The following is a 57,671-nucleotide window of genomic DNA, read 5'->3' as shown; positions in this document are numbered from 1 at the left end:
ATCTGCAGCTGCTGGCGTAGTAGCCACGGGCATCGATTTTTCAACAGTTGTATCAGCTGAGATCCCGGGACCACTGACCGGCCTGTTTTCCTGGCCTACGGATAAGCCAAAAGACCCGGCGATAAAGGTCCCAATCAATAGAAATTGTTTCATGTTCCAGATTTAAATTCACAATCAAAACAGTTTCTCAGCAGATATTCTGGTTCATTTTCAAGGGGATGGATCAGGCTTTTTGCTGTGCCAGTAACTCTGAAACCTGCAGCAAAGATAGCTCTTCAAACCGGTTTGTCATAGCCTGGAGACCAAAAGGCATGCCATTACTGTGCCAAAAAATGGGGAGGGAGATCGCCGGAACACCTGTAAGGTTGGCGAAAACGGTGTAAATATCACCCAGGTACATGGCGATCGGATCTTCGGTTTTTTCGCCGAAACGGAAGGCCGGGGTGGGGGCCGTGGGGGAAAGAATAACGTCGAAGTCCTTGAAAATCAGTTGTGTTTGATCAACCAGGCGACGACGGACCTGCTGTGCGCGGGTGAAGTAAGCGTCATAGTATCCCGCACTTAGTACGAAGCTGCCGAGCATGATCCTGCGCTTTACTTCGGGGCCAAAACCCTCAGAGCGGTTATGTGCATAAAATTCTGCTAAATCTGAAAAGGCCTGCTTGCTCCGGTGTCCATAACGCACGCCGTCGAACCTGGAAAGGTTGGAGGAAGCCTCAGCGGTGGTCAGGATATAATAGGTCGGGACAATATATTTCATCAGGGGGAACTCGACCGGCTCAACAGTATGGCCGGCTTGCCGGAGCCTGTCGAAATAGCTGAGCAGGGCTGCCCTGATCTCAGGATCCAGCGAGGGGTGCTCTACGGCGTCCCTGAAATAGGCGAAACGGATGGGGGTTGCGGAGGGTTTTAAGTCCGATATATAGTCTGGCACTTGCCTGGGGGAAGCAGTGCTGTCGAATGGGTCGGCTCCTGAAATAACCTGTAAAACCGATGCCACATCCGGTACATTTTTACCGAAGATTCCTACCTGGTCGAAAGAAGATGCATAAGCGATCAACCCATACCTGGATACGCGTCCATAACTGGGTTTAAGCCCGATGATGCCGCAGAAATCGGCAGGTTGGCGTACTGATCCGCCCGTATCACTTCCGAGGCTTACCATGCAGAGTCCTGCCTGAACAGCTACGGCAGATCCACCTGAAGATCCACCTGGTACCCGTGAATTGTCGAGTGCGTTCAGGGTTGGGCCGTAGGCAGAGTTTTCATTGGAGGAGCCCATGGCGAATTCGTCGCAATTCAGGCGGCCTATGATGATGGCGCCTGCATCCAGCAATTTCCTGATAGCTGTGGCGGAATAAGGGGCGGTAAATTCTTCCAGCATCCTGGATGCAGCGGAAACCTTATGTCCCTCGTAGCAGAGTACATCCTTGATACCAATGATCACTCCGTGCAAAGGCAGAAGGGGTTGGCCGGATCTGATGGCTTTATCCAGCTCGCCTGCCTGGCGGCGGGCATCGGATTCAAACACTTCCACAAAGGCGTTGAGATGTTTCTCAGCGGCGATTCGTTGCAAATAAAACTCCACTACTGCAGCGCAGGTAGTGGAGTTTTGTTTCAATTCTTTATGATAGTCTGCTATCGATTCGTATACAAACAAAGCCAATCTGGTTTCTATGGTTCAACGCTTGCGGTAAGTCCGGGGGCATTATTGCTGGGAAGTGGGGGTCTTCTCCTTCTCTTTCATGCCCTGCTCAATTTCATCTTTCACATTGTTCTTGGCATCCTGGAATTCACGGATACCACGGCCCAGGCCACGCATCAGTTCGGGAATCTTTCTGCCACCAAATAATAACAGCACTACCAGGATGATCAGGATCCACTCACTTCCACCCGGCATGGAGATCAGTAATAAAGGATTAGCTACTAACATGCTAAATTGATTTTTGTAGTTTGTAAAGATACGGGATTATTGGAGCAAACGATTCAAAGCAATTTCACAATTCTGCAACCCGGGTATGAATATTTCCCCCACAAAAAAGCCACCCTCAGGGTGGCTTTTTTGTGGATTATTTTGCAGCAACTGCCATTTTCTTTTCCTTGATACGTGCGCTCTTTCCGCTGCGTTCGCGCAGGAAGTAAAGTTTCGCGCGGCGAACCTTGCCTACTTTGTTCATCACTATAGAGTCAATGTTCGGGCTGAACAGGGGGAAGGTCCTTTCCACACCCACACCGTCAGAGATCTTACGAACGGTAAAGGTTTGGGTGCTACCCTGTCCCTGGCGCTTAATTACATCGCCTTTGAAACTCTGGATACGCTCCTTGTTTCCTTCTACAATCTTATAGTTAACGGTAACGTTGTCACCGGCTTTGAACTTCGGGAATTCTCTTTTCTGCGTTAACTGCTCGTGAACAAATGCTACTGCGTTCATGACATTCTAATTTTATCGGACGGCAAAGGTAGGAGTTAATATTGAATCTCCAAAAGAAAATAGAAAAAAGGTGAAAAAGCCAGGGACTATCTCGCCACGTTCACAGCCCTCTTTTCCCTGATCACGGTTACCCTGATCTGGCCGGGGAAAGTCATTTCCGTCTGGATTTTCTGTGCTATTTCAAAACTCAGGCGGTCACTGTCTGCATCCGTAACCTTGTCTGCTTCCACGATTACCCTCAGCTCACGTCCGGCCTGGATAGCATAGGCTTTTTCCACTCCCTGGTAGGCCATCGCCATATTTTCCAGGTCCTTGATCCTTTGCAGGTATTGCTGCATGATCTCACGACGTGCTCCGGGACGGGCGCCGCTGATGGCGTCACAGGCCTGAACGATCGGAGAGATCACATACTGCATTTCCATCTCATCATGGTGGGCTCCGATAGCGTTTACCACGGCAGGGTTCTCCCCATATTTTTCCGCCAGTTTAGCGCCCAGCAGGGCATGGCTCAGTTCTGATTCCTCATCAGGAACTTTACCAATATCGTGCAGGAGTCCGGCGCGTTTGGCCAGTTTGGGGTTCATGCCCAGTTCAGATGCCATGATACCACAGAGGTTGGCTACTTCACGGCTGTGCATCAGCAGGTTCTGGCCGTAAGAAGAACGGAACCTCATTTTACCTACAATCCGTACCAACTCCTTGTGAAGGCCATGGATACCGAGTTCAATCACTGTCCTTTCACCAATTTCCATCACCTGCTCCTCAATCTGGCGACGGGTTTTCTCCACCACTTCCTCAATACGGGCCGGGTGGATACGTCCGTCGGTTACCAGGCGCTGGAGGCTGAGACGGGCAATTTCCCGGCGCAGGGGATCAAAGGATGAAAGAATGATGGCTTCCGGGGTATCGTCCACAATCAGGTCCACACCGGTAGCCGCTTCAATGGCCCGGATATTACGTCCCTCACGGCCGATGATCTGGCCCTTGATCTCATCGCTCTCCAGGTTGAATACAGTGATGGAGTTTTCAATTGCCTGCTCCGCGGCTGTACGCTGGATGGTCTGGATGATGATCTTACGCGCTTCCTTATTGGCTTTTTGTTTGGCGTCGTCGATGATTTCCTGCTGAACTGCGATGGCCTGGGTGTGTGCTTCCTGTTTCAGGCTTTCTACCAGCTGGTTCCTGGCTTCATCAGCGGTTAATCCGGCGATCTTTTCCAGGCGGCGGATATGTTCTTCCTGGTGTTTTTCCAGCTCGGTACGCTTGATATTCACCAGTTCAATCTGGCGGTTCAGGTTTTCCTTGATGGCTTCATTCTCTTTGATCTGCTTGTCGAGGTTACCCTCTTTCTGGTTGATTGTCTGCTCTTTCTGCTTAATCCGGTTTTCAGAATCACCCAGTTTCCGGTTCCTGTCCAGCACTTCCTTGTCGTGCTCTGCTTTTAACTGCACGAATTTTTCCTTGGCTTCGAGAAGTTTTTCCTTTTTAAGGGTTTCTGCCTGTGACTGAGCGTCTTTCAGAATTTGCTTTGCATGCAGTTCTGCTTCATTGATCTTTTGCTGCGTGTTGGCCTTGAAAATGAATTTTCCCGCCACTATACCGGCTGCCAGCCCTGTAATAGCTGCGATTAATATCATTATGGTTTCGTTCATTTAGTGTTTGTTTTTAAGCTGTTTACAATCGTACTTTTATTCTGCACATACTTCATAACTGGTTGAGTAAGATGCTAATTTGCGAAAATACGAATTCATTGGATAAATGGTATGGGTCATTTCCGCCATGAACTGTAATTTGCCCTAAAGAATGTGTGATATGAAAATAATAACCGGATCCTTATTCTGCCTCCTCCCTTTATTGGGGTTGGCCCAGGAAAAAAAATTTAACCTCCAGGGGAGTTTTCAGAGAATAAGCCTGCCCGGTGATAAGCTTTATCTCCAATACCGAAGCTCAGGTGCCTGGGTGCGCGACAGTACAATGATCACCAATGGGAACTACTTTTTTGAGGGGACGCTGAAGGAACCCGAATTGGCCAGCCTGGTGCTGGCAAACCCAAAAGCGGCACCCGGAACCCGTCCGCTGAACGTTTCGGTTTTCCTGGAACCATCCGATATAAGGGTTTTACACAGCGATACATTTACCAATATAACGGTGTATGGCTCACTGGCTCATAACGATTACCAGGATATCCAGCAACAGGGGAAAACCTATATTACCCGCCTGGAAGAAATGTACGATGCTTATAGCAAAGCCAGGAAAGCGGGCGATACCGCATCCCTGAATACACTCGAAAACCAGATTGAAAAAGTTTCTGCCGAGCACCGGGCAAATGTATTTGGCCGGTTTGTTAAAAATAACCCGGCTTCCCCTGCGGCGGTGTATGCCCTGCGCCAGTTTGCCGGGTATGATATCAACCCCGATGAAGTGGTGCCGCTTCTCAGGCTGCTGGACCCGGTGCTGAAATCCTACCCGTCCGCAGTTGAACTGGAAGACAAAGTGAATATTGCCAAAAAAACGGCGGTCGGGCAGATGGCCATGGAATTTGTACAAAATGACACTTCCGGTAATCCAATTGCCCTGTCCTCTTTCCGGGGCAAATACCTGCTCATCGATTTCTGGGCGAGCTGGTGCGGTCCCTGCCGCCAGGAAAACCCGAATCTGGTAAAAGCTTATGACACTTATAAGGACAAAGGATTCACTGTCCTGGGGGTTTCACTTGACCGGCCTAACGCCAGGGATAAATGGATCAAGGCAATCAAGGACGATAAGCTGGGATGGACCCAGGTGTCAGACCTGCAGTTCTGGGATAATGCCGTGGCCAAACAATATGGTATTGGTGCAATCCCGCAGAATCTCCTGCTGGACCCGACGGGCAGGATCATTGCCCGCAACCTGCGTGGCAATGAACTTCAGGAAAAATTAGCGGAATTGTTTTAGGGTTTAAGCCGTCTGACGTTTGGGTCGGGTAAGGTGTCTGACATTTGGATTCGCGGTATTCTGTCATGCTAAATGTCAGACACCTCAAGACCCGATCAGGTGTCTGACGTTTAGGATTACTGAATTCGACGATCTCAAACGTCAGACACCTGTGAACCCAACTTATCGATCATTGTTTCCAACTGGGACAGCTTTTCCTCCACGGCCCGGGTTTCCAGGCCTTCCTGCGTCTGTTGGCTCTTTTCGGTGGCATACCATACCAATACCATCGCGATATAGTCCTGCATGTCCTTTGCCGAGAACTGTGTCTTGAATTCGATCACTTTGTCATTGATCACTTTAATGGTATTACGCACCGCTTCTTCATCCTGGGGACGGATCCTGATGCGGTAACTGCGGTCGCCGATCACAATATTAACCGGTATAAGTTGTTCAGCCATTATGATTGGGTTCAGCTGTGTTGATGGTGTTCCGACTATATTATTCGTTCAGTAAGGCGATGCATTTGTCGATTTCCCGCAGGTATTGATTGATCCTTTTCTCAAGTGCCTGGCGATCCGCTTCGTTCATCTGTGCCGGCCGGGTGGCTTTCACCAGTTCCAGTTGCCGTTCCAGTTCTTCCAGCCTGAATTGCTGCAGCCGGTCCTTCTCCTCGAATTGCTGTTGTTGCTGCACCAGCCTTTCATTGTCACGCTGAAGCTGCAGGTATTGTCTTTGCAAACCCTGCAACTTTTCCTGTATCCGGCTAATATGGTTCAGCAATTCCTGCATATCATTATAACACTAAGGCTTTGTTCTTCATTTCCTGATTTCCGCACCTGCCTCTTTTTCCAGCGCACCGATTAGCTTCTGCATCATGGCCTCAATCTCTTTGTCGGTCATGGTTTTTTCTTCATCAAGGAAGGTGAAACTTACCGCCACAGATTTTTTATCAGCCCCCAGTTTGTCACTTTCAAAGAGATCAAAAAGTGACATGCCCGAGAGTTTGCTGACCGCAGCCTTGCCGACAGCAGATTCAATGGCAGCATAGGGCAGGTTTTTGGCGACAACCATTGCCAGGTCGCGCTGTACCGGTATCTGTCTGGGAAGTTCCCTGAAACGAATTTTATTCTTGGTGGCCAATGCAACAATCATTGACCAGTCCAGGTCGGCAAAAAATACATCCTGCCTGATATCAAACTGCCCGGCCTTGGATTTCGAAACCCGGCCTGCAATGCCTATCTGGTCGCGGCCTGCGAAGATGGCGAGCGACTGGGTGAGCCCTTCACCTGCCGCCGCTTCCCAGCGGAGTGCAGGCAGACCGGCTGCCTGGCCGATTTTTTCAACCACACCTTTCAGCACGAAGAAGTCGCCATCGCTTCCCCTGGACCGCCAGGAGGCAGGACTGAACTGCCCGCTCAGGTAAATGCAGCAATGCGGTTGCTCTTCGTAGTTACCTACAGCCTTGCTGTGATAGGTTTTCCCCCATTCAAAAAGCCTGAGGTCCGTATTCTTACGGTTAAGATTATACGCAATTACCTGGAGGCCCGTTTCCAGCATGGTCGGACGAAGCACGTCCAGTTCAACGCTCAGGTTGTTGAGCATTTTGACGGCGCCCTGCAATTGATCCTCCTTGAAAAATGCACTGTTGGTGATCGAATTGGTCAGTATCTCACGGAATCCTGAACCGGCCAGGTATTGGGCAATCTTTTCGCGAAGCCTGCCTTCCCTGTCATCCTCCACTGATGGCGTGATGGTAATGGCAGAGGGGATATCCACATTGTCGAGGCCATCTATCCGCAACACTTCTTCCACGATATCAGCAGGTATGGAAATGTCCGGCTTGCTGAAAGGAACCGATACCCAAAGCTCGTCGATTCCGTCTTTCATCACCTCAAAGCCAAGGGCTTCAAGGATCTTTTTCACGGTATCGGGATGGTAATTTTTGCCACTCAGTTTTTTAAGGTAGTGATACTTGATCGCCACCTGTTTTTTATCAGCAGGCTGGGGATATACATCAATGATTTCTGAGGCAATGGTGCCACCGGCAAGCTCTTTTATGAGCAGTGCGGCCCTTTTCAGAACGTTGACAGTCTGGGAAATGTCTACCCCCTTTTCAAAGCGGGCCGCGGCATCGGTACGCAGGCCGTGACGGAAAGATGTTTTACGGATGGAAGCCGGCTGGAACCAGGCGCTTTCCAGGAGAATGCGGGTAGTCTTTTCCGTTACACCGCTTTTTGCCCCGCCAAAAACACCGGCAATGCACATGCCTTCCTGCTCATTACAGATCATCAGGTCTTCCGCGGCAAGTTTCCTTTCTTTCTCATCAAGTGTGATGAAGGCAGTCTGGTCTGCAAGTGTCTGTACAATCACTTTATTGCCGGTGATGGCATCGGCATCAAAAGCATGCAGGGGCTGGCCGGTCTCGTGCAATACAAAATTGGTGATGTCCACAATATTGTTGATGGGTCTCACCCCGATTGCCAGTAATTTATCCTTAAGCCACTGCGGTGATTCTGCTATAGTTATACCGGTCATGCTTACCCCGGAATAGCGCTGGCAGGCTTCGGTGTTTTTGATGGTCACTGAAATGGGGAGCGACTGTTCCTGTACCTTGAAAGCATTGACAGATGGCGATTTGACCCGCAATTCTTTTTTATCGTGGTGGGTGAGATAGGCGCATACGTCGCGGGCTACACCCAAATGGCTCATAGCGTCCATACGGTTGGGCGTAAGGCCTATTTCAAATATGATATCATTATATAGCGGGAAAAGGCTGGCGGCCGAAGTTCCGGTTTTAAGGTCGGGGGATAAAACCATAATGCCGCTGTGGTCGTCGCTCAGGCCAATTTCATCTTCCGCGCAGATCATGCCATGGCTCTCCACGCCACGAATTTTGGCAACCTTCATGGTAAGCGGATCGCCTGATTTCGGGTAGATGGTGGTTCCTGCCGGTGCTACCACCACTTTTTGTCCGGCAGCCACATTGGCTGCACCGCATACAATCTGCAGGGGGGAACCACTTCCTGTGTCAACCGTGGTCAATTTTAATTTATCTGCATTGGGGTGTTGCCCGCAGGTCAGAACTTCGCCGATCACCAATCCTTTGAGACTTCCTTTCACAGATTCATAAGTTTCCATGCTTTCCACTTCCAGACCGATGGCAGTGAGAATTCTGGATAATCTTTCCGGTTCAACGGTAACGGGTAAATATTCGCTCAGCCAATTGTACGAAATCGTCATGTATCCTATTATATTTATATATGTAGAACGGGGCCATGTTCCGGCCTCCGGTGAACGCAAATATAACAGTTTGTGCAGGCATGTACAGTTTATGCGCCTGCGCAGTTTTAAAAAAGCCCCGATAATGTAGTTTCGGTTTAAAGATCAGTACATGAAAATTCTTTGCTGGATTAGCATGCTGGCCATGATGGCAGGCATCGGTAGCTGCATGGTGGAAGAACCGGGCAGGGAACCGCTGAAAGACCTCAGTGAACAGATGGATGTACTGGCCATCCTGCAGGAAACCGTGGGGCAGGATATTCTGAAAGGCGATTGGGATGGCGCTTTGCAAATGGCCAGGGGCATGGATTCTGTTTTTGGTATTTGCAATGCAAGTTTTGACCGGCACCAGCGGCTGAAGGAACCTTTCCGTGATTTCTATGAAAAAAAGATGGAAAAAGCCATGGGACAACTGATCAGAAGCCTTAAACGACGCGACAGCCTCGGGTCGGTCAACCGGTATGAGTACCTGGTGAAAAGGTGTAACAGCTGTCACAATGAAAATGAAGTGGCAGAAAGGGCCCATTTATAATATTGCCCGGCCCGTGAAACGGCAGTGAAACAGGGACTTCCCAAAAAAAGGTGTTTTAACGGTGTTTTCCTGCAGGGATATAAGTCGCTGCAGTGCTGCGTTTGCGGGCCCGCAGAAAAAACAGACTTCAACGGAAACCCCTGTTCAGGGCGGATTTGATCAGGTTATTTCCTGTTCCTTACACAGCATTATCGCTGTCAATGCCATAATGGTGGTAGTTATTAACAACCAACAAACAGGCACTAAATCTTTGTTCACAGCCGGTGTGTATTTCTTTGGCAAAAACAAGGAAAACTTTTTTAAATTGTGGATATCCCAGATTTATTTTGGGGATAAGCCACCAATCGCTGTGGAAAACCATCTGTATTACTTAAGCATAACTAAACGGTTTAAAAAATTTTTTTAGAAGTTGGAGGGGGGTATATATTCGCCGTCCCGACTCAGGGTGATAACACCCGGTTAATAATTTCTTAATGTTCCGGTAACGCAGAATAGTTCAGATGGATCTTACAAATATCAATAAAGACCGAAAAAACAGACGGAAAGGTACCCTTGATCTGAGCACCATGGTCTATGGTAAAGTACCCCCCCAGGCCAAAGACCTGGAGGAAGCTGTACTGGGCGCCATCATGCTGGAAAAAGGGGCTTTTGATACTGTGGTGGAAATCCTGAAGCCGGAGTGCTTTTATACGGATGCACACCAGCGGATTTTTAAAGCCATGCAGGGGCTTTCACAGAAAAGCCAGCCTATCGATATCCTCACCGTAGTGGAAGAATTGCGCAAAAGGGAGGAACTCGAAATGGTGGGTGGACCATATTATGTTACGAAACTGACCAATACGGTCGTTTCTTCCGCCAATATTGACGCCCATGCCCGCATCATCCTCCAGAAATTTATCCAGCGTGAGCTGATAAAGATCAGTGGCGAAGTGATCAGTGATGCTTACGAGGACTCCACAGATGTTTTTGACCTGCTCGACCAGGCCGAAAGCAAATTGTTCGAAATCACCAATAATCACCTCCGCAAAGATTACAGCTCCATTGATTCCGTATTGGTGCAGGCTGTGCAAAGGATCGAAGACCTGAGGAACCAGACAGAAGATATTTCGGGTGTGCCTTCCGGTTTCCCCAGTATTGATAAAGTAACCTACGGCTGGCAGAAGACCGACCTGATCATCCTGGCAGCCCGCCCTGCAGTAGGTAAAACAGCTTTCGCCCTTAACCTGGCGCGTAATGCAGCGTTGAGTCCTACCCGACCTACAGCGGTGGCAGTATTCAGCCTTGAAATGAGTGCCGGACAGCTGGTTCAGCGTATCCTGTCTGCTGAATCTGAGATCTGGCTCGAAAAGATCAGCCGGGGTAAGATGGAGCAGCATGAAATGGAACAGTTGTACAAAAGAGGCATCAATCGGCTTTCCGAAGCTAAAATTTTCATCGACGACACCGCAGCCCTGAACATTTTTGAACTGAGGGCAAAATGTCGCCGCCTGAAGAATAAACATGACCTCGGCCTGATCATCATCGACTACCTGCAGCTGATGAGTGGCGCCGGCGGTAATACCAACCGTGAACAGGAAATCAGCCAGATATCCCGATCACTGAAACAGTTGGCAAAAGAACTTGAAGTGCCCATCATTGCACTTTCGCAGTTAAGCCGGGCCGTAGAAACCCGTAAAGAGGGCAATAAAATGCCGCAGCTGAGTGACCTTCGTGAATCGGGTGCCATCGAACAGGATGCTGATATGGTAATGTTTATCTATCGTCCTGAATACTATGACGTGAACTCCAACGAACATGGCGAAAGCGTAAAAGGGGAAACCCATGTGCGAATAGCCAAGCACCGTAACGGTTCACTGGAGACCATCAAACTCAGGGCCCAGTTGCATATCCAGAAATTTGTAGACGAAGGCGTGGAAGGGGAAATACCTGCTGCCGGCGGATTGCCGGGAGCCTGGAAGCCTATCGCCCCCGGTGGTGGCGGACCTTCGGACGGTGGCGGTTATCGCCAGATCGGCAGCCGGATGAACGATGTGCCTTTCGACGATGACGAAACTCCGTTCTGATGTCGCTTCCCTACTTTTATTTACCTCATTATGATGGCAGCGAGGCCATCCTGCTGGACGAGCCTGCTTCGCGGCATATGATTTCTGTCCTGCGGATGGAGGAAGGGGAGCAGTTGCACCTGACCGACGGGAAAGGTCATTTGCTGCGCTGTACCATTACTGATGCACACAAGAAAAGGGCTGCCGTCAGGGTTGTTGAAAAACGATTTGAGCCGCCTAAAACGGCTGCCGTTACCATTGCCATTTCACTTATAAAGAATGTATCGCGACTGGAATGGTTCCTTGAAAAAGCGACCGAGGTGGGTGTTGCGGAAATCATTCCACTGCTTTGCCACCGGACCGAAAAACAACATTTTCGTTATGACCGCATGCAGCAGATACTGGTGAGCGCCATGTTGCAAAGCCAGCAGGTGTGGTTGCCGGTATTGCAGGAGCCCAATGTTTTTTCCAGCCTGGTGCAGCAATCCGGTTTTGATCAGAAATGGATCGCACACTGCCTTGAAACCGATCGCAGGTCATTGCGGCTGCAAGGACCTGCTACCGGTAAACAGGTATTGCTGATCGGGCCTGAAGGAGATTTTACCCCGGAAGAAATTGAGCTGGCCATTTCAAATGGTTATGTGCCGGTGACACTGGGAAATGCCCGCCTGCGAACTGAAACTGCCGGACTTGTGGGCGCCACCCTGCTCTGTATTTCCTGAGTTTACCGCGCTAAGCACTGGCTTTATCCCATCGCGCCATCATCCCGTCGTGCCGTCATCCCATCCTGCCTTCTTCCTAACGCGCCATATCATCATAATGATCGGGATGCGATTGAGCAACAGTTGCTTTTTCTATCTGCGGTTCACGGAGTTCAACAGGCTTTGGTACCACTTTTTTGCGCATGGCCATGTTCAGCATTTCAACGCCAACGGAGAAGGCCATGCCGAAATAGATGTAGTTCTTGAGATGTAACGCATGGGCCGCCTCACTGTCCCATCCTTCAATAACCAGGCTGAGTCCGATCATGACCAGGAAGGATAGCGCCAGCATTTTAAGAGTCGGGTGTTTATGGATAAATCCGGAAATATTGGGACTGAAGAGGAACATCACGATCATGGCGATGACCACGGCAGCGATCATAATTTCCACGTGCTTGGCAGTACCACCCGCCGTGATGATGCTGTCAAATGAAAACACGGCATCCAGCAGCATGATCTGCGCCAAAGCCTGGCCAAAACTGATGCCTGCTGCATTTTTGGGGTCTGCATTGGGGTCATCGCCTTCCAGTTTGTGGTGGATTTCCTTCACTGATTTGTAAATCAGGAACAATCCCCCGGCCAACATCACAATGCTGGCAAGATCAAAACCCTTGTCGCCGATACTGAAAAGATATTTTCCTTTCTGGCTGAGCAACCAGCCCAGCGCCATCAGCAGCAGGCTTCTGACGATAATTCCTGATATCATCCAGAAGCGCCGGGCTTTTTTCTGGTCTTTGATATCCGTCAGGCGGTTCATGATGATGCTTACGAAAATCACATTATCGATTCCGAGCACCACTTCCAGAATCACAAGGATGACGAAACTGATGATACTTTCACTTGTAAATAAGTGTTCCATAAAAAAATTATTGTTAGTGGTTGGTGGTTAAACTCAGAGTGATTTACAAATGTTTTTTGCAATAGTAGGACCTACATAAATAAATCCGGTCCATACCTGTACCAGGGATGCTCCGGCTGACAGTTTTTCGCGTGCATCTTCGCCGGTAAAAATTCCGCCACTGGCAATAATGGGAATAGCTCCTCCTGAACGGCGGCGGATATAATCCACTATTTCGGTTGCCCGTGTACGTAAGGGAGATCCGCTCAGTCCGCCCGCCCCGATCTTTTCCAGTTCCTTTGCGGACGTCTGCAGATCTGCGCGGCTGATGGTGGTATTGCTGGCCACAAGCCCGTCCAGCCTGATTTCGAGTGCCAGGTCAATCACATCATCGATTTGTTCTGTGGTGAGGTCGGGGGCGATCTTCAGTAACAGGGGTTTTGGCCTCGGCTGTTGCTGGTTGATGGTCTGCAGGTGCGACAGTATCTTGTGCAGGGCGTCTTTCTCCTGCAGGGCCCGCAGTCCCGGCGTGTTGGGGGAACTCACATTTACCACGAAATAATCCACCACATCAAAGAGTTCACGGAAACAGATCTCATAATCCTTCCATGCTTCTTCATTGGGTGTTACCTTGTTTTTACCAATATTGCCGCCAATGATCAGTTTCGGTTGTCCGTTTCTGTTATCAGGATGGGCCAGTTTCCAGTTTTTGAGTCTTTCCGCAACCACTTTTACCCCGTCATTATTGAATCCCATCCGGTTGATCAGGGCCTTGTCTTTAGGAAGACGGAAAAGGCGTGGCTTTTCATTGCCGGGCTGGGGTTTGGGCGTTACCGTTCCGATCTCCACAAAACCAAAACCCAGGGCTTCGAGTTCACGGAGATATCGGGCATTTTTATCAAAACCGGCTGCAAGTCCCACTGCATTTTTAAAATCCAGTCCGAATGCCTGCACCGGCCGGCTTTCAGTCGCGGTAAAAGTCCTGGCGATGTATTTTCTGATGGCGGGTACAGAACAGGCAAGCTGCAGACTGTTCATTGAAAAATAATGGGCCGATTCAGCCGGCAAACGGAAAAGTAGATTGCGTAATAGGGAATACATGTGCCTTTTATTTGTATGATTCCAGCTTTTCGATAAGAGCCTTATCCAGCAGCTGCATCATCATGGGGTCGTCTTTTTTTATATTTACAAATGTCCATTTTTCTTTTGGTTCATCCCGGAGCGCGGCCATGGATGTCAGCTGGTAAATATTAAAAAGCTTATCTGTTTCGTTGTACCATACATTTTTCTGGCCAAATTGTGTGCGGAAAGCAGTCAGGGCTGAATTCACCTGCTCCTGGTCCATATTCAGCTGTTTTTTGAATTGCATCCGCATTACCATGGAATAGTCGATCCGCGAATACATGCCATTATTAAGTGCAAACACGGGGTGGATCTTAACCACTGCCAGTGAGTCCATCGTTATTTTTATTTCCTCATTGTCAAAGCTGTTTTTCATGGCTTCTATGATGGTTTCTTTCGGAGCCAGTTCAAACAGTTTGGGATAGGTATAGTCAATCACTTTGGGAATATCGAGTACGCTGTTTGCTTTCATGAATTCATCCAGGCGTTGCACCAGTGCGGCACTGTCGGCAGCGGTTTGGGAGTGGGCAGTAACAGCGCAGATCATCCAGGCTAATACGAATAAGGTCTTCTTCATTAACTTTTTATCAAAAAAAAACCTTTGGCCGGGGATTGCAAAAAATTATTTTTCATGGAATAGGAGAAAACTTAAATTTGATTCAGAAAGTTGTCTATGCAACTAAATAAATGCAGTGTGAAGAAACGGCAGGAGTGGTTGGGGGATGATTGCACATATAAAACATATTCATATGCAGGATGCTTACATTGTTGCGGGGTTCCGCACGGCTGTTACCAAATCAAAAAGGGGAGGCTTCCGTTTTGTACGTCCGGATGACCTCGCAGTGGATGTTATTAAAGGTTTGATGGCCTCCGTGCCGCAACTCGATCCGTCGAGGGTGGATGACCTGATTGTGGGCAATGCTGTTCCTGAAGCTGAGCAGGGCTTGCAGGTAGGTCGCATGATCTCGGTAAGGGCCCTGGGTATTGAAGTGCCGGGCATGACGGTTAACCGGTATTGTGCAAGTGGCCTTGAAACCATCGCCATCGCTTCGGCAAAAATACGCAGTGGCCTGGCAGAATGCATTGTGGCGGGTGGTGTGGAAAGCATGAGTATGGTGCCTACAGTTGGTTGGAAAACGGTTCCGGCCTACAGTGTGGCCAGCGAAACCCCTGACTATTACCTTGGCATGGGATTAACAGCCGAAGCGGTGGCGAAGGAATATGGCATCAGCCGTGAGGCGCAGGATGAGTTTTCCTACAACAGTCACCAGAAAGCCATTCGTGCCATTGAACAGGGGTATTTCAAACCCGGTATTCTTCCGGTTAAAGTGGAGCAGGTATATCTTGATGATAAAGGCAAAAAACAAAAAAAGGAATACCTCGTAGAAACAGATGAAGGTCCGCGTGCTGATACCAGCCTGGAAGCGCTTGCCAAACTGAAGCCTGCATTCGCGGCAGGTGGTGTGGTAACGGCGGGCAACTCATCACAGACCAGTGATGGCGCTGCTTTTGTGGTGGTGATGAGTGAAACCATGGTAAAGGAACTCGGGCTTCAACCGATGGCCAGGCTGGTAAGTTGTGCAAGTGCGGGTGTGCATCCCCGTATTATGGGCATAGGACCGGTAGCTGCCATTCCCAAAGCGCTGAAGCAGGCTGGAATGAGCCTGTCACAAATTGACCTGGTGGAATTGAATGAGGCTTTTGCATCCCAGGCGCTGGCTGTAATCAGGGAAGCCGGACTTAATCCGGAACTGGTAAATATCAATGGGGGAGCTATTGCCCTTGGCCATCCGCTGGGATGCACCGGTGCCAAGCTGACCATTCAGATTACCCAGGATATGAAACGACTCGGTAAAAAATATGGTTTGGTAACGGCATGTGTGGGCGGTGGACAGGGTATTGCCGGCATTATTGAAAATCTGTAAAACTGCAACAAGGTAAGTTTGAAACGCTGTGTGGTGGCACAGCGTTTTTTATTTAATGAAACATTAAAAAATAGTTTCTTTGTAAATCCCGAATATTCAATGGGAATTTATGTACCAAAATGAGCTGTGAAGTATGATAAGGGTTTTTATCACCGATGATCATGAGATGTACCTGGAAGGAATCTCCCTTTTATTGCAAAAACAGGAAAAGGTTGAAGTAACCGGTTCAAGTCTAAGCGCAAAGGATTTGCTCAACAGGTTACCTGAACTTTCCCCGGATGATGTGTTACTGCTGGATGTCAACCTTCCGGATATGGAGGAGGAGGAACTGATTCGCAGGATCAGGGCCATCCGGCCAATGCAGCGCGTCATTTACCTCACACTGATGAGGGGCACCCGGTATGTTCACAAGTTGATGAAGTATCGCATCCAGGGATATATTCTCAAAAATGCAACAGTGGAAGAACTGGTAACAGCCATTGAAACTGTAGGGGCCGGAAAGAACTATTTCAGCAGGGAAATTGATATCCTGCATGAAGGGGATTTTCGCAATACCCTCACTATTGAGGACAGGAAAGTGGATGAGATATTGTCAAAGCGTGAAATTGAAGTGCTGAAACTGGTATGCCGCGAATTCAGTAATGCCGAAATCGCCCAAAAACTGTTTTTAAGTGTAAGTACGATTGAAACCCACCGGAAGAACCTGATTGCAAAACTCGGTGTACAGAATACGGTTGGATTGGTGAAGTTTGCTCTCAGGAATAACCTGATTGATTGAAATACATCCTGATTATAGCATTTGCCTTTTGCCAGGTGAGTGTATCCATTGCCCAGAAACCGGATACCAATTACCTGAAAAGTCTGTATGACCATTCATTGGAATTTTCGGAAGAGAAGCTGGATTCTCTCCTGATCAATGCTGCCTTTATTGAACAACAGTCGGACCAGCTGGACTTCAGGAAAGGCAGGATCCTGGCCCTGCGATTAAAGGGCATACACAGCGAGTTTTCCGGAGATTATGATGAGGCCATCCGCTATTACCTGGCAACCCTGGCCGAATCAAGGAGCAGTGGACAAATAGAATATGAAATTGCCGCGCTGAGTGACCTGGCAATTGTGTACTCTGAAATAAAACAGCCGGCAAAAGCAAAGGAAGTTTACCTGCGGTCACTTCGCCTGTCTGAATTGCAGGGCGAAGTATCTTCCCTTATTTCCGCCTATAGCAACCTGGGTGCCTTATACAATATGCTGAACCAGACCGATACAGCACTTATTTACCTGAACCGGGCGCTGAAATTAAGCAACCAGTATAAGCGGACAGAAAGCCTCCCCGTCATTTACAATAACCTGGGCAACGTATATTTTAAGGAAAATAATTTTCAGAAGGCCAGGGAATATTTTAACATCAACAAGCAGGTTCATGAGTCATCATCAGACACCGCCAGCCTTTGGACGGATTACCTGAACCTGGGTGATGTGTTTCTCGAACAGGGACATTATGATTCCGCGAAATGGTATACGGATGCTGCCTTACAGGTTGCCCTCAGGCTCGGATCAAAAAGTAAAGAGGCGGAAACCTATGCACTGATTTCCAAATTCCACGAAAAACAGGGCCAGTACAGGCGAGCTTTCGAATACCAGCGAAAATGGTACCGCCTGGATACCGCCATGGTTAATGAGTCGTCTGGCAGAACGATTGCAGAAATGCAGGAAAGGTTCAATGCCCGCGATCGCGAAAAACAGAACCGGCTGCTGGAGGCTTCCGTGGAAAAAGGGCGCCTTCAGAACCGTAACCTGAAGCTACTGGTCATCGCGGCAGGTATCATCGGTTTACTTGTCGGCATCTTGTTACTGGTGTACCGAAACTCAAACCTCAGGCTGAAAAAAGTTAATGATATTATTGGCCGTCAGAAAGAAAAGCTGGCTATCCTGAACCAGGAAAAAAATTCACTGATCAGTATCGTTTCCCATGATCTGAGTACCCCCTTTATTACCATTGATACCTGGAGCCGCCTGCTGGAGCAGGATCAACCGCTTTCAGCCGGACAGCAAAAATCATTGGAAAAGATCAGGGGCGCAGCCCTGAATGGCGAAAAACTGATCCGCCAGATCCTGGAAATCGAAAGGCTGGGCACCAGCCTGGAGAAACTGGAAATGGAAGAGCTTAACCTGGGCGATTTTGCGGCACATGTTGCAGGGGAACACCAGGCGGCGGCTGCCGCAAAGGATATCCGCCTTCATGTTACCTTGATGAAGGAGCCGGTATTCCTGATGACTGACCAGGCTTTGATCCGGAGGATTCTGGATAACCTGCTTTCCAATGCTATAAAATTCACCCCAGCTGGCAGGGAGGTAAGGGTTTCGGTTACTGATAAGGGTGATTTTGCAGAACTTGCAGTGGAAGATGAAGGACCGGGCATCCCAGAAGAAGAGCAACAGCTTCTCTTCACCAAATATGCCCAACTGACCAACCGGCCCACAGCAGGGGAAGGCTCTACCGGCCTGGGACTGGCCATTGTGAACCGGCTGGTTACAGAACTCAACGGGTCAATCACCTGTACCAGCGAAACCGGAAAAGGCTGCCGTTTTACCGTGAGGTTTAAAAAATAAAAGCAGCATTGTTGCAAAAACAGGCTAGCATCCCCCTATATTTGCATCGTTGTTTCAAAAAGGCAAAAAAATGACCAGAATTTACTACTTCCTTATTGTGCTGCTTTTCAGTGTGGGTACTGCCCGTTCACAGCAATCAAAAAACTCGCTTTCGGGCAGGGTGACTGATAGTCAAACCGGTCTGCCGCTGGCTGGTGCTTCCGTCTGGGTGGTGGACCTGAAAACAGGCACTTCCACCAATGCGAAAGGCGAATACCGGCTGAATAATTTATCTGAAGGGCAGCACCTGGTAGAGCTGTCCTATGTCGGTTATGCATCCCTGTCTGAATTTGTGGTCATCAAACCAGGGGCAATAAAGGATTTTCAACTAAGCCCTTCCGTGGTTGAAAACGATGAGGTGGTGGTAACGGGAATCAGTACAGCCATGCAGGCCCGGCGTAACCCCACACCTGTTACCGTGGTCAGGAAAGAGGAATTGGTTAGATCTGTTTCCAGCAACCTGGTGGATGCCCTGAGTAATAAACCAGGCGTTTCCCAGGTGTCAACCGGACCGGCAATTTCCAAGCCTGTTATCCGGGGATTGGGTTTCAACCGGGTGATCGTTCTGAATGATGGCATCCGGCAGGAGGGCCAGCAATGGGGGGAAGAGCATGGCCTGGAGATCGATGAATTAAGTGTGCAGAAAGTGGAGATACTGAAAGGACCGGCTTCGTTGATGTATGGCAGTGATGCCATGGCTGGTGTGATCAATATCCTTACGAATGTGCCGGTGCAGGAAGGCAGGATGAAAGGTTCTTTTGTTTCCAATTACCAGACCAATAACCGGCTCCGTTCCTTTCACATGAACCTTGGTGCCAATAACAAAGGTTTTAACTGGAATGCATACGGTTCCTACAAAGCAGCAACCGACTATAAAAATAAGTACGACGGCCGGGTCTTTAATTCAAGGTTTAATGAGAAGAATTTTGGCGGTTACCTTGGTTACAATGGCAACTGGGGTTACAGCCACCTGGTCATCAGCAATTTTAACCAGCAACTCGGTGTGGTGGAGGGTGAGAGAAATGAAACCGGGGAGTTCATCAAACTTTTACCCGGTGGGGGAGAAGGCGTTCCCGATGCGGCTGATTTCAGGAGTATCAAACCACATGTTCCGATGCAGGAGATAAAACATTTCAAGGTGGCATCGGATAACAGCTTCCAGATCGGTGCCGGCCGGATCACACTGAATATCGGTTACCAGCGGAACCAGCGTATGGAGTTTGCCAACCCCGATGATTATAAGGACAGGGAACTATACTTTGACCTGAATACATTCACCTATTCAACAGCTTTCCACTTCAGGGAGAAAAACAAATGGCGTGTAACGGTTGGCGTTAACGGGTTGTCCCAGGCAAATCAGAATAAGGGGGAAGAAGCGCTGATCCCTGAATACAATATGTTTGATGCGGGTGTTTTCGGATATGTACAGAAATCAGTGGAGAAACTGACTTTCAGTGGCGGACTGCGTTTCGATAACCGCCATATCCGTTCAAAGTTCATGGAGGAGGATGGGGAGGAAAAGTTTGCGGCCTTTTCACGGAATTTTTCCAATCTTTCCGGCAGTGCCGGCATTAGTTACCTGCCAACCCCGGCCATATCGCTCAAGTTTAATCTTTCCAGGGGTTTCCGGGCGCCAAGTATACCGGAACTGGCTTCCAACGGTACGCATGAAGGAACCAACCGGTACGAATATGGCAACAGGAACCTGCAGTCCGAAAGCAGCTGGCAGGCAGACCTTGGATCGGAATTTAATTCTGATCACCTTTCCCTTTCAGCAAGCCTGTTCCTGAACAGCATCAATAATTATATCTATTACAGCAGGATCCCTGCCGTTAACGGGGGCGATTCACTGGTGGATGGCAATACTGCTTTCCGCTTCAACCAGCAGGATGCCAGCCTCGCGGGATTTGAAGTGGTGGTGGATATCCATCCCCACCCACTTGACTGGCTCCATTTCGAAAATTCATTTTCGTATGTGCGTGGCCGTTTTAGTGACGGGGTCGAAGGAAACAGGAATATTCCTTTTATCCCGGCTGGCAGATGGCTGTCTGAGCTGAGGGGCGATTTCCTGAAAGAAGGAAAAACATTCCGTAATCTTTCCCTCAGGTTCCAGCTCGACAATACCCTGGCACAGAAGAAGATCTTTGATGTATTTAACACTGAAACCATAACTGCAGCTTATACCCTGCTGAATGCAGGTCTGAGCGCTGATCTTTTCGCGGGTAAGAAAAACTTCGCAAGCATTTATTTCAATGTGATGAATATCGGAGATGTGGCCTACCAGAATCATCTCAGTCGCCTGAAATATACTGCTGAAAACCTGGTGACAGGCCGCACGGGTGTATTTGCCATGGGGCGTAATTTCAATATCAAGTTATTGATCCCGCTGGATTTCTCAATCGGCAAAAAATAAATCAGGCCGGGCTGACCAGGGCTTTTCTTTCACCGATCTGCTGGCGCCACATGGCATAGTAGAGACCCTTCTCCTCCAGCAAAGCCTGGTGGGTACCGGTCTCTGCTATTTCTCCTTTCTCAAGGACATAGATCCGGTCAGCGTGCATGATAGTGCTTAATCTATGCGCGATCATGATGGTGATCTGTTCCCGCTGCGAGGATATCTGCCTGATGGTGCGTGTGATCTCTTCCTCGGTCAGGGAGTCCAGGGCAGAGGTGGCTTCATCAAAAATCAGGAGATTGGGATGGCGCAGTAATGATCGCGCAATAGACAGTCGTTGTTTTTCCCCTCCGCTGAGTTTCAGGCCGCTTTCCCCAATCACCGAGTCGAGTCCTTTTTCTGCTTTGCCAAGCAGGTTCTGGCAACTGGCTTTGTACAGGGCGTCCAGCACTTCTTCATCAGAAGCATTGGGTTGTACAAACAGCAGGTTTTCACGGATGGTTCCGGAGAATAATTGGGTGTCCTGTGTTACGAACCCGATCTGTTTGCGCAGTTCCTCATAATCAATATCATTCTCATTAATACCATTGTAGGATATACTTCCTTCCTGTGGACGATAGAGTCCCACCAGTAATTTCACCAGGGTAGTTTTTCCGGCTCCGGATGGCCCCACGAAAGCGATTGTTTCTCCCTTCTTCACCTCAAAGCTCATCTGCTGGATGGCGTAATGCCTGGTGGATTTGTGTTTGAAGCTTACATCCCTGAAGCTCAGGTGGTGAATGGCGGATAGTTCAATCGGGTTGGCCGGGCGTGGTTCGGGTTGTTTCTGCATCAGGTTTTTAAAATTGTTCAGCGATGCTTCCGCTTCCCGGTAGGAGAGGATGATATTGCCGATTTCCTGCAGGGGCCCGAAAACAAAGAAGGAAAATATCTGCATCGTCACCAGTTCTTCCGGTTTCATGGTTTCGCGGTAGATCAGCCAGAGCAGAAGGAACAGGATCACCTGCCTCAGCGTATTCACGAATGTTCCCTGAACGAAACTCAGACTCCTGACACGTTTTACCTTGGTCAATTCGAGCCCCAGTATCTTATAGGTATTCCGGTTCAGTCGCTGCACTTCCTGGTTGGTAAGACCAAGGCTCTTGATCAGTTCGATGTTGCGGAGTGATTCAGTGGTGCTGCCAGCCAGTGAAGTGGTTTGTGATACAATGTTTTTCTGGATGGTCTTGATCCGCTTGCTCAGGAAATTGGTCAGTACGGTCAGCAAAAATATTCCGCCGAAATATACCAGTGGCAGCGACCAGTGAATGGTGAATGCATAGGCCGCCACAAACAAAACGCCTATAAGGACACCGAATAATATATTGATGAAATTGGAGATGAATTTTTCAGTATCGGTTTCAACTTTCTGGAGGATGCTGAGTGTTTCACCACTTCGCTGGTCTTCAAATTCATGAAAGGGCAGTTTCATGGCGTGTTGTAGTCCGTCTGTAAAAACCTTGGCCCCGAATTTTTGTGTGATCACGTTAAAAAAATAATCCTGGAATGCCTTCGCAATCCGGCTGACCATGGCTACGGTGATGGATAGCAGTACCAGCCAGCCGACAGCTCTTCCGAATTCGGGCCAGGTGTATTTCTTGTGGTCAAAAGCGATTTTTGTCATCCTCCCGAAGATGATCGGATCAATAAGCGAAAAGCCGGTATTGATTCCGGCCAGTAATAAGGTGAGTAATACCAGCCATTTATATGGCTTAAGGTATTGCAGTAGAATTTTCATAATTATGCGTTCATGCTAAAATTAGGATAAAACCAACCAAAAGGGATACCTGTCATTACCTGCTTACTCTATTTTTGCCGAAATTCCACGGATGCTGAATTACCTTATCCTGAAAGATGCGAATGCCGGTCGGCTCAGTAAAAAAGAAGCAGGCTATTATATTGCCCTGGTTATCTTCTTTATAACCCTGTTTATGGGTGGTAATCCGGTGATCAATAACATCGCTATCGGATTATTGTTCGTTTATACCTGGACCATCAACAGCCTGAAAGACAAATGGGAAATCCTTCGTGCTGAAAGGTCCATCTGGCTGATGATTGGTTTCTTTCTGTTGCATCTTGTAAGCCTGGCCTGGACAGGCAATAAAGCGGAGGCAGGCGTCATGCTTGGGCTCAGAAGCCCATTGATCATTTTCCCTTTATCTTTAGGGTTAACCCGTATCAGCCAATTCCTGCGGGAAAGGGCACTGGTTGCTTTTGTTATGATAACCACCATGGTGGCTCTGTTATGCCTGGGAGATGCAGTTTTGAACTGGAAAAGAACCGGAGACAGCGGATTTATGTACAATGATTCCCTGAGTGGGTTGGTAGAAATTCAGTCTATATACCTGGCAATGATGGTAAACATTGCATTGTTCAGCATTGCCTGGCTGATTACGCGGGATGGCATGCCATCTGCGGTAAGGTCCTGGCTGTATCTGAGCCTTGTCGTATTACTACCCTTCCATTTTTTACTGGCCAGCCGCATGGCTATACTTATCCTGTATACTGCCGCAGCCATATTTCTGGCCTGGAAAATTGTCAGCAGGCGGCTGGTGCTGGAAGGTGTAACCCTGGTGATGGGGCTGGTAGTGGTTGGTTTCCTGCTCCTGAAATTTTCGCCTAAAACGTTTAACCGTTTCCGTGAGCTAGGTTATACCGGTTATGATATCAGGAGTGAGGCAAGGGAAAGTCATTATAACAGCGAACTGACAGCAGACCAGTGGAATGGCGCCAACATCAGGCTGGCGGTCTGGGATTGCGGTATAGAACTGGCGAAAAATAATATGCTGCTGGGAACGGGGTTGGGCGACAAAATGGATGAGTTGATGAAAGTGTATGAGACGAAAGGTTTCAGTTTTGGTGTGAAGGCCAACAGGAACCTGCACAATAATTACCTGGATGCCTGGGTGACGTTTGGGCTGGCCGGGTTGGTGCTGATGGTTTTTGGCTGGATTTTATTACCGATGCGGAGGGCCTTGCGTGCAGGCAATTTCTGGGGTGCCATTGTAATTGCATCCTTTGCGCTGTCATTTATCAGTGAATCTTATTTTGACCGAAGTATCGGAGTAATAACGACCTGTTTTTTTATTTGTTTTGTGGGGGCTGCAGCCGCCGGCCAAAAGAAAGCAGCCTGAAACCGCAGTTGCCATGTTTTATTCATTGTCCCGGATATGCAATTAATTTGGATCAGAAATTATCTGCGAGGTAGAGTTCAATTGCCTTGTCAGTATTGCCAAAATATTCCAGTTTCCCGTGTTTCATATAGGCGGTTCGGGTGCAGTATTTCTGGATGACATCCATACTGTGACTAATCAGCACGACAGTTTTACCTTCAATCCAGCTGCTTTCAAAAACCTTAATGGCTTTTTCCTGGAATTTCATGTCGCCAACGGCAAAAATTTCATCCAGGAACATAATGTCTGCCCCCGCATTAACGGCGATGGAGAAACTTAATCTTGCCACCATGCCGGAAGAAAAGTACTTGATCTTGGTGTCAACAAATTCTTCCAGTTCGGCAAATGAAACTATCTGGTCAAATATGGCATCTATTTCTTTGATTTTTAAACCAAGCACCGATGCTGAGATATAAATGTTTTCCCTCGCGGTCAGTTCATGACTCATGCCAACGCCCAGGTTCATCAGCAGTGTGCTCCCATTGATCTTAAGGTGTCCGGTGTCTGTTTTGTATACTCCTGCGAGGATTCTGGTCAGGGTTGATTTCCCGCTCCCGTTTCTTCCTATTATGCCAACGCATTCCCCTTTTTTTACTTCGAAGTTCATCTTTTTAACAGCTTCAACGGCTTTGTTACGGGGTGGATTGAAAATATTAAAGAGCCGGTGTTTTACGGTATTATGGCTGTCTTCAGTGATATGAAATGTCTTGCTGATATTTTTTGCGTGAATTGCTGACATGGTTGTGTGTTTAAAGGTATTCAGATGCTTTTGCACCCAGTTTGTTCAGGAGGAGTGCCCCTGCCAGTAATAAAAGGATCGCATAGATGTAATTGAATCCGAACATGGTCCAATCTGGCCATTCGTTGTACAACGCCACTTTTCGGATATTGATGATAATGCCGGAAATGGGATTGAGATACGCAAGGGATGGCAATGCCTGCATGAAGGTGTCCAGTTTGAAAAGGATGGGGGATAGCCAGAAACCAACCCCGATAACCACTGTCCAGATTTGTGCGATGTCCTTGGCAACAACATAAATGCTTGAAAGTATCAGGGATAAAGCCAGTGAAAGCAGTATCAGGTTCAGGAAGATCGGAATCATCAGCAGCGCTTTTGAGGTGATTGGTATTTCAGTACCCGAAATGAATGTATAATATACAAGGAAGATAACTGAGTTGAAGACCAGCCCGATACAATTGCTTAAAATGGTTGACAGGTAAATCTCCATTTTATTCATATTGGTATACTCGTAAAGGTATTTTTTTGTTTTCAGGATCTGGATGGTTCCGGAAGTGCTTTCAACAAAAAAGTTCCAGCAGATAAGTGCGATGAACAGGAATGAAACAAAATTGGGGATACCCTGTTTCATAATCACCTCAAATGCCACATAGTAAATAAGGATTTCTGAAAGTGGTTTGATCAGTGCCCAAAGGAGCCCCAGTTTGTTCTCGTAGTACCTGAGTTTGAATTCAATTTTTGCCATCAGCCAGATTCTTTCCAGCTTGTTTGATTGCCTGAACCAATCGTTCATTAATTTGATCATGGTAAAGTTCTATTTTATCCGCCTGTAAATGGGCACCAGCAGTTTTCGGGCCAGGGGATTGGATTTTAGTTTTTGGGTAAATGAATTAGATAGCAGTTTATTTAATAATTGCGTTTCGGGTACCGGAATCGTGGGATTGTCGTATTGGTATCCGGGTCCGTTCGCATTCAGCAGATTGGAAACCTCACTTCCATATTGATTGAAAAGTTGTTTGTGTTTATTGGCAATCAGCTGATACAGATATTGTTTCTTTTCCCTGTTAAAATGCCTGGACATCGAATTGTTTCTAACCCTGTAAAGGAACAGGGCTTCGGGTATCACTACTCCCCGGAATCCCCTTTCCAACATTCCCAGCATGCTGTCATAATCTTCCATGCCAAAAATCATGGCCGGGTCATTCTGGCCGGCAGCCAGGTAGCACTCCTTTTTTACCACCATGCAACTGGTGTTCATCATATTGTGAATGAGGGCAAGTGGTGGTTCCGGATTGAAAGATGGCCAGTAACCTTTTACTGTTCCGAAATATTTTGCCCAGCAACTGACAAAATGCACGTTCCTGTATTGCTCCAGAATCTTAATGGCTTTGTTGTAATAATCCGGCATAATCATATCATCTGGATCCAGGAAGGCCAATACCGATTCCTTTGCATGCAGTGCACCTGTATTTCTTGCCACTGCCAATCCGCAGTTTTCCTGCCTGATAATCCTGACTATAGGGAAACGTGATTTTATTTCATTCAGTTTCAGGATCGATATTTCCTCGAAACTGCCATCGTCCACAATAAGAATTTCTCCCACCCGTGAACCGTTTCCGATGATGGATGAAATGCATTCTTCCAGGTATTTACCCATATTGAAATAGGGGACAATAACCGAGCAACGAGCGTTTTCGTGTAAGCATGCCTTGTTCTGGTAATTGCCTGCATGCTGCAAAACCGGCCGGATAAACGGGAATCCAGTTTTTTCCTTAACACCAATAGAATCGATCAGGTCTGTTTTTTGCTTCAGAATGGTTTGGCTGGCAGTAGCGGTTTCAATGGTGTCCCTTGCTTTTTGAGATATCCTTATTCTGTCGCTTTTCTGCAGGTTGGAGATTTCACCGAATGCAGCATAGAAGGATTCGGGTTTTGCCAGATCGAACAGGAATCCATTTTCTCCATGCTCAATCAGCTCAGCATGTCCTCCGGATCTCGCAGCCAAAATGATTTTCCCATCCGCCATTAGTTCCAGTGCTGCATATGGCAGGTTGTCAAATCTGGAGGGTATAACAACCGCTTCAAATTCGGCCAGGTGTTTGGAAATTGAATCGTGGTTAATATTGCCCGCCAGTCTCAATTGTCCGTTTTCGATCTGTGGTCTATACATCCGGCGAATAATATTTCCCATCAGGTCGCCTTCGGGGTAATAATAATAATCCAGCCCGCCAATGATGGTCAGGGAAAACTCAGGGATTTCTGTCCATATTTTTTTTGTGAGTGCCAGCAGTTCAAAAATTCCTTTCAGGGGGGCGGCCTTGCCATAAAACGCCCATTGCTTCATTTTTCTAACCACTGATTCAACGGGTTTGGTGGCAGGGGTATATGGATTTCTGACGAGATGTATTTTATTTGTCAACTCAGGATATGACTGAAGGATTTCCAACTGTACATGAGTGCTGGGTGCAATCAGCAAGTCTGCTGCCTGTAGACAGAATTTTTCCATTTCCTGAAGCCAGAAATAGGGTAACCGGTAATATGGATGGTGGTTATAACGGAGACAAATAAAGGAAGGGGCATGAATGGTTATTAAAATTCTCAGGCTTTTGAAGTTGTCATACTTCAGATACCTGAATAATAACAGGAAATAAGCCAGGCCATTATATTCCTGCGATTCAATAATGTACGGGGCACCTTCTTCCACTACCCGATCCGAAATCGTTTTTGCAATGGCATAGCTGGTAACTGTTTCGTAGCCGAGGTAGTTGCTTTCCGGGTACAACTGGGGATTAAATTGAATGATCCGCCGACCTGAATCTTCAAATGTAATGTCACAATAGCCGGCGTTCCTGTTGGGCAGGAAAATAGTAACGGAAAAACCTGCTTCTTCCAGCATGCTGGCAGTTTGCTGGCAATAGGTTGAAATGCCTCCGCCGGTTACCGGGGGATATTCAGAACTCAGGAGCCAATATTTTTTTCCAGGTTGTTTCATGTCAGCGGAAAAGATTGCCTGCTTTTTGAATGGCTTTCGTGATCTTAAGGCGGGACTTTCTGTAATTCTGAACCATCCTTTCGATAACCGGGGTATTTTTCCTATACCATTCGTAATGTAATTGTTGTTCCACGTACATGAGTCTGTTCAGCACAGCAGCGTTGGCAGCAGGGGTATTATAATTTTCCGGTAGCACTGTCTCTGAAAGAGCGGTCAGTTGCTGGTCCATGTCATCAATCATCAGCTGCAAATCAAAATATTCTTCAATCCGCCTTCGGCCGGACAGTCCCATCTCCGCTGCCAATTGCCGGTTGTCGAGTAATTTTTTTAATGCATTGGTATAGCGTATTATTTCATCTTTTCGCTCCCCCTGGCTGATAAGAAATCCGCAACTGGCTGTCACCAATTCTTTCTGACCTCCCGTATCGGCGGCAACGATGGCAAGCTCCTTTGCCATGGCTTCAAAAATGGAAAGAGCAATTCCTTCATAGGCGGAAGGAAGGAAAAAAATATCGGCTGCATCCATCCATTGTTTGACTGTTTCATTGGATTGACTACCGAGATAAAGGATGTTATCTCTTGCCGGTGATTGTGCAATGGCAGATTTCAGTTTTTGTTTGTCGGGGCCATCTCCGATTATCACCATCCTGAAATCACGGTGATGGTGAAATAAATTTGAAATGATATCAATCATGACCAGTGGTTGTTTCTGGTCTGTAAGCCTGGCCACATACAGAATAATCGGGGTGCTTTCCTGGATGCCTTCCTTCAGCTTTAGTTTTCTTCCGGCCTGGTGGTTGCGGCGAATTGATTTTGTATCGATATTGGTATGCCGTACAAATATTTTATCCGCATTGGCACCTCTTTGAACACACCATTGCTTTAATTGTTCCGAGCTGGTAAAACTTCGGTCCAACAAGTGGTGGAAGGTTGTTGAAAACATTGGGTAACCGCCATTGTACCATCCGGGGTCCTCGCAGTGGGTATAATCCACCACCCTGATTTTTGGAAATACAGATCTAAGCCAGGGACTGGCATAATATGCGTACATGGAATTCGAAATAAACACTATACCAGGTTTGCGAAGTCTGATAATATTTTCCAGGGACTGAATAAAATTCCATTCTGCTGAGTAGTGATGCAGGTAAAATATGTCTGTGGTAATGGCTTCAAAATGATGTTGCCATTTATTTTCGCCTTTAAGTGTACAGACGATGCTGATTTTCCAGCCTTTTTTCTTCAAGCCGGTTAACAGGTCAAGATTGAATTTATCAGCACCCCCTATTTCAAGCCATGGGCATATGAAGAGTATATGCCTGTTCTGGTAAATGGATGAATCAGTAAAGTTGTTTTCAGTCTTCAGTCCGTAGGATTCTAAATGGATAAAGGGGAACCCCTGTTTCCTTAAAGTACTGCCATACCGATCGTTAAGCTGCCGTTTTATCTTTTTAAGTTTCTCTTTGGATTCAAATGCTTGCCAGCGATTGCCATTGACCCTGCGATACCTGAAAAGGAATTCCGGAACGGTGATGCCCCAGAAGCCTTTGCTGGCCGCGTGTAGCCAGAAGTCCCAGTCTTCGCTGCCATGCCGCATGGTTTCGTCGAAATGGATTTCCCTGAATACCTCCCTGCGTGCGAGAAAGCAACTGGTATTTCGGTTTTCTTCCAGAAAGACGGCCCCTTCATGAAACCCGCCTTTCCACCAATAGCTTATCTCCCCGAATCCCTCCACCCAGGAATTTACAAAAGAAGCCTTTGGGTTGATTTCGATGGTAAGCAGGAATTTTTCAAGGGCTGTTGGCTGCAGTAAATCATCACCGTCTATGAAAAAGAGGTATTTGCCCCTTGCAGCCTGAATACCCGCATTCCGTGCAGCCGGCAGGCCTTTGTTTTCAGGCAGGTGAATTATCCGGATGCGGGGATTCGATTGCTGTAATTTTCCTAGCAGTTCCAGTGCATTTTCTTCAGTTGAGCCATCGTTCACGATTACATACTCAAAATTCTGGCAGGTCTGTCTTTGTAAGGATTCATATGTTTCCCAGAGAAGCTCTGTTGGGTTAAAAACAGGTATGATTACCGAAACAGGAATTTGATCATTCATTGTGTATTACTTGGATGCTGGTCATTTTAGTGAGGTAATACCCCCTATCCATTCCTTTTGTTTTGGAATTATATCGGAGTTCACCAGCAGTAACCTGTTAGCTTTTTCGCAACTGGCACGGGAATTATTGGTGCCAGCAAAACCTGGGTTCTAGCCACTATAAACTACCTTGAATGGAATGAGGTAAACCGGGTATGCCTGTATAAAGGGTGTTAGTATCTGTTCATAAAGGAGTTGGTAGTTGCTTTTATTTTTAAGTTGAAATAGGCGTCAGCTTTAAAAAAATCAGAATCTTCTTCTGATTTTTTCCATAATTGTTCCCAGGAAACTTCTTTCTTCATATGTTCTTTTATACCAGTCAAGGTCTTGCTGCAGTTTTGATAAATCTCCTAATAGTTTATTGATCAATTGACGGTTCCCATCGCTGACTTTCTGGTATTCATTCAACTGTTCCATATGCCGATGCGTTTCCTGTTGATGCTCTTCAATAGATTTTTGCAGGCGGAGAATAGTGTCTGCCTGTTGATCGATCAAATCCTGCTTGTGTCTGATCTCCTCTTCTATGAACCTTGTTATATGTTCTAACTGTTCCTGCATGTTTATATACCTGGCAAAAAACGGCGTTGCTTTAGCAGTATAATATTTATTGCACGATACCACTGATCGGCGATTTGTAATAGCATTTATATTGGATATAACTTGTATGCATATTGAAATCCTCATCACAATAACTGGCAGAATGGTTGCCCATTATTTCCAGCATATCGTTGTTGTTATAATATTGAAGAATTTTAATAATGGCCTCATCCGAAGTGTTATAAAGATTGCCATTGAGTCCGTTTTTAACAAGGTCCCGGTTGCCGACACAATCTGTTAGCAATACAGGTTTCTTCAGGGCTAATGCTTCAATAACAGCAAAAGGCAAGCCTTCGAACCGGGCCGTTGACAGGTAGAGGTCCGCAGATACCACAATATCATGAACGGTTTCATGAGATAACCAACCTGTTATTGAAATATTTTTATTGTAGAGCAATTGTTTGTCGGGGCCGTCGCCTATCCAGATAAACTCAAACTGGGTAAAATCGCGAAAATATTCTGCGATCTGGTTGAATAATTCAGGATGTTTCTGGTCTATTATACGGCCGCTTGTAACGATCCTGAATTGTCCCGGCAATTTTGTGGAATTTGCAGGTTTCCGGGTGGTGAATGCTGCCGTCTCTATTCCATTATTTACAAAGCTGGCGTTGATGCCAAGTTTTTTATAGGCATCCATTTCGGATTCTGAACTACATACGACCCTTCCGCCCAGGAGATCACCAAACTTTTCAAGTTGCTTGTATATAAAGTTTGATAACCCACTGGTGCCAACCAGAAACGGAGCGCCATTCGGTGTGTAGATGACATTTTTTATATTCAGGACATTACAAACTGCCCTGCCGATAAAGCCGCTTTTGGATGAATGCAGGTGCACTGCATCCACAAGGTTTTTTCTTTTTAGTCGCCTGAGGATGGTATATAATTCGAAAAAAGCTGCGCTGTCTTTCTGAAAACTGATACTGCGCTGGGCGGAACGCCAGCGGATAAAGCGAACATTGGACTGACGGAATTGCTGCTTAACCTGGATAAACGGAGTAACTTCTGCCCGTTCACCATGGATGATGATGTGAACATCCTCACTCATTGTTTCTACCAGGGTTTTTACAAAAACCGCAATTCCGGAAGCAAATGGTTCAACAACATGAACAATTTTCATACGACCATGATCCTAATTTTGGGCTTTCTGTTGCATACGGCTGAAAATAAATTTATAAGCCATGATCCAGCCGGTGGGCATTCCCATCATCAGTTTAAGTTTTAGAACGCCCAGTCTTTTCAGAAAAGCATTTTCACCATAATCGCTGACCACCAGGCTCCTGCTCCTCAATTGCTCTTTCCTTCTGCCAAATGACAGGCCGGCCATATTGATTCTGCAATTCACGAGCGCTTGCGGAAGTATGGATGCCCTGCCTTTCTTTAAAATGGCATAAGCCAGCGCATAATCTTCCGCGTTTGGATATTGGTTCGGATACTGCCTGATGGTATCCTTTAATTCATACCGCCACATCAGCGTAGGATGAATAAAGAGGTTCCTGAAATACATGCCAAGTCTGATTTCCCGGTCATTTACAGGTGTCCTGTATAAAAACTGTTTATTGTTTTCGTGGTCAGTAAAATAACACCAGCTTCCCAGCATATCCGTATCCGGGTGGGTATCAAGGTAATTAACCTGTTGCTGGAATCGTTGCGGCATGCAGGTGTCGCCACAGTCAAGCCTCGCAATATATTTTGTTATCAGGTTACTGTAGATAAAGTCCAGCCCGGTATTGAGTGCATGTATGATACCCTGGTTGAACTGCAGTGTTTCCAGGTGCACATGTTGAGAATGGCAAAACGATTTTATCTGGGAAAGCTGAAGTGGCAATTTGCTGCCATCGTCGACTACAACAATACCATAGCTCCACGGATCGTAATGAATACTGCTCAGCGCAGCTTTTAACCCGGACAGGTCATTGTAATATGGAATAAGGACAATAAAGTCCAATGGTTTTTCAGACGATAGCATAGAACGGTTCTTATTACACAGTAACAGGCTTCCGGCGAAAGTCGATATTTCAAATAGCCTTTACATCCTTTTTTTTACAGGTTGTTTTACACATTGATAAATGGTAGGAAGGATAGTGACAGATGGGGCGCAACGTTTCAGCGAATACATTTGTCTGCTTTATCTATTTCATTTTGCATGACTACCTTATCCATTTTACCCAAACGCTTTTTTGATATTGTTTTTTCACTGTTCATTTTATTGGCAGTCCTTAGCTGGCTGGTGCCTCTTGTTTATTTATTTAATGTGTTCACGCTTGCCGGGCCTGTATTTTTCACCCAGCGCCGTGTTGGCAGGAACGGCAGGGTTTTCAATATCATTAAATTCAGGACCATGTGTCCAAATGAACAGGCAGACCAGCTTCCTGCCCAGGTTTTTGATGCCAGAATTACTCCGCCGGGCAAATGGCTAAGGTCAACCGGATTGGATGAGTTGCCGCAATTCTTTAACGTTTTGTTGGGAGACATGAGTGTGGTGGGACCACGTCCCCACATGCTGAGTGATGATAAGAAATTTTCTTCCCATATCCGCGACTATCATTTGCGGCATGAGGTAAAGCCGGGTATTACCGGCCTGGCACAGGCAAATGGATACAGGGGCATCGTTAATGGATTTGATGATATTTATTTCCGGCATAAATGGGATATGTATTATATCAGGAATCTTTCCTTCTGGCTGGATCTGAAAATTATATTTCTGACGGCGGCCGGAATGTTTTCTTCATTTTTTGTCATACGCCCCAATTATCGCGGTCAAGGCTCCTGTACTGAATAGCTTCTGCAAGGTGTTCGGGCAGAATATTTGATCTGCCCGACAGATCTGCAATCGTCCTGCTTACTTTCAGGATCCTTTCATAAGCCCTTGCTGACAGGTGAAGTTTTTCCATGGCAGTTTTTAGTAATTGCCGGCTGCTGTTATCCAACTGACAGACATCTTTCAGCAACTGGTTGTTCATCTGCGCATTGCTGTAAATACCATCGAGGCCGGAAAATCTTTTTTCCTGGGCCAGCCTTGCGTTCATCACCCTGCCGCGTACGGTTAGGGAGGTTTCCTGCTGGTGGTGGGCCTGCAGGTCTGTATAAGCAACGGGGGTAACTTCCACCTGCAGGTCGATCCTGTCCAGTAACGGACCCGATACCCTGTTCAGGTATTTCATCACAGCCCCCGGCGGGCAACTGCAATCTTTGTCGGGATGATTAAAATATCCGCATGGGCAGGGATTCATGGAAGCGATCAGCATGAAACTGGCAGGAAAATCCAGTGCCAATCTCGCCCTTGAAATCGTTAACTTTCTTTCCTCCATCGGTTGACGCATCACTTCCAATACCGTTCGGTTGAATTCAGGCAATTCATCCAGGAACAGTACGCCGTTGTGGGCAAGTGATATTTCCCCGGGCTGAGGAATGCTGCCACCTCCTGCCATTGCCATATGTGAAATGGTATGATGCGGACTGCGGAACGGACGTTTGTTGATAAGAGAGGAATGGGCGGGAAGTTTTCCCGCGACGCTGTGTATGCGTGTGGTTTCCAAAGCTTCTTCCAGGGATAGGGGAGGCAGGATGGAAGGCAGTCTTTTGGCCAGCATCGTTTTGCCGGAACCTGGTGGGCCGATCAGTATGGCATTGTGTCCGCCTGCCGCAGCAATTTCCAGGGCACGCTTGATATGCTCCTGTCCCTTTACATCTGAAAAATCAGGCTCGTCCTGCTGTTGCGCCTGCAGGAAAATATCCCGTGCATTTACCACCACAGGCTGCACTGTTGCGGGCTGTTCCATCAATCTTACTACTTCTGTCAGGTGTTGCACACCATAAACAGCGAGTCCGTTCACAACCGCCGCTTCATTGGCGTTGGGGGATGGCAATACAAGACCTTTAAAACCCTGGTTACGGGTCGTGATTGCAATGGGCAAAGCGCCTTTGATTGGCTGGATGGATCCATTGAGACCAAGCTCCCCCATTAAAACAAAATTATCCATGGACGACAGATTGATCAACTGGTCGGTGGCAGCAAGGATGCCAATGGCGATGGGCAGGTCAAATGCCGATCCCGTTTTCCGGATGTCTGCGGGTGCCAGGCTGACAATCACTTTGGTCCGCGGCATGAAAAAGCCATTCGACTTGATGGCGCTTTCCACCCGCAGCATACTTTCCTTCACTGCATTATCCGGAAGTCCCACCATAAAGGTGCTGGTACCCAGTGTAACATTCACTTCAATGGAAATGGTGACTGCATCAATTCCATACACGGCACTGCCAAATGTCTTTACTAACATGGCAACAAATTAGTATGGTACAACGGACAGAAAAACCGTTCTTTAACGGTAATTGATCAGGAATCCAGGTGAACAGGCCTTGCCTGGATTTTTTGCAGCAGCTCTACAACCTTTTCTTTTTTTAGAATGAGATATCCAAGGCGATCGTTACTGATTCCTTCCTTCAACTGGTAGCTGAATTCAAGCTGGTCTTCCTTCACTTCTGTTTCAAAATACCGGAATATAATATTCGGGTAAACTTCCAGGTCCTTGCCGATCTCATACAAATGTGTTGACAATATGAACAGTGAATGGTTGATCCTTATCAGTCCTTCAATAACGGTGAGGGAACATTTCATGGCATCCTGCACATTGGTGCCTTTGAACAGTTCATCAATGAGTACCAGCCATTTCCTGCCATCATTGATCTTAAGGATGGTATTCTTGATCCGCTGGACCTCATTGAAGAAATAGCTTTCTCCCTTAATGATATTGTCGGTTACATTGATATTGCTAAGAATACCTTCGAATAAGGATAAACGTAAGCTTTGAGCCGGAACGCCCATCCCCAGGTGTGCCAGGTACACGGCAGCACCAACAGATTTGATGAAAGTGCTTTTACCGGCCATATTGGCCCCGGTGAGAAACAGGAAATTGTGTTGTTCGTCCAGCACGATATTATAGGCAACCGGGTTGGGCAACAGGATATGATATAGGCCTCCTGCCCTTATAAATGGTTGTTCACTTTCCACGAATTCGGGGAACTGCAGGTTGAATTTTTTCATGGCCACTGCCATTCCATACCAGGCGTCGAGCCGGCCGTAACAATCGATCAGTTCTTCATGCGCGGTTTTGAAACGGTTGCGCAGGTAATGACCGAAATAAATAATCTGTGAGTTCGAAAAGGGTTTTCCTTTTGGGTGGTCGGCCAGTTCCTGTAACTGTTCGGGACTGGTGAGGGATTGAATCCTGTCTGTAACCATGCGCAGGTCCCGGGGCAATTCTTCCTGTTCCAGCAAACCGGTAATAAGTTTTAGTCCTCGCAGCAAATCTGCAAAATGTGTGAGGCTGAACCGGATGATCGCAAAGTCGGGTCCATGGAATAATTTGAAACTAAGCGCACTGAGGAAACTATGGTCCAGGGGGATATTGTCCATCTGGGCACTATAGTACTTTTCGGTTACCATCAGGGTACCGTTGGTGATATCTTCAGGCCATTGATCGAGCTTTTGTCCGATCAGGCGGATGACCTGCTGGGTCTGTTCAATTTTTTGCAGATCCCTGAATGGCTCGGAAAACATATGGCGGAGCCATTCCTTTCCTTCGAGGGTGCGGGTAAAATTAAGCCGGTGGAAAATAGAGAATTCTTCTTCCGGATGGAAGATGTTCAGGTCGAGAAGGGAGGTTTTATCTATATCCATGGCATTAATTTAAGGTATTCCCGTGAACATATCCTATCGGTCAAACCGGAGTCGCGCTCCCTTAACAGATTCATCAAATACCCCGTTTCCATAAACCATGTGCCCGTTTACAAAAGTATGGGTGATGGCAGCCGGTAGTGTGACTCCTTCCAGCGGGCTCCAGCCGCACTTGTAAAGGATATTTTCCTTAGAGATTTTTGTTGTCCGCCGACGGTCAACCAGTACCAGGTCGGCATGATATCCCTCCCTGATAAAGCCTCTTTCGCGGATCCTGAAACAGCGGGCCACGGCATGGCTCATTTTCTCCACCATTTTCTCCATGCTGATCCTGCCTTCTTCCACATAGTGCAGCATCATTAGCAGCGAATGCTGTACCAGGGGCAGTCCCGCATGCGCAAGCAAATAATCCGCCGGCTTTTCTTCCATGGTGTGGGGAGCATGGTCGGTGGCAATGATGTCAAGCCGGTCGTCGAGCAGTGCCTGCCAGAGTGCAGTGCGGTTATGCGGTGCCTTGATGGCCGGGTTGCATTTTATCAGGTTGCCCAACTGCGCATAATCATCACTGGTAAAATGAAGATGGTGAACACAAACTTCCGCGGTTATGCGCTTTTCTTCCAGTGGCAGCATGTTGGTGAACAGTTGCAGCTCCCTCTCGGTGGAGATATGCAGTATATGCAGCCGGCTGTTGAATTTCTTGGCCAGCTGAACGGCATAGAAGGAGGATTCAAAACATTCTTCCTCATTCCTGATGATGGGATGGTCGGCAGCGGTAAGGGTTTTGCCGCTTGCCTTCAGCGTTTCGAGGTTGTGGCGTATCATGCGCTCGTTTTCGCAATGGGTGGCAATAAGCAGTTCCGTTCCGCCAAAGATTTTTTCAAGCGAAAGCGGATTGTCGACCAGAAGGCCGCCAGTGGAGGATCCCATAAAGATCTTGACTCCGCATACACTGTCTTTCTTGTCATTTGTCTTCAGCACTTCTTCAATGTTATCATTGGATGTGCCCATGAAAAAAGAATAGTTGGCCAGGGAACTGGCGGCGCCAATATCATATTTATGTTCCAGCAGTTCCTGGGTGAAAACAGGCGGAACTGTATTGGGCATCTCCATGAAACTGGTAACCCCGCCGGCAACAGCAGCTTTTGATTCGGTATATATTGTGGCTTTATGGGTGAGACCCGGTTCCCGGAAATGAACCTGGTCATCAATTACACCGGGCAGGAGGTATTGCCCCTCTCCGTTGATCTCCTTCACATTGCCTGTGGCATTGATATTGCTGTCAATCTTTTCGATGCGACCTCCGGAAATGAGAAGATCAGCTGTATAAACCTTTCCTTCATTTACTATTTGCGTATTCTTTATCAGGTATTTTTGCATAATTTGTCAATTGCCCATTAAACAATAATATCCATGCAAGTTATAAAAAGACTGCTGTACACTGGCTGCCTGTTGATTCCCGCTACCCTCTTTTCCCAATCTACGCTGCTTCCCCAGGGTTATAAACACCAGCAACTGATGGATCGCCTGGAGATCAGGTTCCGCGACAGCGCCCTGTCTTTCCAGCAAATGAAACCTTTTGACCGGAGAGGCTGGGTAACGGTGCTGGAATCAACCCCGGCCGAAGAATTATCGGTTGTGGATGCCCATAACCTGCAAAGTGCCCTGATGAATAACCAGGAATGGGTGAGCGGCTCAAAGGAATCATTTCTCAGCAAAAAAGCCATCTTCAATACATTTTATAAGACAAAATCTGACTTTGCGCTCGTGGATGTAAAGGATTTTTTCCTCAGCATCAACCCGGTTTTGCAGTTTTCGGTGTCTAAGGAATCCGATACCGATGAAACCCTGTTCCAGAATACCAAGGGTGTGAGGGGAAGGGGCATGATCGCCAAAAAGATCGGGTTCGATTTTTACCTTACTGACAACCAGGAGCGCGCCCCCTGGTTTGTCAGGCAGTTTGAAGACAGTTTCCTGTCCGTGCCCGGCGCAGGTTTTTATAAGCCTTTTAAAAATACAGCGTATGATTATTTTGATGCGCGCGGGTCTGTTTTCTTCAACGTAACCAAATACATCAATGTCCAGTTTGGGTATGATAAAAACTTTATAGGGAATGGGTATCGCAGTCTTTTCCTGAGTGATTTTGGCAATAACTACCTCTTCCTGAAACTGAATACCCGGATCTGGAAACTCAATTACCAGAATATTTTCATGGAGCTGACCCCGCAGGAACCGAAAAATGTGGATGACCATTTGCTGGGAAAAAAATATGCGGCCATGCACCACCTGAGCCTGCAGGCAACCAAATGGCTGAATATCGGTTTTTTTGAATCGGTTGTGTTTGGCCGTAAGAACAAGTTTGAGTTTACCTACCTGGTGCCGGTGATCTTCCTGCGTTCCCTGGAACAGCAGAACGGCAGTGCCGATAATGCCAATGTGGGCATCGATTTCAAGGCCAACGTGGCAAAGAAATTCCAGTTTTATGGCCAGATGCTTTTCGATGAATTCAAGCTGAGCGAAATGAAAGGCGGCAGGAAATGGTGGGGCAACAAATATGCACTGCAACTGGGTGGCAAGTACATTGATGTATTTGGTATCAAAAACCTCGATATCCAGGGTGAACTCAACTGGGTAAGGCCATTCATGTACAGCTTCAGGGATTCGGTGGCCAATTATACCCATTATAACCAGCCCCTGGCCCACCCGCGCGGAGCCAATTTTACAGAAGCCATCGGAATCGCCCGTTACCAGCCAATTCCCAAACTGACCATCCAGGGAAAACTGATTGTCTGGAAACAGGGACTGGATTCGGCGGGTAGCAATTTCGGCAGTAATATTTTCAGCCTCTATGGCACCCGTCCGCGTGATTATGGCTGGAACATCGGTGAAGGCCGAAAGTCAACCGGTGTGAACGCCTCTCTGTGGGTTGGTTATGAATTGAAGGAAAACCTCTTTATTGACGGTTCGCTGATGCTTCGTAAATATGATGTGCCTGATGACGCTGCTTTAACCCGCAACAGTTCCATGTTCACCCTGGGATTGCGCATGAACATGTTCAGGCGGGAATATGATTATTAAAACATCCACCATACAACTGCTGCGGCTGCCTTTTTCGTTTTTCCTGCTGCCGGTTTACCTTTTTGCACTGGGCCAGACGGTTCAGACAGATTGGTGGATGGCCCTGCTGGTATTCCTGATCCTCCACCTGCTGGTCTATCCTGCCAGCAATGGGTATAACAGTTACATGGACAGGGACCAGACCCCGGTTGGGGGGCTGCGACATCCCCTGCAACCCACCCGGCAATTGTGGAGCCTGGTGCTTGGAATGGATATCCTGGCTGTATTGCTGGGATGGCTGGTGAGCGGATGGTTTGCCCTTGGTGTGCTGATGTACATACTTGCTTCCAGGGCATACAGCAGCAGGCAGATCAGGCTGAAAAAATATCCCCTGACAGGATTTCTGGTGGTGGTAGTTTGTCAGGGGGCACTGGTGTTCTGGCTGACCTACCACGGGGTGGACCCCCGTCAGCCGCTGGAAGTGCCGGTTACCGGATGCCTGGCCAGCAGCCTGCTGATCGCCGGCGCTTATCCCTTAACACAGGTTTACCAGCACCAGGCCGATGCAGCAGATGGTGTTCGTACCATCAGCATGATGGCTGGTACCAGGGGAACATTTATTTTATCCGCTTTGTTGTTTAATATGGCATTCCTGGTGCTGGGACTTCATTTTGGATTACAACTTGAATTGGACCGTTTTGGTGTATTGCTGTTCTGTTTTATGCCGGTACTGGTTTATTTTGTCCTGTGGACAGCGAAAGTGTGGAAAGACCCGGCTGAAGCCAGCTTTGACAACCTGATGCGGATGAACCTGCTTTCTTCCGCCTGTTCCGTTATCGGGTTTGGAATACTTGTTATCTGGAAACTATTTGACTAGGATACGCGCCATAGGAACCGCTTTGCCTGCTTACCGACATGCGCAGGCAGATATCCTGCAGTTCATGCAGCAGGTGTATGATATGCCCGCCCCGGAGAATCGCAAACTCCGTTTTCTTTACCAGCAGAGTGGTATCGGGAACCGCTATTCGGTGATTCCTGATTACAGCAGGCCGTGGAGTGACTGGAAGTTTTACCCTGCTTCTGAATCGCTGGAACCCTTTCCCAGCCTTGAGTTGCGGATGTTGTGGTACCAGCGCCATGCACCGGTGCTGTCTGTTGATGCCATCAGGAACTGTTTGTCGCTGGCCCAGGCCGGCAAATCAGAAATCACCCATCTTATAACTGTCAGTTGCACCGGAATGAGTGCCCCGGGATTGGATCTGCAGGTGATGGAACTGATGGAACTACCGCGGATGCTTAATCGCAGTTCAGTTAATTTTATGGGATGTTACGCGGCCATACATGCCCTTAAACAGGCTGATGCCATTTGCAGGGCAGACCCCTCAGCGCAGGTGCTGGTCGTATGCACTGAGTTATGTACCCTTCATTTCCAGAAAACACCCAGTGCCGATAATATTGCAGCTTCCCTGCTCTTTGGCGATGGCGCTGCAGCAGTTCTTTTAAGCGGTGATGACCGGCACAGGGGCGCAGGACTCCGCGGATTTTATTCGGAAGTCATACCATCCGGTAAACGCGACATGAGCTGGGAGCTTTCTTCCACGGGATTCCTGATGACCCTGAGCGGGTATATTCCGGACCTGATTGAAACAGATTTCCAGCCATTGGTGAACCGGGCTCTGGAGCGCTACGGGCTGGCGAAGGGATCGGTGAACGGCTGGTGCATACACCCGGGAGGCAGGAGAATACTGCATGCGGTTGAAAAAAGTCTTGGTCTGCCGGAATCTTCCCTTGCAGAAGCTTACAAAGTGCTGAAGCAATTCGGGAATATGTCTTCCCCTACCATTCTGTTTGTGTTGAAAGCCATGCTGGAGGCCGGGACTGATGGCAATATTATCGGGGCTGCCTTCGGCCCCGGACTTACCATGGAAACCTGCTGGCTGGAGGCCGGACAATCATGAACTGGCGGCAACGGTCATATGAAAAAGAACTGCTCGACGACCAATCCATTCCTTTTGAGGAGATCCGGGTCAATATGAAAGAACTTGATACCATCAATCACTGGCTCGGCGGACATGCTATAACGATTCAGGGTATGCGAAAATTAGTCGGCCTGGAGGCGAAGCGGTCTGGCAGAACATCCATCAGTGTATGTGAGATAGGCTGCGGGGGAGGTGATAACCTGCGGGTAATCCGCGATTGGGCCCGGAAACAAGGCATTAGGGTGGAACTGACCGGCATAGATATCAATCCTTCCTGCATCCGTTTTGCTGCCGGAAGGCTGCCGGAAGCCCGGTTTATTGAAAGCGATTACCGGTTGGTAAATTTTGAAGAGAACCCCGATATTATTTTTTCTTCACTCTTCTGCCATCATTTCAATGAGGAAGAACTGGTGGATCAGTTGAAATGGATGCGCGCCCGGAGCAGGACCGGCTTTTTTATCAATGACCTTCACCGGCACCGGCTGGCCTGGCTATCGATAAAAATCCTTACAGGTTTTTTGTCACGCTCCCGCCTGGTTAAAAATGATGCGCCTTTATCTGTTCAGCGCGGTTTTTCAAGGGCCGAACTGAATGCGTTGTTATTACGGTCAGGAATAAACGAATATTATATTCATTGGAAATGGGCTTTCAGGTGGCTCGTAACAGTACCCTGCTGATTATGCAAACAAAAAACCAGATATACGATGTGGCTGTTGCGGGCGGAGGTCTTGCAGGACTGGCATCGTCCATATTGCTGGCCAGGGCAGGACACAAGGTAGTGCTGCTGGAAAAGAATCACTATCCCTTCCACCGGGTGTGTGGTGAATACATCAGTGAAGAAAGCCGGCCCTTCCTTGTTTCACTGGGCCTTGCTTTCGGGGAACTGAAACTGCCTGAAATAAGAAGACTGGTTGTAACTGCACCGGATGGCAGTAAACTCGAAACTGCCCTTGACCCCGGCGGATTCGGTATCAGCCGCTTCCTGCTCGACGCCACGCTTGCATCGCTGGCCAGGAGTGCAGGGGTTGTTCTGATGGAAGGCACCAGGGTAACAGATATCTACAGTGAAGACGGTCTGATGAAAATTCGGTTACCCCTGCAGGTGATAACATCAAAAGTGGCGGTGGGGAGCTATGGTAAGCGGAGTAATCTCGACCTGAAATGGAACAGGGATTTCGTTCGCCAGAAGCCGTGTAAACTGAATAACCTGCTGGGAGTGAAATACCATATCCGCACTGACCTGCCGGCGGATACCATTTCCCTGCACAATTTTAAGGATGGTTACTGTGGTGTAAGCAGGATTGAAAACGACCTGTATTGTCTTTGTTACCTCACCAATGCAAATAACCTGGGACTGAGCAATAATTCGATCCGCCTGATGGAAGAACGTATATTGGGTCGTAATCCGGTTCTTGACCAGCTGTTGCGATCGGCTGAAAGAACCTGGCCTGAACCGGTAAGCATTTCACAAGTGTCTTTTGCTGCCAAGTCGCAGGTGGAGGATCATGTACTGATGGTTGGAGATGCCGCAGGAATGATAACCCCGCTCTGTGGCAACGGAATGAGTATGGCCCTGCATGGAAGTAAGTTGCTGGCTGAACAGGTAACAGCCTTTTTGTCCGGACGCATCCCCCGGCAGGAAATGGAAAATAACTACCAGCGGAACTGGCGGTTGCAGTTTGGTTCCCGGTTAAGGGCGGGACGTATGATACAGCGTTTTTTCGGTGATCCTTTGCTGACTAAATTGCTGATCACTGCAGGCAGGAATTCGCCATCCCTTACCCAATGGCTGATCCGGCAGACCCGGGGTGAACAATTTTAACGTATGAAACTTTGGAGATTTTATTTATTGATAATACTGCTGAATGGAAGCGGTTTCCCGGTTCAGGCACAGGACTACCATGCGATCCAGGGGTCTAATCATGCCGGTTCACTGGGGGTGCATAATAATCCGGCCTCCATTTTAAATACACCCTATCCCTGGGATATTACCGTTGCCGGGATTCAGGCGAAGTACCAGACCAATGCCATCAGCGTGGTGGATTATTCACTTTTGTCTTCTCCATACAATTCAAAATTCATTATCGGCAGCGGCTATGACAAACGGTTTGGCAACGCCCAGTTCAATCTTAACCTGCTGAACGGCAGAATGGCCCTGGGCCGGAAAAAAGGTATAGCTTTTGGTGCCAGCCTGAAATCATTTTCAAACATTAAAAGCGGTCCCTACAATTTTATTGATACCATCGGGAATATTCACCAGTTCTTTTCCATTAATCCGGGCAGTGAACCATTTAATGCCAGAGTTCGCAGCAGTACGGTTTTTGAAATGTATGGCGCGTACGCACAGACCATCTGGGATAATGCAGGAACAAGACTCAACGCCGGACTAACAGTGAAGGTTAACCGTGGATTGTCCGGTGCCCGGGCAGATGTTGCGGATGTTACGAGGAATAAGAAAATGGTGAACGGCGAGGAGGAGCATGTGCTGACGGGTGGTAGTTTTAGCTACGGGTATTCTTCCAATTATGACAGGTGGGATGACAACAGGACAAATGCTGGTAACCTGCGTGATTTTTTGCACACAACAAGGGCCGGGTTTTCATTTGATGCGGGATTTGAATTAATCGTCAAGCCACCCGGGGAACCCGGATATATGGAGGAGGAGGAAAGCTGGTACGACTATGAGTGGAAACTGGGTGTTTCGGTGGTGGACATCGGCTGGGGGCAATACCGTTATGGGCTCGAAAGTCGCAGGGGGATCGTGCCTGAGGGGGGCGTGACCGGTTCTGAAATGGACAATACACTTGGCGAAGGCATAGATGGGCTGGCAGCACTGAATGATTCCCTTTCGACCATGTTCCCATTGGCGGGAACCGGCAGCGATTTCAGGATTTTTTCTCCCGGCAGGATGGTGCTGAATGCGGACCGTTATTTATACGGTGCCTGGTACCTGAATGCTGAAATGAGTATTAACCTGGTTGGCCTGCTGGGGGACCAGCGCCTGTATGTTAAGAACATGAACCTGCTGCGGCTTACACCCCGGTGGGAGCTGCGTCGCTGGGGAGTTTACCTGCCCCTGCTTTTAAATACCGAAAAACAGTTCTGGGTGGGTGCGGGTTTCAAGGCAGGTCCGCTGTTGCTGGGTTTTCATAATCTGGGCAACCTGTTTGGTAAAAATAAAATGGCCAGTGGCGGCGGTTATTTAGCCCTGGTCATCAGGCCGGGAAAAGCTGTAACAGGTGCTGCACGCTGGAAGAAAACGGATTGTTATGCCTATTGAACAGGTAATTACAATAAGTATTGAAAATTTGAAATTGCAGGTTAGATTGCAGCAGGAAAACTGAAGAAAAGCGGTAACTGGTTATACAATCCGGGGGCGCTGGTTGCCGGATGGGTAATCAATAAAAACATTGCATGGTACACCATAAAAAAACACTGGTACTTGGTGCTTCGGCTAACCCATCCCGTTATAGTTATCTGGCGATTAAAAGCCTTCGGTTCAAGGGGCACCCCGTGGAAGCCATTGGCCTTAAGAATGCCGAAGTGGAGGGTGTAGAGATCCGTACCGGAAAACCTCTTCTGGAGGACATCGATACCATTACGCTGTACCTGTCTGCGGAACGTCAGCGTGAGTATTATGATTATATCCTTTCCCTCAAACCCAGAAGGATCATTTTTAATCCGGGTGCCGAAAATGATGAATTATACGACCTGGCCCAGGCAAACCATATCTACCCCCAGGAAGCTTGCACGCTGGTGATGCTGAGTACGGGGCAATACTGATGGTGAATGGTGAATGGTGAATGGGGTTATTTAATTTCCATATAACAGTGAGGGCGGGTGTTGTATGTTAGTTTTTTGGTAAATTACAAAAACCCGTTTTTATGTTATGGAGAAAATTTAATGGCGACGCGATCGAAGACCCGATCCGTGACGCCGTAGAAAGAGCCATCAAACGTGAAACTGAAAATGGCTACCACCTGAAAGTTTGTATCGGCACCGATTCACAGGTGAAAGGCGTGGAAACGGAATTCGCCACCGTAATCGTATTTCTCAGGGAAGGTCATGGCGGATTCATGTTCATCCAGAATGAAAAAACCCGCCAGAAGTTTTCCATCAAGGAGCGGATGCTGGTGGAAGTGGCCCGAAGCATCGAAATTGCCTATGAACTGTGCAATCTTTTCACCGAGTACAATGTTGACATGGAAGTGCATGCCGACATCAATACCAATCCGCAGTTCAAAAGTAACGACGCGCTGAAAGAGGCTATGGGCTATATCCTGGGTATGGGATTTGCCTTTAAAGCCAAGCCGGAAGCTTTTGCCAGCAGCAGCTGCGCCAATAAGGTGGTCAACTAGGCCGATTGCAGCTTTTGCTTCTATGTCAAGGTGGTGCCACCGCACTGCTCAGGACCTCATCTCCCCCTGAAGTTCCTCTCTAAACGGTTTATTCGCTTGTTTGCTGGTTCAGCTCACTGATAATATTCAGGATTTTGTCGCGCCCCGTTTGCTTGATGGCGCTGGTTACCACATGGGCAGGAAGAAATTGCCAGGTCTCGCGCATGGCATCCAGGAATGACCGGATGTTTTTGGCCACTGTCCGCTGGTTCTCCTTGTCGGATTTGGTGAAGACCATGGTAAAAGGGATTTCCCACTCACCCAGCTGGTTTACGAATTCGAGGTCAAGCTCCTGCGGCTCGTGGCGGCTGTCGATCAGCACAAAGACCATCACCAGGTTCTCCCGTTTCCTTAAATAATTTTCAATCATCTTTTCCCACTGGCGGCGCTGGTTCAGTGAAACCTTCGCAAAGCCGTAACCGGGAAGGTCTACCAGGTACCACTGGCTGAAATCCTTCATCCCTTCCTTTGAAGTGCTGGTGATCTCAAAATGGTTGATCAACTGGGTTTTTCCCGGCGAACCGGAGGTCTTCGCCAGTTTCTGGTTCTTGCACAACATGTTGATCAGGGAGGACTTGCCCACATTGGAACGCCCGATGAATGCGTATTCCGGTCGGTCGGCTTTGGGGCATTTGTCCACCTCGGGACTACTGATCAGGTAAACTGCTTTTGAGATATGCATGGAGCAAAGATAGGGAGTCGTGACTTCGGTCTTTTTCCTTAATTTCGGCCCTCAATAAGCAAACGAAAACAAAACACATAAGTCAAATGGCAGAAGTGATATTGATGCCCCGTTTGAGCGACACAATGACCGAAGGAGTGATCGCAGCCTGGCACAAGAAGGTGGGTGAACCGGTGAAGAAGGGGGAATTGCTGGCAGAAGTTGAAACGGATAAGGCTACCATGGAACTGGAAAGTTACAAAGATGGTACCCTGCTGCATATAGGTATTGATAAAGGGGGAAAACTGCAGGTGAACGACCTGCTGGCGATTATTGGTGAACCCGGCGAGGATATTGCTTCCCTGGTGGCCGGTAATACCGGTGCTGCAGCAGCAACCACTGCTGCGCCAGCTGCCGGTTCCGCCCCTGTACCTGCTTCTGCACCTGCTTCTGCACCTGCTTCCGCTCCTGCCCAGACAGGACTGGATCTCTCCAAAGTGGAAGAAGTGATATTGATGCCCCGTCTGAGCGATACCATGACCGAAGGCGTGATTGCTGCCTGGCACAAAAAGGTGGGCGATACCGTTAGCAAGGGCGAATTACTGGCCGAGGTAGAGACCGACAAGGCTACCATGGAGCTGGAGAGTTATAAGAACGGAACACTATTATATATTGGCGCTGAAACCGGAACCAAAGTGCCGGTGAATTCACTGCTCTGTGTGATCGGGGAACCGGGAAAGGTTGATCTCGATGCCATCAGGGCTGCCGCCAGTGGCGGACCGGTGGTTGCCGGTGCAACTGCTGCCGCACAGGAAACCAGCGCTCCGGCTGTCGCTGCTGCTGAGGTTGGTTCATCTACCGAAAACGGCCGCATTAAAGCTTCTCCGCTGGCCCGTAAAATTGCTGCCGAGAAAGGCATCAGTCTCAACCAGGTGCAGGGAAGCGGTGATGGCGGACGTATTGTGAAATCCGATATTGAATCCTTCAAAGGTGCCGCGGCACCGGCTCCTGCCAAAGCAGCTGCTCCTGCTGCCAGCGCACCTGCCGCAATTATGCCATCTGCACCGGCCGGTACTGTGTCTTTCGACGAACGTCCGGTTTCCCAGATGCGCAAGACCATTGCGCGTAGGCTGGCAGAAAGCAAGTTCACCGCTCCGCATTTTTACCTGACCATGTCCATCGACATGGATAAGGCTGTTGCGAGCAGAACCCAGATCAACGAACTTTCTCCTGTCAAAATATCCTTTAATGATATGGTGCTGAAGGCTGTGGCCATCGCGCTGAAGCAGCACCCCACTGTTAACAGCAGCTGGCTGGGAGATACCATCCGCACCAACCACCATGTAAATGTAGGGGTAGCGGTTGCTGTGGAAGAAGGATTGCTGGTGCCGGTGGTGCGTTTTGCAGATACCAAAGGGCTTGCACAGATTGCAGTGGAGGTGAAAGATTTTGCCGGTCGCGCAAAGGCCAAAAAGTTACAGCCTTCAGATTGGGAAGGCAGTACGTTTACCATCAGTAACCTGGGGATGTTTGGCATCGATGAATTCACTGCCATCATCAACCCGCCCGATAGCTGTATCCTGGCGGTAGGCGCCATCCAGCAGGTTCCTGTGGTTAAAAATGGCCAGGTGGTTCCGGGCAATATCATGAAAGTGACGCTGAGCTGCGACCACCGGGTGGTGGACGGTGCCAGCGGAGCTGCTTTCCTGCAGACCGTGAAAAGCCTGCTGGAAGAACCCCTGAGAATGCTGGTTTAAACGCTACGCGTCTGACGCGCGTCTGACGTACGTCAGACGCACGTCAGACGCGTACAATATCAACCCGCCTGGATGGCGGGTTTTTTTATGGCTGAACGGAAAATGGTAAAAGCGAGCACACCAAGGGCAGCGGTCATCATGGCCGGCAATACCAGGGAGGCCGGCTTTATGGTCTGAGGCCGCGCCATACCAGGATCCAGCATTTCGGTAAGACTGCCGGAATCAAATAAACGGCCGATTCCTGCTGCATCTATGCAGGACTGGTCTTCTTCATTTCCCGACACATAAATAATATTCCTTCCAGACAACCCATAACGGTTGGCTATATACGTAAACATATGGCATTTCTGGTAGCTGTCCCCGTCTGAATCGTTGATAAACCAGGGGGCGGCATGCCATTCCCCGGTAATGATCCCGTCCTCTACCTTCAGATGGTTGGAGAGTACGAAATCGAGACCCAGTGTGTTTTTAAGGTGGTTGGCAACACAGGAGAAATTTTCAGCAACCAGTCCAACTGCATAACCACTTTTTTTCAGATTGGTTACCAGGCTTCGAATACCCGAAACCAGTGGCATGTCATCAGAAATTTCAAGGAGGTCGGGCATGCTGGTGCCTGCAAACAGGGCGGCAATGGCTTGCTGCCTTTCCGCAGGTTCCGTATAAAACTTGTTAATGGCTTCCAGACCATCCGCCAGCCCCAGTTTTTGGGCGGCTTCCTCAGGAAAGCTACCCTGCAATACCACCCGGTCCATTTCCAGCAACACCATTTTTTCCATCTTATCGATTGACTCACGGATGGAAGACTCCATCTGCCGGCTTATCAGGTCGATCTGACCAATGGTAGCGAGGTTCTGTACCCCAAGGGCATCGGCCTTGTTCAGGATTGTACGGGATACCTCCCTGGACATTTTGCCCAACTGTTCCAGGCTTTGCATGGCATTTTTCACCTGCCCGATATTCACCTCGCGGATCCTTGCCTGCAAACGGTGCATGTCGATCAGCAGACCGATATCCACCCCATAATCTTTTTCAAAATTCACTTTTTCAAGTAAGGATTTTTTCCCTGCGATCATTCCGCTTAAGGGTTGTTCCAGCCAGGCGAGGTCGGGAAACAGGATACTCAGCAAGGGTTTTGCTACCAGTTGGGTAACCCTTCCGGCCTGCCTTTTAAAGGTCGATTTTACAAAATCAGCTTCTTCATTAAGAATGGGGCCGGCCAGCAGATCCACCACATTGGGTGGGTAGGTGGTGATATCGCCATCCAGGTAAACAAGGGTATCGAATTTGGCAGCCAGCAGTCCCTCCCGCATAGACAGGCCCTTTCCCCGTTTACTGCTGGTGACAATGCGGACCGACTCCTTCATGGCCTCTTCAATGGTATTATCGGTAGAGTTGTCGTCCACCACAATTATCTCCACCGGCAGGGCCGTCTGGCGGACATTACGGATGACCTTCCGTATAGTAGCACCTTCGTTCAGTACTGGTATGATAACAGATACCATAGGCTGGATTTTTTTGGTGGATAGATGGTTTCTTTAAAGGTATCATCATTCGAAGGGATCCCGGCAGGGCAGGACCCCAGAAACCCTGTTTTAATGAAATTTTCATATCTGACCGGCATTAGACCCTGTGGCTCCATTTTAATTTGTAGATTGTATAGGTGAAAAAATGATTATATGAAACTGACTGTTATTTGTAGTGTTGTCATGGTTTTTATACTGGCAGCCTGCGGCTCTTCCGGGAATATCAGCAAAAGATATACCTACGAGGATAAAGAAGTGTTTAACCTGATCGCAAGGTTGGAGAAGAACCCTTCCGATCGGGAAGCCTCGCGCCTGCTGCCAGAATCTTACAATGCTGCCATTCAGAAAAGAAAGGAGATCACCAACCAGCTGAACCAGTCAGCCGGAACAGGAGATAAATACATGGAAATGGCAGGTGAGTGGGAAGTGTTGTTGCAGATGTATAAGCGAATCAGGGCATCACCGGCTGCGAGCAAGGCTTTGCCGGACCCATGGGATCCATCGCGTGCTATCGATAATGCCAGAAAACTGGCGGCAGATGAATACTATGATGCGGGTATGGTCTATATGGGTTACAATACACGTCAGCAGGCCCAGCAGGCGTATGATTATTTTGAAAAGGCTTCCAGGGCCTATCCGGGGTATAAGGATGTGGACAGGTTGTTGCAGGCAGCGGCCGCCCGGGCCACAATCAGGGTTTTGGTGAACCCGGTGAATTATAATCGTTTCGGGTGGAGTTACTGGGGATTCAGGAACGACTGGCTGCAACAGGAGATGGTGCGTGACCTGAACGCGCGTTCCTACAAAAATGTAAGGTTTTACACTGATTGGGAACTGCGGTCGCAGCAGCTTGTGCCGGATAGGATTGTTGACCTTGATTTTACGGAATTGTTTGTTGACCAGGTTCATTCTGATAGCCGGACCTACAGGCGTTCGAAGGAAATTGAGACCGGCAGAACCAAATCGGTTCCCCCGAAACCCATATACCAGACCGTATATGCAACAGTATATGTTAACCGGCGGTATATGTCCAGTTACGCCACCCTTGAATGCCGGATCTATGACCGGGAGACCAACCGGAATATGTTGTATGACCGCTTTCCGGACAGGTTCGACTGGAAACAGGAAACAGCCAGGTATACGGGCGACAGGCGGGCTTTAACGCCGGGTGACCTTGCGCTGATCAATAACCGGTATGACGATTATCCACCCGGCCGGGAGCAGATCGTGGAAAGGCTGGTACGAAATACCTACAATCAATTATTGAACCGGATACAGAGCGGCGTCAGTTTTTGATGGGGTAACCGGATTTGGTTCATTGCACCCCGCGGCGGTACACCCATTGCCTTTTTTGCGATGGTGGAGGGGGAGGAGCACCTCTGTCAAATAATTTGATGAGCAGGAACCCGGCAGCAAATCCCCCGATATGGGCTGCATAAGCGACATTGTCCTGCTGACCGCCCAATGAACCAAATCCGCTCACAACCTGCAGCGCAATCCACATGCCCAGGGCCACCCAACTGGGGATGGCGACGATGAACCAGCCCAGTAAGGCATTTACCCGCCTGGTTGGGTAGAGTAACAGGTATCCTCCCATTACTCCGGAAATGGCGCCGGATGCGCCCAGACTGGGTACCAGCGGATCGGAACCAGTGAATTGGGTAAAGAGTATATGGCTTAAGGAGGCAATGGTACCGGTGAGCAGGTAAAAGAACAGGTACCTCAAATGTCCCAGTCGGTTTTCCAGGTTATCGCCAAATATCCAGAGGTACAGCATATTGCCACCCAGGTGGGCGATACTGCCATGCATGAACATGGACGTGAGCAGGGTGAACAGTACCGGTATGGGGGTGGGCCCCAGCCCGGGCAACTCGAATACCTGGCCGGTTGCAAGGTCGCGAACCATCTGGCCTTCCGTGATGATATCCCTGTTGGTCAGAATTTCTGCGGGAACGGTGGAAAACGCATAAGTAAAGGCGGTGTCGGATCCCATTCCCTGGAGAAAGACGAATACAAGAATATTAATGGCTATCAAAGCCCAGGTGAAATAGGGGGTTATATGCCTGTCGCTGTTATCGTCGCTGATCGGAAAAAGCATAAGGTTGATTTACGGGTGGTAGAAAGGAAAACCGTTGGTTGGGCCAACGGTTGCATTCCTCTATAGAGATACATGCTATACCAGTAAAATTTGATAGCAACAATATAAACCATCTGCCTGAAACCATAAAAAATATTCACCCGTCGGGTCGCACCCGTCGGGTCGCACCCGTCGGGTGCCACCCGACGGGTGAAGACAACCGAAAAAAAATTAACCTTCGAAAATGATGGAGAAGATGATCTGGCGGCTTTGGACACGATCAATTACATTGGAGAATTTCAGGTTTTCATCGCGTGCGTGCACATTGCTGATGCCATTGCTGATCTTGATTTCGGGTGAAAAGATGAACATTTTGTTATAGAAATTGAATCCTATTCCGGCTTCAATACCAAAATCAGATTTCCTGAGTTTTACAAAGTTTTCCGCATTGCGCGAATTGGCTTTGGATGAGAGGTCGGTTTCATATTTGACTCCACCCATCATGTATACCCGAAAATTACCGATCCGGTCAGATTTCAGTTTCAGTTGAACGGGAACTCCCAGTAAAATGGATTCTACATTCTGGTCCATCACCGGTTTTTCATCATTGCCGCCATCGGCATATTTCAACTGGTAGTTGATCGATTTGTTTACAAATAGCAATTGCGGGAAAACAACCCTGGCCTCGAAGCGGTTGCTGATCCGGAAAGTGTGCATCCCACCGATTCCGAAACCGAAACTATTATTGGGATTGGTGACCATCACGCTGTCGGATTGAAGGAACCTGGGGTGCTGACTGATCTGGAAACGGTTGGAGGTTCCCATTATCACAATTCCGATATGGTACCATTTGTCATCATTGTCCGGCATGTTAAGGGTATTTCTCAACTGGGCAGTAGCTCCGGTCGAAATACCCAGAAACAGGGCGCAAACCATCAGTGAATAAACAAATTGCCTGGCTAACTTATTGCCAAAAAGATTGATTTGAAACATAAGTAGATGTACGTCAATAGGCTACACTTTTTTTCTGATGGTTTTAAGCTGGCCGGTCATACTGGTTGGCCATACTGGTTGCGCCCGTCAGTACGCTGTCCAATCAAATTAACGGCCAAACTTTAGAATAATTGTAAAAACCCCCGATTATAACAAGGGTTTAGTACCGGTGTAAATCGTACTGATTCCCAGGCTGAGCCGCTCAAGCCCTGTGTCGGTATAGCCGGTCTGGCCCAGGATATCGGTGAAATCCTGTCCTTCGGGAAAAGCTTTGACCGAATCGTTCAGGTACTGGTAGGCGTCTTTGTTTTTGGAAAACAACTTGCCAATTCCCGGCGTAACAATGTTCATGTAAAATGTATAGAGCGATTTAAACCAGGTGGCTTTGGGTTTTGAGAACTCCAGTACCACCAGTTTTCCGCCGGGTTTCAGCACCCGGAGCATTTCCGAAAGGCCTTTATGGAGGTGTTCAAAATTCCTGACCCCGAATGCTACCGTAACAGCGTCAAAACTATTGTCCGGGAAGGGGAGGTTTTCGCTGTCAGCCTGCATCAGTTCGATGCGGTCAGCCAGTCCCGCCCTGGCAATCTTTTTCCGGCCAAAATCCAGCATGCCGGCGGAAATATCTATGCCGGTTATTTTATCCGGATTCAGGTATTTCATGGTCATAAGTGCCACGTCTCCCGTACCTGTTGCCACATCCAGCACCTGTCTGGGTTTCAGTGATTTCAATTTCCCAATGGCTTTCTTTCTCCAGTAAACATCAATGCCTCCGCTGAGAAAACGGTTCAGGAAATCGTACCGGAACGCTATCTGGTCGAACATATCGGCCACCTGCTCCTTTTTACTCCTTTTTTCATCACCAAAGGGCACAATGGTATCGTGGGGAAGAGGATTGCTCATGGGGCGCGAAGTTAACCCCTTTCTATATCGGAAGGGCAGCCTGTTTTATTTTCCGGATCTAATTTCTATCTTTTGCCCATCAAAAGTTGCTATGCAGGAGATACAAACCAGCAAAGGTTTTAAAAGGGAAGTGGTTCGGGTTGCCGGAAGAATTGCACAGTTCATCCTGGTGTATTTTGGAATGGTGCTGATTGGCATACTGCTGGCTGCGGCCTGTGTGACGGGGGGCATCCTGCTGATCGCTGCCATGCCTAATGGGGTGGTGATCATGGTCAGCCTGGGCATCATCGGCCTGGGACTGATGGTGCTTATTTTCCTGCTTAAGTTTTTATTCGCCGTCAGCCGGCAGGATCGTTCGGGTTATATCCGGGTCACGGAAGCGGAGCAGCCGGAATTATACGCCTGTATCCGGGAACTGACCGCCGGGGCCGGCACCCCCTTGCCCAAGCACATCTATTTTTCGCCGGAAGTAAATGCCAGCGTGTTTTATGATTCCGGCTTCTGGAGCATGTTCCTGCCGGTGAGAAAGAACCTGGTGATCGGGCTGGGACTGGTTAACAGCCTGAATGTGGGTGAATTCAAAGCGGTGCTGGCCCATGAGTTCGGTCATTTTTCCCAGCGCAGCATGAAACTGGGGAGTTTTGTTTACCAGGTTAACCGGGTTATCCATAACATGTTGTACGAGAATTCGGGATACGCCAGGTTTCTGTCCGGTTGGGCAAGGATCAGCAGCTATTTCGCTTTTTTCGCCGGCATAACGGTGAAGATTATCGAGTATATCCAGTGGGAACTGAAGCAGGTGTATTCCAAAGTAAACAAAACCTATATGGGATTGTCCCGCGAAATGGAATTTCATGCAGATGCCGTAGCCGCTTCAGTAGCCGGTGGCAATAATCTCGCAACAGCGCTGCGCCGCATAGAACTGGCGGATTCCTGTTACAGCTCGGTGCTGAACACCTGTGATGACTGGCTGAAGCGTAACATGGTCTGTGATAATTTCTATCCTTCACATCGCTTCATGATCCTGGAAACGGCCGCATTTTACGAATTGCCTGTAAGCGACGGATTGCCGGCGGTTCCTGCGGACCATCCCCTCTACCAGCAGTTTACGAGGGTGAGTGTCAAAGACCAGTGGGCCTCACATCCACCAATAGACGAACGCGAACTGGCCCTGCATGACCTGGGAATGGATATGGAGACCGACCTGCGGGAAGCCTGGTCGCTCCTGCACAATCCGGTTGCGGTTCAGCAGGCTATGACGGAACTGGTATATAAAAATGCCGGCGTGGACCAGGCAGATAAGACCATGGGAGATGAAAAGGCTTTTGCGGAACAATACAGGTCAGATAAAATCACCTATTCATTTCCGTTAGAGTACGCAGGATGTTACGACGGGCGCCGCCTGAGTGACCTCGATATTGATGTTCTGCTGGCGGATGAACAGGGCAGGCAATATGCCGGGGCCGATTGGGCCTCCTGGTGCAATGCAGACCAGGCCAATATTTTGAAACGCATATCGGCAGCAGAAATGGACAAGACCTTGCTGAATGCCATTGTAAACAAGGACGTTGATACCAGCAGTTTTGATTTTGCGGGAAGAAAGTACCCGTCGGGTGAAGCGCAGGAACTGGCTGAAAAACTGGATCGTGAAATGGAAGCCTGGCAATTGCAACTGGTGGATTTTGATCAGCGGATGTTCCTGGCTGCATACTATCACGATAACAGTGGTTCAGGGGAAGATCTGGCCAGGCTGTACAGGTCTTACCTTGGAAAAAGATCCGGGGCCGACCGATTCTATGAGGCATCCGTAAAGGTGACTGAATTACTGGGCCCGGTTTTGTCTGGTGAAACCATCGGACTGGAGGAGGCAGGGCAAATGATCGATACCCTGAAAAAGGAGCATGAACCATTTTTCAAAGAATCATTCGCGGCCTTTTTCAAAGAAAACCTGTTTGACTTTAACGCCGAACTAAGAGAGAAGGTAATGCTTTTCCTAGGTGCTGATTTTTTGTATTTCGACGGTAAGGAGTTTTTTAATTCCGAACTGGATACCCTCCTTATACTGATGCGCGATACCTATGAATTACTGGGGGAGCGCCTTTTTGTACAATACCGCGAGTTGCTGAAATACCAGGCTGCTATCCTTAATAATCAAGTTCCAGTTTCAGCCGGTCTTTCAGTTCTTTCACCAGCGGGTATTGTTCCACCATCTGTTGAAAACGTTCCTTTGAATTGAGCGGGATCTCCACACTCATGGTGAAGTCATCCCTCTGCTCCACGATCACACTGAAGGTGAGGTAACGGTTGTGAAATCTTTGCTGCATGAATTCGGATAGTGGTATCCGTTCGCTGTCAATGAATTTCTGCTGCAGGTTGTTGGGGGTTACAACTGTAAAAGTCTGCCTGTCGACCACCCTGAGTTCCGCCAGTTCAAAACTTTGCGCTGCAGGGTTGCGGTTGGCTTTCAGTTGTTCCACGAACTCCTGCCATGCCAGCTTCAGGACTTCATCAGTCAGGAAAATTGTTGGAATTACCGTACTGTTCTGGGCAGAGGAACTCACCTGTTGCCTCAGTTTCTCGAGCGATCCCAGTTTGGGGGTGGAAGGTTTTGCTTTCCCGGTAACGATGTTTTCTTCTATCATCAGGACCGGGCCTTTTGTTTTGGCTGGCGAAGCAGATGGTGCGGGTGGGGCAGGTGGCTGTGGCAGTGGCTGTGGCAGTGATTGATGCAATGGCTGATGCAATGGCTGCTGCGGCTGGTTCGGCTGCTGTGGCTTTGGTGCCAGCCCGACTTGTCCGGCAGGTGGCATCCGGTCGGAGCCGGACAGCTGTTGTAATGACTCAGGATGTGCTATGGGCTGCAACACCCTGAAATTCATGGGCCTTGTTTCAGTCAGTTTTTTTTTACCGGTATCGGACACCAGTTCAATGGCCTGCTGCAGGTAACACAGCTTGATCAGTGCCAGTTCTACGTGCAGCCTTTTATTGCGTGCTCCCTTATAATTGATTTCGGCTTCCGCCAGGACATTGAGTGCGCTCACCAGGTAACCTGCGCTGAGCTGGCTGGCCATCTCCACATAGCGGTTGCGGAAACTTTCTACCACATCGACCAGCACGGCCACTTTCGCGTCCTTGCTCAGCAGCAGGTTGCGAATGAAGTCGGCAAATCCGTTCAGTACCAGGTCGCCTTCAAATCCTTTCCGGTTAATATCTTCATATAACAGCATGGCACCGGCGAGATCCTGTTTCAGCATGCAGTCCATCATCCTGAAATAATAATCGGCGTCCAGGATATTCAGGTGCTCCAGTGTATTTTGGTAGGATAGTTCACCGTTGGTGAAGCTTACGATCTTGTCGAGGATGCTGAGGGCATCGCGCATACAGCCTTCGCTTTTCTGGGCGATGACCTGCAGGGCGGCTTTGTCGGCATGAATGGATTCCTTCTCACAGATTTCTTCCAGGTGTTCAACCGTATCGTTGGTGGTTATGCGTTTGAAATCGAAGATCTGGCAACGCGATAATATGGTTGGCAGGATTTTGTGTTTCTCCGTGGTGGCAAGGATGAAAATGGCATAAGGTGGCGGCTCCTCCAGGGTTTTCAGGAAGGCGTTGAAGGCACTTGTACTGAGCATGTGCACCTCATCCACAATATATACCTTGTATTTACCGGCCTGGGGAGCAAAGCGGACCTGTTCCACCAGCGACCGGATATCATCCACAGAGTTATTACTGGCAGCATCCAGTTCATGGATATTCAGTGAGCTGCCTTCGTTGAAGGAAACGCAGGACTGGCAGGTATTGCAGGCTTCGCCGTCGGCGCCGGGATGTTCGCAGTTGATGGTCTTGGCCAGGATGCGTGCACAGGTTGTTTTACCCACCCCGCGCGGTCCGCAAAACAGAAACGCATGTGCCAGCTGCTGGTTCCGGATGGCATTCTTCAGGGTGGTGGTAATATGCGATTGTCCCACCACAGTTGAAAAATTCTGCGGACGGTACTTCCTGGCTGAAACGATGAACTGCTCCATAGGCGGCTAAATTAAGTAAATGTTTTGATCCTCCTCCCGGTGCTTCACCCGTCGGGT

At 48.3% G+C, this 57,671-nt stretch carries 49 protein-coding genes (1 of these 49 only partly in view); 21 read left to right on the top strand and 28 right to left on the bottom strand.

Annotated features, from left to right (window positions below; all coding sequences use genetic code 11):
• The 5 genes from BC349_RS07625 to rny form a co-directional block, all read right to left on the bottom strand.
• On the bottom strand, positions 1 to 153 hold the 5' end (the start) of the coding sequence (locus BC349_RS07625) for a lytic transglycosylase domain-containing protein (protein ID WP_187256164.1). The gene continues 939 nt to the left of window position 1, outside the view; only the first 153 of its 1,092 coding nucleotides appear in the window; its start codon is at positions 151 to 153; its stop codon lies off the left edge, out of view.
• A gap of 70 nt (positions 154 to 223) precedes the next feature.
• Positions 224 to 1,660, bottom strand: coding sequence for an Asp-tRNA(Asn)/Glu-tRNA(Gln) amidotransferase subunit GatA (gene gatA / locus BC349_RS07620; protein WP_187256163.1), 1,437 nt, complete (start codon positions 1,658 to 1,660; stop codon positions 224 to 226).
• Between the two features lie 48 nt (positions 1,661 to 1,708).
• Positions 1,709 to 1,933: a Sec-independent protein translocase subunit TatA/TatB gene (locus BC349_RS07615; protein WP_246456851.1), complete on the bottom strand. Its 225-nt coding sequence runs from the start codon at positions 1,931 to 1,933 to the stop codon at positions 1,709 to 1,711.
• A gap of 136 nt (positions 1,934 to 2,069) precedes the next feature.
• Positions 2,070 to 2,432: a 50S ribosomal protein L19 gene (gene rplS, locus BC349_RS07610; RefSeq protein WP_187256162.1), complete on the bottom strand. Its 363-nt coding sequence runs from the start codon at positions 2,430 to 2,432 to the stop codon at positions 2,070 to 2,072.
• A gap of 86 nt (positions 2,433 to 2,518) precedes the next feature.
• Positions 2,519 to 4,084: a ribonuclease Y gene (rny, locus tag BC349_RS07605; RefSeq protein WP_187256161.1), complete on the bottom strand. Its 1,566-nt coding sequence runs from the start codon at positions 4,082 to 4,084 to the stop codon at positions 2,519 to 2,521.
• Between the two features lie 160 nt (positions 4,085 to 4,244).
• Here rny and BC349_RS07600 point away from each other — a divergent pair, with 160 nt between their 5' ends.
• Positions 4,245 to 5,366, top strand: coding sequence for a TlpA disulfide reductase family protein (locus BC349_RS07600; RefSeq protein WP_187256160.1), 1,122 nt, complete (start codon positions 4,245 to 4,247; stop codon positions 5,364 to 5,366).
• A gap of 134 nt (positions 5,367 to 5,500) precedes the next feature.
• Here the strand turns inward: BC349_RS07600 and BC349_RS07595 are convergent, their stop codons facing one another.
• From BC349_RS07595 to pheT, 3 genes are read right to left on the bottom strand one after another with little or no spacing between them, the layout of a single operon-like run.
• Positions 5,501 to 5,806, bottom strand: coding sequence for a cell division protein ZapA (locus BC349_RS07595; protein ID WP_187256159.1), 306 nt, complete (start codon positions 5,804 to 5,806; stop codon positions 5,501 to 5,503).
• A gap of 40 nt (positions 5,807 to 5,846) precedes the next feature.
• Complete coding sequence (locus BC349_RS07590; protein ID WP_187256158.1) at positions 5,847 to 6,137, bottom strand: hypothetical protein; 291 nt, start codon at positions 6,135 to 6,137, stop codon at positions 5,847 to 5,849.
• A gap of 27 nt (positions 6,138 to 6,164) precedes the next feature.
• Positions 6,165 to 8,588, bottom strand: a complete 2,424-nt coding sequence (pheT, locus tag BC349_RS07585; RefSeq protein WP_187256157.1) for a phenylalanine--tRNA ligase subunit beta — start codon at positions 8,586 to 8,588, stop codon at positions 6,165 to 6,167.
• Positions 8,589 to 8,739: 151 nt separating this feature from the next.
• On the opposite strand from pheT, the gene BC349_RS07580 reads away from it, so the two are divergent.
• From BC349_RS07580 to BC349_RS07570, 3 genes are all read left to right on the top strand, one after another.
• Entirely contained in the window at positions 8,740 to 9,159 is a 420-nt protein-coding gene (locus BC349_RS07580; RefSeq protein ID WP_187256156.1) for a hypothetical protein, read from the top strand.
• 500 nt (positions 9,160 to 9,659) lie between these two features.
• The gene (gene dnaB / locus BC349_RS07575; protein ID WP_187256155.1) at positions 9,660 to 11,222 is read left to right on the top strand and encodes a replicative DNA helicase; all 1,563 of its coding nucleotides are present in this window, start codon (positions 9,660 to 9,662) and stop codon (positions 11,220 to 11,222) included.
• On the top strand, positions 11,222 to 11,923 hold the full coding sequence (locus tag BC349_RS07570; protein ID WP_187256154.1) for an RsmE family RNA methyltransferase: 702 nt from the start codon (positions 11,222 to 11,224) through the stop codon (positions 11,921 to 11,923). The genes dnaB and BC349_RS07570 overlap by 1 nt, the downstream gene beginning before the upstream one ends.
• A gap of 76 nt (positions 11,924 to 11,999) precedes the next feature.
• Here BC349_RS07570 and BC349_RS07565 read toward each other — a convergent pair whose 3' ends face one another.
• The 3 genes from BC349_RS07565 to BC349_RS07555 are packed head-to-tail and all read right to left on the bottom strand — an operon-like array spanning position 12,000 to position 14,499.
• The gene (locus BC349_RS07565; protein ID WP_187256153.1) at positions 12,000 to 12,821 is read right to left on the bottom strand and encodes a TerC family protein; all 822 of its coding nucleotides are present in this window, start codon (positions 12,819 to 12,821) and stop codon (positions 12,000 to 12,002) included.
• 33 nt (positions 12,822 to 12,854) lie between these two features.
• Positions 12,855 to 13,901: a quinone-dependent dihydroorotate dehydrogenase gene (locus BC349_RS07560; RefSeq protein ID WP_187256152.1), complete on the bottom strand. Its 1,047-nt coding sequence runs from the start codon at positions 13,899 to 13,901 to the stop codon at positions 12,855 to 12,857.
• Between the two features lie 7 nt (positions 13,902 to 13,908).
• Positions 13,909 to 14,499 (bottom strand): hypothetical protein, encoded by a 591-nt coding sequence (locus BC349_RS07555; RefSeq protein ID WP_187256151.1) that lies wholly within the window; start codon positions 14,497 to 14,499, stop codon positions 13,909 to 13,911.
• 172 nt (positions 14,500 to 14,671) lie between these two features.
• On the opposite strand from BC349_RS07555, the gene BC349_RS07550 reads away from it, so the two are divergent.
• The 4 genes from BC349_RS07550 (at position 14,672) to BC349_RS07535 (ending at position 20,909) form a co-directional block, all read left to right on the top strand.
• Positions 14,672 to 15,847, top strand: a complete 1,176-nt coding sequence (locus BC349_RS07550) for a thiolase family protein (protein ID WP_187256150.1) — start codon at positions 14,672 to 14,674, stop codon at positions 15,845 to 15,847.
• Between the two features lie 133 nt (positions 15,848 to 15,980).
• Positions 15,981 to 16,625: a response regulator transcription factor gene (locus tag BC349_RS07545; RefSeq protein ID WP_187256149.1), complete on the top strand. Its 645-nt coding sequence runs from the start codon at positions 15,981 to 15,983 to the stop codon at positions 16,623 to 16,625.
• Positions 16,622 to 18,457 (top strand): tetratricopeptide repeat-containing sensor histidine kinase, encoded by a 1,836-nt coding sequence (locus BC349_RS07540; RefSeq protein WP_187256148.1) that lies wholly within the window; start codon positions 16,622 to 16,624, stop codon positions 18,455 to 18,457. Before BC349_RS07545 ends, BC349_RS07540 begins: the two co-directional genes overlap by 4 nt.
• A gap of 70 nt (positions 18,458 to 18,527) precedes the next feature.
• A complete protein-coding gene (locus BC349_RS07535) occupies positions 18,528 to 20,909 on the top strand; it encodes a TonB-dependent receptor (RefSeq protein ID WP_187256147.1) in 2,382 nt (793 codons plus the stop codon).
• A 1-nt stretch (position 20,910) separates the two neighbouring features.
• Here BC349_RS07535 and BC349_RS07530 read toward each other — a convergent pair whose 3' ends face one another.
• The gene (locus BC349_RS07530) at positions 20,911 to 22,668 is read right to left on the bottom strand and encodes an ABC transporter ATP-binding protein (protein ID WP_187256146.1); all 1,758 of its coding nucleotides are present in this window, start codon (positions 22,666 to 22,668) and stop codon (positions 20,911 to 20,913) included.
• Between the two features lie 91 nt (positions 22,669 to 22,759).
• Here BC349_RS07530 and BC349_RS07525 point away from each other — a divergent pair, with 91 nt between their 5' ends.
• Complete coding sequence (locus BC349_RS07525; protein ID WP_187256145.1) at positions 22,760 to 24,064, top strand: O-antigen ligase family protein; 1,305 nt, start codon at positions 22,760 to 22,762, stop codon at positions 24,062 to 24,064.
• A 52-nt stretch (positions 24,065 to 24,116) separates the two neighbouring features.
• On the opposite strand, the gene BC349_RS07520 is transcribed toward BC349_RS07525, so the two are convergent.
• The 7 genes from BC349_RS07520 to BC349_RS07490 all read right to left on the bottom strand — a co-directional run bounded on the left by BC349_RS07520 (position 24,117) and on the right by BC349_RS07490 (position 32,537).
• Positions 24,117 to 24,842 (bottom strand): ABC transporter ATP-binding protein, encoded by a 726-nt coding sequence (locus tag BC349_RS07520; protein ID WP_187256144.1) that lies wholly within the window; start codon positions 24,840 to 24,842, stop codon positions 24,117 to 24,119.
• Between the two features lie 10 nt (positions 24,843 to 24,852).
• A complete protein-coding gene (locus BC349_RS07515) occupies positions 24,853 to 25,647 on the bottom strand; it encodes an ABC transporter permease (RefSeq protein ID WP_187256143.1) in 795 nt (264 codons plus the stop codon).
• Between the two features lie 9 nt (positions 25,648 to 25,656).
• Positions 25,657 to 27,834, bottom strand: coding sequence for a glycosyltransferase (locus tag BC349_RS07510; protein ID WP_187256142.1), 2,178 nt, complete (start codon positions 27,832 to 27,834; stop codon positions 25,657 to 25,659).
• 1 nt (position 27,835) lies between these two features.
• The gene (locus BC349_RS07505; RefSeq protein ID WP_187256141.1) at positions 27,836 to 29,935 is read right to left on the bottom strand and encodes a glycosyltransferase; all 2,100 of its coding nucleotides are present in this window, start codon (positions 29,933 to 29,935) and stop codon (positions 27,836 to 27,838) included.
• A gap of 285 nt (positions 29,936 to 30,220) precedes the next feature.
• Complete coding sequence (locus BC349_RS07500; RefSeq protein WP_187256140.1) at positions 30,221 to 30,532, bottom strand: hypothetical protein; 312 nt, start codon at positions 30,530 to 30,532, stop codon at positions 30,221 to 30,223.
• Between the two features lie 46 nt (positions 30,533 to 30,578).
• Positions 30,579 to 31,688 (bottom strand): glycosyltransferase, encoded by a 1,110-nt coding sequence (locus BC349_RS07495; RefSeq protein ID WP_187256139.1) that lies wholly within the window; start codon positions 31,686 to 31,688, stop codon positions 30,579 to 30,581.
• A 12-nt stretch (positions 31,689 to 31,700) separates the two neighbouring features.
• Positions 31,701 to 32,537: a glycosyltransferase gene (locus BC349_RS07490; RefSeq protein WP_187256138.1), complete on the bottom strand. Its 837-nt coding sequence runs from the start codon at positions 32,535 to 32,537 to the stop codon at positions 31,701 to 31,703.
• A 177-nt stretch (positions 32,538 to 32,714) separates the two neighbouring features.
• Between BC349_RS07490 and BC349_RS07485 the strand changes: the two genes are divergently transcribed.
• Positions 32,715 to 33,350 carry a sugar transferase gene (locus BC349_RS07485; RefSeq protein ID WP_187256137.1) on the top strand — a complete coding sequence of 212 codons (636 nt, stop codon included), beginning with the start codon at positions 32,715 to 32,717 and terminating at the stop codon, positions 33,348 to 33,350.
• Here BC349_RS07485 and BC349_RS07480 read toward each other — a convergent pair.
• The 3 genes from BC349_RS07480 to BC349_RS07470 are packed head-to-tail and all read right to left on the bottom strand — an operon-like array spanning position 33,307 to position 37,622.
• On the bottom strand, positions 33,307 to 34,848 hold the full coding sequence (locus BC349_RS07480; protein WP_187256136.1) for a YifB family Mg chelatase-like AAA ATPase: 1,542 nt from the start codon (positions 34,846 to 34,848) through the stop codon (positions 33,307 to 33,309). The two genes, BC349_RS07485 and BC349_RS07480, sit on opposite strands and share 44 nt — an antisense overlap.
• A 56-nt stretch (positions 34,849 to 34,904) precedes the next feature.
• Positions 34,905 to 36,248 (bottom strand): MutS-related protein, encoded by a 1,344-nt coding sequence (locus tag BC349_RS07475; protein WP_187256135.1) that lies wholly within the window; start codon positions 36,246 to 36,248, stop codon positions 34,905 to 34,907.
• 33 nt (positions 36,249 to 36,281) lie between these two features.
• Complete coding sequence (locus tag BC349_RS07470) at positions 36,282 to 37,622, bottom strand: dihydroorotase (RefSeq protein ID WP_187256134.1); 1,341 nt, start codon at positions 37,620 to 37,622, stop codon at positions 36,282 to 36,284.
• A 33-nt stretch (positions 37,623 to 37,655) separates the two neighbouring features.
• Between BC349_RS07470 and BC349_RS07465 the strand changes: the two genes are divergently transcribed.
• From BC349_RS07465 to BC349_RS07430, 8 genes are all read left to right on the top strand, one after another.
• On the top strand, positions 37,656 to 39,320 hold the full coding sequence (locus tag BC349_RS07465; protein WP_187256133.1) for a hypothetical protein: 1,665 nt from the start codon (positions 37,656 to 37,658) through the stop codon (positions 39,318 to 39,320).
• Positions 39,310 to 40,176 (top strand): UbiA family prenyltransferase, encoded by an 867-nt coding sequence (locus tag BC349_RS07460; RefSeq protein WP_187256132.1) that lies wholly within the window; start codon positions 39,310 to 39,312, stop codon positions 40,174 to 40,176. Before BC349_RS07465 ends, BC349_RS07460 begins: the two co-directional genes overlap by 11 nt.
• The gene (locus BC349_RS07455; protein WP_187256131.1) at positions 40,169 to 41,257 is read left to right on the top strand and encodes a type III polyketide synthase; all 1,089 of its coding nucleotides are present in this window, start codon (positions 40,169 to 40,171) and stop codon (positions 41,255 to 41,257) included. Before BC349_RS07460 ends, BC349_RS07455 begins: the two co-directional genes overlap by 8 nt.
• Positions 41,254 to 41,955: a methyltransferase domain-containing protein gene (locus tag BC349_RS07450; RefSeq protein ID WP_187256130.1), complete on the top strand. Its 702-nt coding sequence runs from the start codon at positions 41,254 to 41,256 to the stop codon at positions 41,953 to 41,955. Before BC349_RS07455 ends, BC349_RS07450 begins: the two co-directional genes overlap by 4 nt.
• 2 nt (positions 41,956 to 41,957) lie before the next feature.
• Positions 41,958 to 43,100 carry an NAD(P)/FAD-dependent oxidoreductase gene (locus tag BC349_RS07445; RefSeq protein ID WP_187256129.1) on the top strand — a complete coding sequence of 381 codons (1,143 nt, stop codon included), beginning with the start codon at positions 41,958 to 41,960 and terminating at the stop codon, positions 43,098 to 43,100.
• A 3-nt stretch (positions 43,101 to 43,103) separates the two neighbouring features.
• Positions 43,104 to 44,558 (top strand): hypothetical protein, encoded by a 1,455-nt coding sequence (locus tag BC349_RS07440; protein ID WP_187256128.1) that lies wholly within the window; start codon positions 43,104 to 43,106, stop codon positions 44,556 to 44,558.
• A gap of 134 nt (positions 44,559 to 44,692) precedes the next feature.
• Positions 44,693 to 45,061: a CoA-binding protein gene (locus tag BC349_RS07435; protein WP_187256127.1), complete on the top strand. Its 369-nt coding sequence runs from the start codon at positions 44,693 to 44,695 to the stop codon at positions 45,059 to 45,061.
• Positions 45,062 to 45,162: 101 nt separating this feature from the next.
• Complete coding sequence (locus BC349_RS07430) at positions 45,163 to 45,636, top strand: ribonuclease H-like YkuK family protein (protein WP_187256126.1); 474 nt, start codon at positions 45,163 to 45,165, stop codon at positions 45,634 to 45,636.
• Positions 45,637 to 45,724: 88 nt separating this feature from the next.
• Here the strand turns inward: BC349_RS07430 and yihA are convergent, their stop codons facing one another.
• Entirely contained in the window at positions 45,725 to 46,357 is a 633-nt protein-coding gene (gene yihA, locus BC349_RS07425; RefSeq protein ID WP_187256125.1) for a ribosome biogenesis GTP-binding protein YihA/YsxC, read from the bottom strand.
• An 86-nt stretch (positions 46,358 to 46,443) separates the two neighbouring features.
• Here yihA and BC349_RS07420 point away from each other — a divergent pair, with 86 nt between their 5' ends.
• Entirely contained in the window at positions 46,444 to 48,093 is a 1,650-nt protein-coding gene (locus BC349_RS07420; protein WP_187256124.1) for a pyruvate dehydrogenase complex dihydrolipoamide acetyltransferase, read from the top strand.
• A gap of 59 nt (positions 48,094 to 48,152) precedes the next feature.
• Here BC349_RS07420 and BC349_RS07415 read toward each other — a convergent pair whose 3' ends face one another.
• Positions 48,153 to 49,595: a glycosyltransferase gene (locus BC349_RS07415; RefSeq protein WP_187256123.1), complete on the bottom strand. Its 1,443-nt coding sequence runs from the start codon at positions 49,593 to 49,595 to the stop codon at positions 48,153 to 48,155.
• Between the two features lie 174 nt (positions 49,596 to 49,769).
• Here BC349_RS07415 and BC349_RS07410 point away from each other — a divergent pair, with 174 nt between their 5' ends.
• Positions 49,770 to 50,912, top strand: a complete 1,143-nt coding sequence (locus BC349_RS07410) for a hypothetical protein (protein ID WP_187256122.1) — start codon at positions 49,770 to 49,772, stop codon at positions 50,910 to 50,912.
• A 19-nt stretch (positions 50,913 to 50,931) separates the two neighbouring features.
• Here BC349_RS07410 and BC349_RS07405 read toward each other — a convergent pair whose 3' ends face one another.
• The 3 genes from BC349_RS07405 to ubiE form a co-directional block, all read right to left on the bottom strand.
• On the bottom strand, positions 50,932 to 51,714 hold the full coding sequence (locus BC349_RS07405; protein WP_187256121.1) for a rhomboid family intramembrane serine protease: 783 nt from the start codon (positions 51,712 to 51,714) through the stop codon (positions 50,932 to 50,934).
• A 210-nt stretch (positions 51,715 to 51,924) separates the two neighbouring features.
• A complete protein-coding gene (porT, locus tag BC349_RS07400) occupies positions 51,925 to 52,686 on the bottom strand; it encodes a type IX secretion/gliding motility protein PorT/SprT (protein WP_246456850.1) in 762 nt (253 codons plus the stop codon).
• Between the two features lie 147 nt (positions 52,687 to 52,833).
• The gene (gene ubiE, locus BC349_RS07395) at positions 52,834 to 53,589 is read right to left on the bottom strand and encodes a bifunctional demethylmenaquinone methyltransferase/2-methoxy-6-polyprenyl-1,4-benzoquinol methylase UbiE (RefSeq protein ID WP_187256120.1); all 756 of its coding nucleotides are present in this window, start codon (positions 53,587 to 53,589) and stop codon (positions 52,834 to 52,836) included.
• A 91-nt stretch (positions 53,590 to 53,680) separates the two neighbouring features.
• Between ubiE and BC349_RS07390 the strand changes: the two genes are divergently transcribed.
• Positions 53,681 to 55,825, top strand: coding sequence for a M48 family metalloprotease (locus BC349_RS07390; protein ID WP_187256119.1), 2,145 nt, complete (start codon positions 53,681 to 53,683; stop codon positions 55,823 to 55,825).
• Here the strand turns inward: BC349_RS07390 and BC349_RS07385 are convergent.
• Entirely contained in the window at positions 55,734 to 57,614 is a 1,881-nt protein-coding gene (locus tag BC349_RS07385; protein ID WP_187256118.1) for a DNA polymerase III subunit gamma/tau, read from the bottom strand. The genes BC349_RS07390 and BC349_RS07385 overlap by 92 nt on opposite strands.
• Positions 57,615 to 57,671: the final 57 nt, after the last annotated feature.

The sequence above is a fragment of the Flavihumibacter stibioxidans genome (assembly GCF_014332695.1).
GTDB classification, from domain to species: domain Bacteria; phylum Bacteroidota; class Bacteroidia; order Chitinophagales; family Chitinophagaceae; genus Flavihumibacter; species Flavihumibacter stibioxidans.
Note: the sequence above shows the minus strand (reverse complement) of the source record. Positions and strands in the feature narration are given on the sequence as shown.

Coding starts and splice junctions, on each gene's coding strand:
- BC349_RS07615 (WP_246456851.1), bottom strand. CDS start 1,933: ATGTTAGTAGCTAATCCTTTATTACTGATCTCCATGCCGGGTGGAAGT.
- BC349_RS07480 (WP_187256136.1), bottom strand. CDS start 34,848: ATGTTAGTAAAGACATTTGGCAGTGCCGTGTATGGAATTGATGCAGTC.
- BC349_RS07410 (WP_187256122.1), top strand. CDS start 49,770: ATGAAACTGACTGTTATTTGTAGTGTTGTCATGGTTTTTATACTGGCA.
- dnaB (WP_187256155.1), top strand. CDS start 9,660: ATGGATCTTACAAATATCAATAAAGACCGAAAAAACAGACGGAAAGGT.
- BC349_RS07465 (WP_187256133.1), top strand. CDS start 37,656: ATGCAAGTTATAAAAAGACTGCTGTACACTGGCTGCCTGTTGATTCCC.
- BC349_RS07570 (WP_187256154.1), top strand. CDS start 11,222: ATGTCGCTTCCCTACTTTTATTTACCTCATTATGATGGCAGCGAGGCC.
- rny (WP_187256161.1), bottom strand. CDS start 4,084: ATGAACGAAACCATAATGATATTAATCGCAGCTATTACAGGGCTGGCA.
- BC349_RS07420 (WP_187256124.1), top strand. CDS start 46,444: ATGGCAGAAGTGATATTGATGCCCCGTTTGAGCGACACAATGACCGAA.
- rplS (WP_187256162.1), bottom strand. CDS start 2,432: ATGAACGCAGTAGCATTTGTTCACGAGCAGTTAACGCAGAAAAGAGAA.
- BC349_RS07560 (WP_187256152.1), bottom strand. CDS start 13,901: ATGTATTCCCTATTACGCAATCTACTTTTCCGTTTGCCGGCTGAATCG.
- BC349_RS07460 (WP_187256132.1), top strand. CDS start 39,310: ATGATTATTAAAACATCCACCATACAACTGCTGCGGCTGCCTTTTTCG.
- BC349_RS07520 (WP_187256144.1), bottom strand. CDS start 24,842: ATGTCAGCAATTCACGCAAAAAATATCAGCAAGACATTTCATATCACT.
- BC349_RS07490 (WP_187256138.1), bottom strand. CDS start 32,537: ATGCTATCGTCTGAAAAACCATTGGACTTTATTGTCCTTATTCCATAT.
- BC349_RS07550 (WP_187256150.1), top strand. CDS start 14,672: ATGCAGGATGCTTACATTGTTGCGGGGTTCCGCACGGCTGTTACCAAA.
- BC349_RS07600 (WP_187256160.1), top strand. CDS start 4,245: ATGAAAATAATAACCGGATCCTTATTCTGCCTCCTCCCTTTATTGGGG.
- BC349_RS07545 (WP_187256149.1), top strand. CDS start 15,981: ATGATAAGGGTTTTTATCACCGATGATCATGAGATGTACCTGGAAGGA.
- BC349_RS07415 (WP_187256123.1), bottom strand. CDS start 49,595: ATGGTATCTGTTATCATACCAGTACTGAACGAAGGTGCTACTATACGG.
- BC349_RS07430 (WP_187256126.1), top strand. CDS start 45,163: ATGTTATGGAGAAAATTTAATGGCGACGCGATCGAAGACCCGATCCGT.
- BC349_RS07595 (WP_187256159.1), bottom strand. CDS start 5,806: ATGGCTGAACAACTTATACCGGTTAATATTGTGATCGGCGACCGCAGT.
- BC349_RS07505 (WP_187256141.1), bottom strand. CDS start 29,935: ATGAATGATCAAATTCCTGTTTCGGTAATCATACCTGTTTTTAACCCA.
- BC349_RS07555 (WP_187256151.1), bottom strand. CDS start 14,499: ATGAAGAAGACCTTATTCGTATTAGCCTGGATGATCTGCGCTGTTACT.
- BC349_RS07580 (WP_187256156.1), top strand. CDS start 8,740: ATGAAAATTCTTTGCTGGATTAGCATGCTGGCCATGATGGCAGGCATC.
- yihA (WP_187256125.1), bottom strand. CDS start 46,357: ATGCATATCTCAAAAGCAGTTTACCTGATCAGTAGTCCCGAGGTGGAC.
- BC349_RS07535 (WP_187256147.1), top strand. CDS start 18,528: ATGACCAGAATTTACTACTTCCTTATTGTGCTGCTTTTCAGTGTGGGT.
- BC349_RS07495 (WP_187256139.1), bottom strand. CDS start 31,688: ATGAAAATTGTTCATGTTGTTGAACCATTTGCTTCCGGAATTGCGGTT.
- BC349_RS07515 (WP_187256143.1), bottom strand. CDS start 25,647: ATGATCAAATTAATGAACGATTGGTTCAGGCAATCAAACAAGCTGGAA.
- BC349_RS07485 (WP_187256137.1), top strand. CDS start 32,715: ATGACTACCTTATCCATTTTACCCAAACGCTTTTTTGATATTGTTTTT.
- BC349_RS07500 (WP_187256140.1), bottom strand. CDS start 30,532: ATGCAGGAACAGTTAGAACATATAACAAGGTTCATAGAAGAGGAGATC.
- BC349_RS07530 (WP_187256146.1), bottom strand. CDS start 22,668: ATGAAAATTCTACTGCAATACCTTAAGCCATATAAATGGCTGGTATTA.
- BC349_RS07475 (WP_187256135.1), bottom strand. CDS start 36,248: ATGGATATAGATAAAACCTCCCTTCTCGACCTGAACATCTTCCATCCG.
- BC349_RS07525 (WP_187256145.1), top strand. CDS start 22,760: ATGCTGAATTACCTTATCCTGAAAGATGCGAATGCCGGTCGGCTCAGT.
- porT (WP_246456850.1), bottom strand. CDS start 52,686: ATGTTTCAAATCAATCTTTTTGGCAATAAGTTAGCCAGGCAATTTGTT.
- BC349_RS07435 (WP_187256127.1), top strand. CDS start 44,693: ATGGTACACCATAAAAAAACACTGGTACTTGGTGCTTCGGCTAACCCA.
- BC349_RS07590 (WP_187256158.1), bottom strand. CDS start 6,137: ATGCAGGAATTGCTGAACCATATTAGCCGGATACAGGAAAAGTTGCAG.
- BC349_RS07445 (WP_187256129.1), top strand. CDS start 41,958: ATGCAAACAAAAAACCAGATATACGATGTGGCTGTTGCGGGCGGAGGT.
- BC349_RS07440 (WP_187256128.1), top strand. CDS start 43,104: ATGAAACTTTGGAGATTTTATTTATTGATAATACTGCTGAATGGAAGC.
- BC349_RS07565 (WP_187256153.1), bottom strand. CDS start 12,821: ATGGAACACTTATTTACAAGTGAAAGTATCATCAGTTTCGTCATCCTT.
- BC349_RS07510 (WP_187256142.1), bottom strand. CDS start 27,834: ATGAAACAACCTGGAAAAAAATATTGGCTCCTGAGTTCTGAATATCCC.
- BC349_RS07470 (WP_187256134.1), bottom strand. CDS start 37,622: ATGCAAAAATACCTGATAAAGAATACGCAAATAGTAAATGAAGGAAAG.
- BC349_RS07385 (WP_187256118.1), bottom strand. CDS start 57,614: ATGGAGCAGTTCATCGTTTCAGCCAGGAAGTACCGTCCGCAGAATTTT.
- BC349_RS07450 (WP_187256130.1), top strand. CDS start 41,254: ATGAACTGGCGGCAACGGTCATATGAAAAAGAACTGCTCGACGACCAA.
- BC349_RS07405 (WP_187256121.1), bottom strand. CDS start 51,714: ATGCTTTTTCCGATCAGCGACGATAACAGCGACAGGCATATAACCCCC.
- ubiE (WP_187256120.1), bottom strand. CDS start 53,589: ATGAGCAATCCTCTTCCCCACGATACCATTGTGCCCTTTGGTGATGAA.
- BC349_RS07390 (WP_187256119.1), top strand. CDS start 53,681: ATGCAGGAGATACAAACCAGCAAAGGTTTTAAAAGGGAAGTGGTTCGG.
- pheT (WP_187256157.1), bottom strand. CDS start 8,588: ATGACGATTTCGTACAATTGGCTGAGCGAATATTTACCCGTTACCGTT.